Genomic DNA, 56306 nt, shown 5'->3' with positions numbered 1-56306 from the left:
TTGATCAGCAGGAATAGAAGAATAGCGGCCTTGTACCACTGGGGGGCGTTGCCTAGAAAGTTCCTGGCAAAGGCTTGCCCTAAGCTGATTGGCATAATAATGGGTCTCTGTTTTGTGGTTGGTATCTGCGTCTATGCAGTCAAGACAGGCTCGACCAGAACATCCGGATGTTGTCCCTTATCAGATTGATTCCTCATGATTTTAATCAAAAAGAGCATTAACTATAAATAACATAGTCGCCCTTGCCCATGAGTATGGTGGTTTTATGGACAACACAGGGGTTGGCTGGCACCTATTGCCGGCTGAAATACATTTTTTTAACAAAATCACCCGCCGATGTGAGCAGAGGACTGACCTTCTGCTTGCCAGCCCTCCCTGCTTTGCTATTATTCGTGAGCCTTTTTTACGTACTACAACAGAGTCACTACATGGTCATAAAAGCGCAGAGCCCCGCAGGGTTTGCCGAGGAATACATCATCGAGTCCATCTGGAACAATCGCTTTCCTCCAGGATCCATCTTGCCGGCCGAGCGCGAGCTGTCCGAGCTGATTGGCGTGACCCGAACCACCTTGCGTGAAGTGCTGCAGCGTCTGGCCCGCGATGGCTGGCTCACCATCCAGCATGGCAAACCGACCAAGGTGAACAACTTCTGGGAGACCTCGGGACTCAACATTCTGGAGACCCTGGCTCGCCTCGATCAGGACAAGGTACCGGATCTGGTGGCTCAGCTGCTGTCGGCGCGTACCAACATCTGCACCATCTTCATTCGTGGCGCGATCCGCAACAACCCGGAGCAGGCCGCCGAAATCCTGCGCGGCGCTGCCGAGGTGGAGAACAGCGCCGAAGCCTATGCGGACTTCGACTACCGGTTGCACCATCAGCTGTCGTTCGCCTCCGGCAACCCCATCTACGCCTTGATCCTGAACGGTTTCAAAGGGCTGTACAGCCGGGTTGGCCGCTACTACTTCTCCGACAAGCAGGCGCGTGAAACCGCGGATGCCTACTACAAGACCCTGCTTAACCTGGCCGAGACCAAGAATCACGAAGCCGTGTTCATGACGGTGCGCCAATACGGCATCGAGTCCGGCAAACTCTGGACCCGTCTGCGCCAGGACATGCCGAGCAATCTCTGCGACAACTGAGCCTGTTCTGATGCAAGAAAAACGCGCCGATTGGCGCGTTTTTTTATGGCTGCAAGGTGAGGGGATCAGACCGGTTTCTTCTCCGGGCAGCGCCCTATGATGTCGGGAGGCAGTTCACCATTGTCCTGCTCCAGTATCACATCGAAGCCCCAGAGCTGGTGCAGGTGCTTGAGCACCTCGTGACGGGAGTCCCCCAGCGGGATCCGGTTGTGTGGCACATAGCGCAGGGTGAGGGAGCGATCCCCCTTCACCGCCACGTTGTAGACCTGGATGTTGGGCTCCAGATTGCTCAGGTTGTACTGGGCTGACAGGGTGTTGCGCACCTGACGATAGCCTTCGTCATTGTGGATGGCCGAGACCTTCAGGTAGTTCTTCAGATCGTCGTCATCGATGGCAAACAGCTTCATGTCGCGCATCACCTTGGGACTCAGGAACTGGCTGATGAAGCTCTCGTCCTTGAAGTTCTGCATGGCGAAATGCAGCGTCTCCACCCAGTTGCTGCCGGCGTAGTCGGGGAACCAGTATCTGTCCTCCTCGGTCGGGTGCTCGCAGATGCGGCGCAGATCGGTGAACATGGCAAAACCGAGGGCGTAGGGGTTGATCCCCGAGTAGTAGCGACTGTTGTAGGGGGGCTGATAGACCACGTTGGTGTGGCTGTGCAGTACCTCGATCATGAAGCGATCGCTTATCTTGCCCTCGTCATAGAGGTGATTGAGGATGGTGTAGTGCCAGAAGGTGGCCCACCCTTCGTTCATCACCTGGGTCTGTTTCTGCGGGTAGAAGTACTGGCTGATCTTGCGCACGATACGTACGATCTCGCGCTGCCAGGGCTCCAGCAGGGGGGCATTCTTCTCGATGAAATAGAGAATGTTCTCCTGCGGCTCGGCAGGGTAGCGCCTGTCTTCCACCCCGGAGGCCTTGTGCTGTTTGGGCAGGGTGCGCCACAGCTCGTTGACCTGGGTCTGCAGATAGTCTTCCCGCGCCTTCTGGCGTCGCTTCTCTTCGGCCATGGAGATCTTCTGAGGCCGCTTGTAACGATCCACCCCGAAGTTCATCAGCGCATGGCAGGAGTCGAGCAGTTTCTCCACCGCGTCGATGCCGTGCTTCTCTTCGCATTCGGTGATGTAGTTCTTGGCAAACAGCAGATAGTCGATGATGGAAGAGGCATCTGTCCAGGCCTTGAACAGATAGTTGTTCTTGAAGAAGGAGTTGTGGCCGTAGCAGGCGTGGGCCATCACCAGGGCCTGCATCGGCATGGTGTTCTCCTCCATCAGATAGGCGATGCAGGGATCGGAGTTGATGACGATCTCGTAGGCCAGCCCCATCTGGCCACGCTTGTAGTTGCGCTCGGTATGGATGAAGCGCTTGCCGAATGACCAGTGCTGATAACCGATGGGCATGCCGACGCTGGAGTAGGCATCCATCATCTGCTCCGCCGTGATCACCTCTATCTGGTTGGGGTAGGTGTCCAGTCGATAGAATTTGGCGACCCGGGCTATTTCTTGATGGTAAATGTCCAGCAGGTCGAAGTTCCAGTCCGGGCCATCGTCCAGCGGCGCTACTTTTCTTGCGGTTTCTACCATATGACCTCCCTCAAGCCGCTTGCTTCTTGAACAGCTCCCGGAATACCGGATAGATATCCTCGACCTTGCGAATATGCTCCATCGCGAAGTGGGGGAACTGGCTGGCGACCGACTCATACTCGTGCCACAGGGTCTGGTGAGCACGGGTGGTGATCTCGATGTAGGAGTAGTACCGCACCCGCGGCATGATGTCCCGCACCAGGATCTCCCGGCACTGCGGCGAGTCGTCGGCCCAGTTGTCACCATCTGACGCCTGTGCTGCGTAGATGTTCCACTGGTTGGCGGGGTAACGTTCGTTGATGATGTCGTTCATCATCTTGAGCGCACTGGAGACTATGGTGCCGCCCGTCTCCTGGGAGTAGAAAAATTCGTGCTCGTCCACTTCCTTGGCCTGGGTGTGGTGACGGATGTAGACCACTTCGACGTTCTTGTAGGTCCGGCTCAGGAACAGATAGAGCAGGATATAGAAACGCTTGGCCATCTCCTTGGTGGCCTGATCCATGGAGCCTGACACGTCCATCAGGCAGAACATCACCGCCTGGCTGGAAGGCACGGGCCGTTTGACGAAGTTGTTGAACTTGAGATCGAAGGTGTCGATAAAGGGCACCGCATCGATCCGCCTCTTCAGCTCACGGATCTCTTTTTCGAGCTGGGCCATCTCCGCAAAGTGTTCGTTGGGATCGGCGGCCAACAGGGCGAGACGATCCTCCAGTTCGTGCAGTTGGCGTTTCTTGCCTGCCTGCAGCGCCATGCGGCGGGCCAGCGAGTTTTGCAGTGAACGCACCACGTTGATGTTGGCGGGCACCCCGTTGGAGGTGTAACCCGCCCGGTAGGTTTTGACTTCCATCAGCTGATTGAGCTGGGTTTTTTGCAGCCTCGGCAATTCCAGATCTTCAAACAGCAGGTCCAGATACTCATCCTTGGAGATCTGGAAGACGAAGTCGTCCGCCCCCTCTCCCTGATTGGAAGCCTGCCCCTCGCCGGAGCCCTGACCGCCACCTCCTCCCTTGGGGCGGTCAATCTTGTCGCCGGAGACGAACTGGTCGTTGCCGGGGTGCACCATCTCCCGTTTACCGCCTTGCCCCTGATGGAAATGGGGCTCGCCGATGTCCTTGGTCGGGATGCTGATGCTCTCGCCGGTATCCACGTCCTGAATGCTGCGCTTGGAGACAGCATCAGAGACCGCTTGTTTGATCTGCTTCTTGTAGCGGCGGATGAAGCGCTGCCGATTGACAGCGCTTTTGTTTTTACCGTTGAGCCTGCGGTCGATAAAATGCGCCATAACTCCCCCTTGAACAGTCAGGGTCAGGATGACTTGCGTACCCTGAGATACCACTCGGAGAGCAGACGCACCTGTTTGCGGGTGTAGCCTTTCTCCATCATCCGTTCGACAAAGTTATCGTGCTTCTTCTGCTCCTCGGCCGAGGTTTTGCTGTTGAAGGAGATAACCGGCAGCAGCTCTTCCGTGTTGGAGAACATCTTCTTCTCGATCACGGTGCGCAGCTTCTCGTAACTGGTCCAGTTGGGGTTACGGCCTGCATTGTTGGCGCGGGCACGCAGCACGAAGTTGACGATTTCGTTGCGGAAATCCTTCGGGTTGCTGATCCCGGCGGGTTTTTCAATTTTCTCCAGCTCGCTGTTGAGGGATGCACGGTCAAACAGCTGGCCGGTCTCGGGGTCACGGTACTCCTGATCCTGGATCCAGAAATCGGCGTAGGTGACATAGCGATCGAAGATGTTCTGACCGTACTCGGAGTAGGACTCGAGGTAGGCGGTCTGGATCTCCTTGCCGATGAACTCCACGTAGCGCGGGGTCAGATAGCCCTTGATGAACTCAAGGTAGCGGTCGTGTAGCTCCTGCGGGAACTGCTCGCGCTCGATCTGCTGCTCCAGCACATAGAAGAGGTGTACCGGGTTGGCCGCCACTTCCGCGTGATCGAAGTTGAAGACGCGGGAGAGGATCTTGAACGCAAAGCGGGTGGAGAGGCCATTCATCCCCTCGTCGACGCCGGCGTAATCGCGGTACTCCTGATAACTCTTCGCCTTGGGATCTGTGTCTTTGAGGCTTTCGCCGTCATAGACCCGCATCTTGGAGTAGATGCTGGAGTTTTCCGGCTCCTTGAGGCGCGACAACACGGAGAACTGGCCCAGCAGCTCCAGGGTCCCCGGGGCGCACTTGGCATCGGTCAGCTCACTGTTGACCAGCAGCTTCTCGTAGATCTTCACCTCTTCCGACACCCGCAGGCAGTAAGGCACCTTGACGATGTAGACCCGGTCGAGGAAGGCCTCGTTATTCTTGTTGTTGCGGAACTGCTGCCACTCGGATTCGTTGGAGTGAGCCAGCAGGATGCCGTCGAAGGGGAGGGCGGATAGCCCCTCGGTACCGTTGTAGTTGCCCTCCTGGGTGGCGGTCAGCAGTGGGTGCAGCACCTTGATGGGGGCCTTGAACATCTCGACGAACTCCATGATCCCCTGGTTCGCCTTGCACAGTGCGCCTGAGTAGGAGTAAGCGTCGGCGTCATCCTGGGCGAAGTGCTCCAGCATGCGGATGTCCACCTTGCCGACCAGAGAGGAGATGTCCTGGTTGTTGTCATCGCCCGGTTCGGTCTTGGCGATGGCAATCTGGTCGAGGATGGAGGGGTTGACCTTCTCCACCTTGAACTTGGTGATGTCGCCACCAAACTCGTGCAGCCGCTTGGCGACCCAGGGGGACATGATAGGGCGCAGGTAGCGGCGCGGGATGCCGTACTCTTTTTCCAGCAGCTCGCCATCTTCTTCGATGTCGAACAGGCAGAAGGGGTGATCGTTGACCGGTGACCCCTTGATGCGATAGATAGGCACCTTCTGCATCAGGGATTTGAGTTTTTCTGCCAGCGAGGATTTACCACCGCCGACCGGGCCCAGCAGATAGAGGATCTGTTTCTTCTCTTCCAGCCCCTGGGCGGAGTGTTTGAGATAGGAGACGATCTGTTCGATGGCCTCTTCCATGCCGTAGAAGTCTTTGAAGGCGGGATAGCGTGCCACGACGCGGTTGGAAAAAAGACGACTGAGTCTGGGATTGGCAGAGGTGTCGACCATCTCAGGCTCACCGATGGCGGTCAGCAGACGTTCGGCGGCGGAGGCGTAGCAGGACTTGTCCTGTTTACACATATCCAGGAACTCCTGGATGCTGTATTCCTCTTCCCTGGCTTTCTCATATCGCTGTTGATAATGCTCGAAGATGCCCATAACTTTGCCCTCGTTATAGTCGCTTACCCTGAAAAGAGTGGATCACTACTTTTGTTCTGTTTACCTCATTAAGCCTAGTCAACAGCCCCCAGTAATCCATCACCAACTATTGGTTTAAATTTGCAAGGGTACTTCCCGACCCGATGCGGGAAGGCGCAATCAGTGACACACCTATGTTACTGACTGTTAAATTATTTTTGCCATGATAGTGAGGCAAATGTCAAAGACATAAAAAATAAATGTTTGTCAAAAAATGGAAACTGCACCGCATTGTTCCTGGCCGGCTGCCGCAAGCGCAGTCAGGGCAAGGGGGAGCGCGCCACGCAGCAGAAATGGCATTACGTTTACGTGCACGTAAAGTCAATTGTTTGGTGTTTTAGCTCTAATTTTTACATTGACGCTACATTGCGACTACTCTAGATTGGCCTTGTGTCGGGCAGTCAGCGCTTTAGCAAGAGAGTGGCTGGTTGCCGATACAAAGCTCTGTTTAAGCACGTTTCCGTTGGCTTGACCCTCGCAAATGCGAGGGTCTTATTTTTTCAGCGCAATCGGCGCTGCTTGGTGAGCTAGTGATCGTGGTGGACCGGATAAATGCGGGAAACCGCCGCCAGCACATCGGCGAAGGGGTGGGATGCCAGCTGGCCAAATCCGGCCAGGCTTTTCGCCTTGACCCGGGTGGTGAGCGGCGTGGCGATGCCGCACAGAAAGCGGGTCAGGACGCGCGGATGCCGGGTGTGACACAGGGCCACCAGGGGATCGCACCAGGCTTTTAGCCCCTGTTCATTGGGCAGTGTCCGGCCAGGCAAGGGAGGGAGCTCTGCCACCTCGCCCCGACAGACCGAGCAGTGCCCGCAATGAGTGGGCGCAGCCTGATCGGCAAAGTAGCGTGCCAGTTCATGGCTCAGGCAACTGCTTGAGGTAAAGAAACCCAGCAATGCCTGCAGACGGGCCAGCTCGCTTTGTTCTTTCTTTTCAAACAAGCTGTGCAGCTCATCGGCCAGGGTAGTTACGTCAATCTCCTGGCGCAGCACCCGGTAAACCTCGGTCATCTGCTTGCTTTCCAGTTCGATCCAGCCCTGCTGCTGCAGGTAGTCCAAGGCCGCCGCCGCGCGGTGCCGCTCCCCCTGATAGCTTTGCCAGAGCGCATCGAAGTCCATGGTGCACCAGCTGCGGGCCTGCGGGGCGCAGGCGAACAGCTGCTCCAGGAACAGGCGTCGCTCCGGATTGAAGCGGGCCAGGATCTCCGCTTTCTCCAGCACGAACTTGAAACGGTACTCGGCAAAGTAGCTGTAGGCCGGGGCTATGATGCCCGCCATCTCCAGATAGACCAGCAGGGTCTTGAGCGGCAGCTGGCGGATGTTGGTCTCATTGGACAGACGCAGCAGGCTGAATTCCCACTGGCTGCCGCTTTGTAGCAGGATCTCGAGCAGCGCGACGATGGCCGAGCGATCCGGAGTGTCGCCATAGACGAAATTCTCCAGCACCGGCAACTGGCTGCGATTGGCCAGCACGATGCAGCGGGAAGGCAGGCCGTCGCGGCCGGCACGGCCTATCTCCTGGCTGTAGTTTTCGATGGACTTGGGCAGATCGTAATGGATCACCCGGCGAATATCGGCCTTGTCGATGCCCATGCCAAAGGCGATGGTGGCCACGATGCAATCCAGCTTGCCGGTCATGAAGTCGTGCTGGATCTGGCTGCGCAAGGTGGCGTCGAGCCCGGCATGATAGGCTCGGGCCCTGATCCCGCGCTGCTGCAACTGGGCGGCACAGGTTTCGGCAGTGTGTTGCAGGGTGACGTAGATGATGGTAGGTGCGGCGGGATCGCGCGCCAGTTCCCCATGCAGCCAGCCATCGCGCGCCTCGGTGGGCAGGGAGACGACGGCTAGGTCCAGGTTGGCGCGATAAAAGCCGGTGACGATGAGCCCGTCATCCTCGATGTCGAATTTAGCCTGCATGTCGGCCATCACGGCCGGGGTGGCGGTTGCCGTCAGCAGCAGCACCTGGGGAATGGCCAGTTCGCGGCGATAGTCAGGCAGCTTGAGGTAGTCGGGGCGAAAGTTGTGGCCCCATTCCGAAATGCAGTGAGCCTCGTCCACCACCAGCATTGACAGCGGCACCTGCTGGATGAAGCGGCGAAAGCGCTCGTTCTTGAGGCGCTCCACCGAGATCATCAGGATCTTGAGCTGGCCGTCGTTGGCCTGCTGCATCACCCGGCGGCTCTCCTCCGCTGTCAGGCTGGAGTCGAGGGTGGCGGCGGCGATCCCCTTGCTGCGCAAAAAGGCGAGCTGATCGTGCATCAGTGCGATCAGGGGGGAGATCACCAGGGTCAGGTGGGGCAGGGCCAGTGCCGGCAACTGATAGCAGAGGGATTTGCCTGAACCGGTGGGGAAGATGGCGGCGGCGTTCTTGCCCGCCAGCAGCCGGCTGATCACCTCTTCCTGTCCTGGCCTCAACCGATCGAAGCCAAAGTGACGGGTCAACAGGGATGAGATCATGGCAAAGGCTCCGCGGCAAAACCGTCATGATACCACCGCCGGGTGGAGGCTGGCGGCCAATCGGGAGGGAAAATGGCATCCATTTGATGCGTTGTTGATATTGTGTTATCTCGGTGTTGTAGGTTTTTTGTGAGGCGAAGCGGATATTTTTCAGTGATTCTGTGGAAAAAAGCGGCTGCAGATGGGATATTCCTTGTCCGCAACCCCGTGTGTTTCCGGACAGGCTCGACAGAAGGCTTGCCGGGGCAGACGACGCCAGCCCGTGACATGGGTGTCGCCTGGTGTAGCGGTTGCCAACAGGACTAATGATTCACGCACTTAGGTGCTCAGGGACTATTTGATGACACAACAACACCCCCTCATAAGACTGGTCAACAGCACCAGCCTGGTTAGCCAGATCCTGGTCGGTCTGGTCTTCGGTATCCTCCTTGCCATGTTCATGCCGGAATGGGCCAAAGCGGCGGGTCTGCTCGGCAGCCTGTTCGTCGGCGCCTTGAAGGCGGTGGCGCCGCTGCTGGTCTTCGTACTGGTGATGGCGGCGATCATCGGCCACAAGCAGGGTCAAAAAACCAACATGAAGCCGATCCTGCTGCTCTATCTGCTGGGAACTTTCCTGGCGGCTGCGGTGGCCGTGGTTGCAAGCTTCCTGTTCCCCACCAACCTGCACCTGGTGGCGAACAGTGCCGAGATCACCCCGCCCGGCGGCATCACCGAGGTGCTGCAGACCCTGCTGTTCAACGTGGTGACCAACCCGGTCAAGGCGCTGCTGGACGCCAACTACATCGGCATTCTGGCCTGGGCCATCGGCCTTGGCATCGCCATGCGCCACGCCAGCGAGGGGACCAAAGCGGTGATCACCGACCTGTCCCACGGCGTCTCCACCATTGTGAAAGCGGTGATCCGCTGCGCACCGCTCGGCATTCTGGGCCTGGTAGCCTCCACCCTGGCGGAAACCGGTTTTGAGGCCCTGTTTGGCTATGCCCAACTGCTGGTGGTGCTGATCGGCTGCATGCTGTTCATCGCCTTCGTGGTCAACCCGCTCATCGTATTCTGGAAGATCCGCCGCAACCCCTATCCGCTGGTGCTGACCTGCCTGAAAGAGAGCGGCGTCACCGCCTTCTTCACCCGCAGCTCCGCCGCCAACATTCCGGTCAACATGACGCTGTGCGAAAAACTGCGTCTGCCAGAGGATACCTACGCGGTCTCCATCCCGCTGGGCGCCACCATCAACATGGCCGGTGCGGCCATCACCATTACCGTGCTCTCCATGGCGGCGGTCCACACCCTGGGGATGGACGTGGATCCGGCGACGGCCATTCTGCTCTCCGTGGTTGCGACCGTCAGTGCCTGCGGCGCCTCCGGTGTGGCTGGCGGCTCCCTGCTGCTGATCCCGCTGGCATGCAGCCTGTTTGGCATCAGCAACGACATCGCCATGCAGGTGGTGGCGGTCGGCTTTATCATCGGCGTGCTGCAGGACTCCGCAGAGACGGCCCTCAACAGCTCCACCGACGTGCTGTTCACCGCCGCGGCCTGCATGGCCGAAGATGAGACCCTGCTGGACATCTCGCCGGTGCCCAACAGCGAAGCCTGATAGCCGTATCTTCCTATCACAACGACAACGCCCTCATTCGAGGGCGTTTTTTATTGCCGCCCGGATGGGTAGGGTAGCTGTCGTGACTCCTGGCAACCCTCCCGGCAAACAGAGAAGAAGGCTTCACGACCTGAAACCCGGCAGATATCACTGAGTCTGGATGAAGGGGGTGTGCGAGCGTGGAAGAGGGAGGGCTTTGCCGTCTCGGATGATGCGGCAGGAGTTGATCGGCTTGACGGCGGCTCGATACACCAGCCCGAGCAGGGTGGGTCGTCAGAGCGAAAACGTGAGCAGGCATGGCCGGGTTGTTGTGGCTTACCAGCCAACTCGCTCTCAAGGGAGCATCTCTTTTTGCCTCGTGAAGATCTGCAATCAGCCTTGCACCATAAAAAAATGCCAGCCGGTTACCCGGCTGGCATTGTTGCTGGTCTCTGTCAGTGTCAGCCGATCAGCTGGTAGAGAATGGCGGAGATGGCAGTCATCCCCATCAGGGCCACGAAGGCGTTGCTGATGTGGCCCTGATATTTCGCCATGGCCGGCACGCGCTTGATGGCGTACATCGGCATGATGAACAGGATGGTGGCGATGATGGGGCCGCCCATCGACTCGATCATGCCGAGGATGGAGGGGTTGATCACAGCAGTGCCCCACAGGGTCAGGATGAAGAAGGCGATGATGAAGATCTCGACCTTCTTGTGGTTCGGCTCCTTGCCTGACTTGCGCAGGTTCTGGACGATCATCCCCTTCAGGCCTTCACGGGCACCCAGGTAGTGGCCGAAGAAGGAGGAGACGATGGCCACGAACGCCACCAGCGGACCGAAGTAGGAGATGATGGGGCTTGAGTGCTGGTTGGCCAGGTAGGAGAGCACGGCAATGTTCTGGGACTTGGCCTCGGCCAGCTGTGCCGGGGTCAGGCTCATCACGCAGGAGAAGACGAAGAACATCACGAAACCGAGCAGGATGGTCGCGGTGCGCTTGAGGATGGCGTCAGACTTCTCGACCGCCTGCTCGCCGTGATCGCGGCGCTGGGCCAGGGAGAAGCTGGAGATCGCCGGGCTGTGGTTGAAGGAGAACACCAGCACCGGGATGGTCAGCCACAGGGTGATGGCAAAGTCCTTGCCGGACGGTACCTGGGAGAGGGCGGCACCGGTCCAGTCCGGGATCAGGTAGAAGGAGATCCCCACCAGGATGGCGATGAGCGGGTAGACCAGGAACTCGGTCACTTTGAGCATCAGCTTCTCGCCAGCCAGCATCACCGACATCATGCCCATGATCAGCACGATGGAGAGGATCCAGCGCGGCGGCGCCGTCATCTGCAGCTGGTTGACCATGAAGCTTTCCACGGTATTGGTGATGCCCACCCCGTAGATCAGCACGATGGGGTAGATGGCGAAGAAGTAGAGCAGGGTGATTAATTTGCCGGCACCCACGCCGAAGTGCTCTTCCACCACTTCCGTGATGTCTGCATTGGGTTTGCTTGACGAGAGCACGAAGCGGGCGAGGCCGCGGTGTGCCAGATAGGTCATGGGGCCGACCAGCAGCGCCATGACCACCAGCGGCCAGAAGCCGCCCATGCCGGCGTTGATGGGCAGGAACAGGATGCCGGCGCCGACGGCGGTACCGAACAGGCTGATTACCCAGCGAGTGTCTTGTTTGGTCCAACCACGCGATTGGACTGAGCGGATTCCTTGCTCCTGTGAGGTCGCAACATCCTGTGCGCCGGTGACAGTATTAGACATGTGTCTCACCCCTGAATTGTGGTTTTTATAGGATCGGCGCAAGGATACGGTTTTTTTAATCAAAAATGTTGATCAAATTCACCTTTATGGGACTGAAAACCGCACTCTTTTATGGAAATGTGATCGAAAGAAGAATTAATCAATTATTTTTTATAAAACATCACGTTATTTTAGTGTTAACGCATGAATATTGCACAGGCATTTGTTGGCAATATGTTATCTGGATAGTTGCCGTGACAGCTGGCGGATCATGCTGGCGGTTGCACCCCAGATAAAATGGTCCTGCCAGGGGATCCAGTAGATGGTATGCAGGTGATCGGCTCTGGGAATGGTCAGGGCGATATGATGGCGCGGATCCAGCAGGTGGTTGAGCGGCACTTCGAAGGCCTGGTCGACCTCGTCCCGGCTCAGGGTGAGCTGATAGTCGGCCGCCACCAGTCCCAGCACCGGCAGCACGTCATATTGCGAGACGGTGTTGAGGGGAGCGAGGGTGCCAAGCACCTCTATCTGGGCCGGGACTATGCCCAGCTCTTCCTGGGTTTCCCGCAGCGCCGTGTGGATCAGATCCCGGTCATCCGGATCCTGCCTGCCACCGGGGAAGCTTATCTGTCCCGCGTGGTGACGCAGGTGCGGACTGCGCCGGGTCAGCAGCAATTGCAGGCCGTCGGCCCGTTCAACCAGCGGCAGCAGCACGGCGGCGGGCTTGAGCCCGGCCACCGTCAGCCGGTGAGCGGGGGCGGGACGTTGCAACAAAAAGCGGGTCAGCAGTTCTGCTCGTTCCATCTCGATTCTTCTTCACTCCTGCAAGTCGCTGAGATCATTTTGTCAGGTTTTCAACGCAGTGCGTCCAGCAGTGGCAGGATGCGGGCCACCTTGTCATAGGTTTCCTGATATTCGTCGTCCACGTCGGAGTCGGCGATGACGCCGCCGCCGGCCCAGCAGTGGAGCTGGCCCTGTGCGGCGATCAGGGTGCGGATGCAGATGCTGGTGTCCATCCGGCCGTGCTGGCTGAGGTAGCCGATGCTGCCGCAGTAGGCGTTGCGCCGCTGGGGCTCCAGCTCCTCGATGATCTCCATGGCCCGGATCTTGGGGGCGCCTGTGATGGAGCCACCGGGGAAGCAGGCGCGCAGCAGATCCACGCCCTGCCAGCGGGCATCCAGTTCGCCGTGGATGGTGGAGACTAGGTGGTGCACCGCCGGGAAGGATTCCACCGCAAACAGGCTGGGCACGCTGACCGAACCGGGCCGGCTCACCCGGCCGATGTCGTTGCGCAGCAGATCCACGATCATCAGATTTTCCGATCTGTCCTTGTCGGCCTCCGCCAGCTCGCGGGCACTGGCCTGATCCAGCGTAGGGTCGGCCAGCCGCGGACGAGTACCCTTGATGGGCTTGGTCTCGATGTGGCGCTGGTCGAGCAGCAGGAAACGCTCGGGCGAGAGGCTCAGGATGGCCCCTTGCGGCAAGCGCAGGAAGGCCGAGAAGGGAGCGCGGTTGGCCCGTGACAACGCCTGGTAGGCTTGCCACTCGTCACCCCGATAGGGGGCGCTGAAACGCTGGGTCAGGTTGATCTGGTAGCAATCCCCTGCCGCCAGATAGGCCTGCACCCGGGCAAATTTGTCGCCATATTCGGCGCGGCTCATGTTGCTGCGCCAGGGGCCAGCAAGGGCGAAGGGGTCTGCGGCAAGCTCGTGCTGCGCCTCCAGCCACTGCAGCCGGCGGGCAAGGCCGGCCTCGTCGCCCCAGTGCACCAGCAGCCATTTGCCTGTTGCCACTTCCCGCAGCAGGGCCCAGTCATAGATGCCGACCGCCATGTCAGGGATGGTGACGTCGCGGGCGGCCAGGTTCGGCAGACGCTCGAAGCGGCGGCCCAGATCATAGCCAAACAGGCCGAGCGCCCCGCCGATGAAGGGCAGGGGGGGCGCTTGACTGGTGATCTCTCCCAGCAGATCGCGCTGGTACCGGGCCAGCAGGGTAAGCGGATCATCTTCACTGGACTCGTGTTGATCTCCCTGCTCGATGCGGGTCAGCGCCCCGTCGGTCTGCAGGGTGGCCAGCGGATCGGCGGTGATGATATCGAAGCGGTTATCCGCACCCAGCGGGCCGGCGGATCCCAGCAACATGGCCCAGGGCTGGTGGTGAAGGCGGGCGAACAGCGCATGGAGCGCCATCTGGTGTTCAAAATGGTGGATATGCAGCGTTGGTTTCATTTTTTGTTACACAGGCAACAGTTTACAGCCTGCTCCCTAGCCGGTACGGGGGTGGCAAGCGTATCATAGGCGCCGGAATTTTTAGAAAAAACGCGCCGTTGTCTTATCGGGCAGACAGGCAGACCGCCTGGCACCACCCCACCGAAGCACGGCTCATATGGAAGCCCTTGCTCCAACCCACACGGGAGACAAGGACCAGTGAGGATGATATGAGCATCATTAAAAAACAGGATTTTATCGATTCCATCGCCGACGCCCTGCAGTACATCTCCTACTACCACCCCCTCGATTTCGTGCATGCCGCCAAGGCTGCCTATGACCGGGAGATCAACCCGGCCGCCAAGGATGCCCTGGCCCAGATCCTGATCAACTCCCGCATGTCCGCCGAAGGCCATCGTCCGCTCTGCCAGGATACAGGCATCGTCACCTGCTTCGTCAAGATCGGCATGCAGGTGCAGTGGGACAGCGACATGACGGTGCAGGAGATGGTGGATGAAGGGACGCGCCGTGCCTACACCAACCCGGACAACCCGCTGCGAGCCTCTGTGCTGGCCGACCCCGCCGGCAGCCGCAAGAACACCAAAGACAACGCCCCGGCCGTGGTGCACATCGACATGATCCCGGGCAACAAGGTGGAAGTGAGCATCGCGGCCAAGGGCGGCGGCTCCGAGAACAAATCCAAGATGGTGATGCTCAACCCCTCCGACGACGTCGTCGAGTGGGTGCTCAAGACAGTGCCGACCATGGGGGCCGGCTGGTGTCCGCCGGGCATGCTGGGCATCGGTATCGGCGGTACTGCCGAGAAGGCGGCCGTGCTGGCCAAGGAAGCGTTGATGGAGCACATCGACATCCAGGAGCTGATCGCCCGTGGTCCCGAGACCACAGAGGAGAAATTGCGGGTTGAGCTCTACGACAAGGTCAACAAGCTCGGCATCGGTGCCCAGGGCCTCGGCGGCCTCACGACCGTGCTGGACGTGAAGGTGAAATCCGCCCCGACCCATGCCGCTTCCAAGCCGGTGGTGATGATCCCCAACTGCGCGGCCACCCGCCATGTCCACTTCGAGCTGGATGGTTCCGGCCCGGCCGAGCTGACCCCGCCGAAACTGGAAGATTGGCCGGAGATCACCCGTTCGGCCGGCGGCAACGTGCGCCGGGTCAATGTCGACGGCATTACCAAGGCAGAGCTCGCCAGCTGGAAGAGCGGGGATACCGTGCTGCTCTCCGGCAAGATCCTCACCGGTCGCGATGCCGCTCACAAGCGCATTGCCGACATGTTGAAAAAAGGTGAGGGGCTGCCGGAAGGGGTCGATTTCACCAACCGCTTCATCTATTACGTGGGCCCGGTCGATGCCGTGCGTGACGAAGTGGTCGGCCCGGCCGGCCCGACCACCTCCACCCGGATGGACAAGTTTACCGACATGATGCTGGGGGAAACCGGCCTCATCGGCATGATCGGCAAGTCCGAGCGGGGCCCCAAGACGGTCGAGAGCATCAAGCAGCACCAGGCCGTCTATCTGATGGCCGTCGGTGGTGCCGCCTATCTGGTGGCCAAGGCCATCAAGAAGGCGCGGGTGGTGGCCTTCGCCGATCTGGGCATGGAAGCCATCTATGAGTTCGAAGTCGAGGACATGCCGGTAACCGTGGCGGTTGACTCCCAGGGCAACAATATCCACGAGACCGGGCCGGCCTACTGGTCTGCCAAGATTGCCGAGCTCGATGGCAAGCTGGCGTGAGTTGAAGATGTATGAGGGCTGTTCACCTGCGGTATGGAGACGGGTCTTTATGCCCTGAGTGCACGGGTGCGATGCGCGACTGCCATGGATGTGGCCGTCATGCAGCCTCAGCCATAACAAACAAAACGAAGGCGACCCCAGGGTCGCCTTTTCTTTTCCTCTGCGTGTCAGTCGTGCGAATTTGAACTGCCAACTGACGCTCTCTGTGCGTGGTGCACAAGGCTGTCAACGCTGGATCCCACGTCCGTCAGTCGGCTGGCGTCTCTTCACCCTTGCCACTGTTGTCTGGTAGCAAGGGCTCTTTTTACTCTGTGATTGGCAAACGATTCATCACCCAATTCAAAAACCGCTGTCAAATCAACCTAACCGCATGTCTTCTCACACGATTGGGTGGATCAGTGATTGAGATAGACATCTTGTCCGCCATAGACCAGCGAGCCACCATGAGCGGGGGAGGAGGCGACTGGCTCGAAGAAACGGGTCAATACGCCACAGCGTTGCCCCAGCTTGCTCAGCTTGACCCGATCCAGCGTGACCTGTTCCGGAAGCCAGGTCAGCACGGCGGCGCAGCGGCCGTTGCCCAGACTCTGCTCCAGCGTGGATTGCCAGTTCTTGATCTTGGGGCTGTGTACCACCAGTACCCGAGCCGGATTGATCCCCTGTGCCTGCAACTGTTTGGCCACGGGCAGACCGGGTGGCGCGATGAGCAGGATCCAGCCCGTGTCACCCTGGCTCAAGCGCACCAGCTCATCGAGCAGCGGCGGCTCCCGGGTGAGGCTCGCAGAGTGGCGATATTCGTCCTGCTTGCCCTGATGGCGAGTGGGCCAGGGGGTGCTCATGCTGGCGACGGAGACAAGGGTGTGGCTCATGGGCTGGCTCATATGTTTTCCTGTATGAATAACCATGCTGTATGCGCATACAGTAGTTGTTGTTCGCAGTAGTGACAAGCCGTTTGTGGCCAAAAATGTGATCTGAACGGTAATGAAAGAAGTTAACTAATTGATTTTAAAATATATAAACTTCAATCTTGAGGTGGGTGTTTTTCAGGCTATGGACAAAGCGGGCAGGGGCGCCCATGGTTATACAGTATGTCCTGTACAGAGGAGAGATGAGGATGGACGTCAGCACCTTGCAACGACTGGATGCCAATATCCTGCTCGGGATCATCAATGAGAAGCTGCGCCTGGAGTGCGACGGGCTGGAGGAATTGCTGGCCTATTACGACATGACGGAAGACCAGCTTGCCACCCGCCTGTTGCAGATTGGCTACCACTACGATCCCATGAGCAACCAGTTCAAGGCTCACGGTTGATCGGCGAACACTCCCCGAATGGCACTGTTCTATTTTTTCATGAATGGCGCACATTGAAATCGTTTTCAATGTGCGCTGAATTTTCAGTTATTTTCATGGATTTTCAGCGCTTGGCAATCGTTGAAAACCTATTCATGAATTTATATTTGCGATATAGACTTAAGGTTTTGATTTTAAAGGAAATGATGGGTTTGTGTTTGCAGGTTTCAGGAAAGGGTTTTCAAACTTGAACTGTCATTTTTATACGTTAAAGTGTGACTTGCGTTAACTTTTCAAGCTGCGGCTTTAGCTAGTATGCCCACGCCGGAACATATTCTCAGATAACAACAGCACCGGTCCCTGATGGGATAACAATTTATTATTCTGTAACGAAGGAAATGGTTTATGGCTACCAAGAAGAAGACAGACCAGGATCTCCAACTGGATAAAGATCAGCTCAAGGCGAGTATCGTGCGTCACCTGCGTTCTACCTTGGGTACAAGCGAACAGAAAGCCTCGCCAGAAGCGTGGTGGAAAGCGACCGCAGCCGCCGTCAACGAACAGGTGTACGAGCGCCTGACCCGCACTCAGCAGACTCACTTCAAGAAAGATACTCGTGCAATTCACTATCTCTCTGCTGAATTCCTGATGGGGCGCCTGACCTCCAACAACCTGCACAACCTCTCCCTGTACAAGATTTGCGAAGAGGCGTTGGGCGAACTCGGTCTGGAACTGACCGATCTGTGTGAACAAGAGCCCGACATGGCACTCGGCAACGGCGGCCTGGGCCGTCTGGCCGCCTGCTTCATCGATTCGCTGGCGACCCTGAACTACCCGGCGGTCGGCTATGGCATCCACTACGAGCACGGTCTGTTCCGTCAGGAAATTCAGGATGGCCGTCAGATTGAGCGTCCGGACTCCTGGCGCGAATATGGCAACCCTTGGGAGATCTGCCGCCCGGAATCGGTGCAGGAGATCCCGCTCTACGGTTACGTGGAGACCGTCTTTGGTGACAACGGCGGCCTCAAGAAGGTGTGGCACGCCGGTCGCAAGATCAAAGGGGTGCCCTGGGATATTCCGGTAGTCGGTTTTGGCGGTCATACCGTCAACATCCTGCGCCTGTGGGAGTCTCGCGCCTCCGAGTTTTTTGACTGGGACGTGTTCAACGCTGGTGGTTATATCGACTCCCAGGCGGAAAAAGCCCAGGCCGAGACCATCTCCAAGGTGCTCTATCCGAACGACGAGACCGACGCGGGCAAAGAGCTGCGCCTGATCCAGCAGTACTTCTTCTGTGCCTGCTCCATCAAGGACATCATGCGTCGCTACAAGCGGGTGCATGGCGCCGATTTCAGCAACTTTGCCGCCCAGATCGCCATTCAGCTCAACGATACCCACCCCACCGTCGCCATCCCCGAACTGATGCGGGTGCTGGTGGACGAAGAGGGGCTGACCTGGGAAGCGGCCTGGGCCATCAGCTACCAGGTGTTCTCCTACACCAACCACACCCTGCTGCCGGAAGCGCTGGAGAAGTGGTCGGTCAGCCTGTTCGAGAAGGTGCTGCCGCGCCATCTCGAGATCATTTACGAAATCAACGCCCGTTTCCTGGGCGAGCTGGTGGAGCCCAAGTGGCCGGGCAACGACGCCATCAAGGCCAAGCTCTCCATCATCGAAGAGGGAGCGGTGCGCAAGGTGCGCATGGGCAACCTGTGTGTCATCGGCTCCTCCAAGGTGAACGGCGTGGCCGAGATCCACTCCAAGCTGGTGAAGGAAGATCTCTTCCCCGAGTATGCCGAGCTGTGGCCCGAGAAGATGTGCAACGTCACCAACGGCGTGACCCCCCGTCGCTGGCTGCTGGCCTGCAACCCGGAACTGGCCGAGCTCTACAACGAAGTGGTGGGCAAGGAGTGGCCGCTGCAACTGGACAAGCTGCGCAGCGTCACCAAGTTTGCCGACGACAAGGCCTTCCAGAAGCAGTTCATGACCATCAAGCGCCACAACAAGGAGAAGCTGGTCAAGGTCATCAAGGCGGAAACCGGTATCGAGGTCAGTGCCGAGGCGATCTTCGACGTCCAGATCAAGCGTCTGCACGAGTACAAGCGCCAGCAACTGAACCTCATCCACATCATGGCGCTCTATCGTCGTCTGCTGGCCAACCCCGACTACGACATGCATCCGCGGGTATTCATCTTCGGCTCCAAGGCGGCGCCCGGTTACAAGCTGGCCAAGGACATCATCTACGCCATCAACAAGCTGGCGGAGCGGGTCAACAATGACACCCGCATTCAGGGCAAGCTGAAAGTGGTGTTCATGCCGAACTACCGGGTGAGCCTGGCCGAGAAGCTGATCCCGGCGGCCGACGTCTCCGAGCAGATCTCCACTGCCGGTTATGAAGCCTCCGGTACTGGCAACATGAAGATGGCCCTGAACGGTGCCATCACCATAGGTACCCTGGACGGCGCCAACATCGAGATCGCCGAAGAGGCGGGGGCCGAGAACTGCGCCATCTTCGGTCTGAACGTGGACGAGGTGAAGGCACTGAAGGGGCGTGGTTACAACCCTTATGACTTCTACTACGCCAACTCCGAGCTCAAAGCCGTGCTGGACTGGTTTGATACCGACTACTTCACGCCGGGTCGTCCGGGCGAGCTCTCCTCCATCAAGCGCTCCTTGCTGGAAGGGGGGGATCCCTACCTGACGCTGGCCGATTTTGCCTCCTACTCGGAAGCACACAAGCTGATCGATACCTGGTATCGGGATCCGGCACTGTGGGCCAAGAAGGCCATCATCAACTCGGCCACCATGGGCAAGTTCAACTCCGACCGCTCCATCCAGGACTATGTGGATCGGATCTGGAATCTGAAGCCCTGCAGCATCGGCTGACCAGAGAGCAAACCCAAACCCCCGCCATGCGGGGGTTTTTTTATTGGGCGTGGGCGGCGTTGGTTGTGTGAATGCGGGACAAAAGCAAACTGCCCAACTGCCCAACTGCCCAACTGCCCAACTGCCCAACTGCCCGACTGCCCGACTGCCCGACTGCCCGACTGCCCGACTGCCCATTGCCACCCTCTGCATACAGTTCTGCTATTTGAGGACGTGTGACGTCGAATGAGGGGGCTGAGGACGGGAGAAAAAGGTGCGCACTCGAGTGTCGGCAGGCGAGAGAGGCAATAAAAAAGGCCCCGTCAGGGGCCTTGGTATCTGGTTTGTCAGTGCAGTATGTCGCCCATGAAGTAGGCGAGCATGGTCAGAATGACGGTGAAGACCAGGTTCAGCACCAGGCCGGCCCGCATCATCTCACGTTGTTTGATGTAACCGCTGGCGAACACGATAGCATTGGGCGGGGTGGCCACCGGCAGCATGAAGGCGCAGGAGGCGCCGACGGCGATCAGCACGGAAACGACGATGGGGGAGACCCCCAGCGCCTCGGCGACCCCGGCAAACAGCGGCACCAGCAGGGCGGCGGTGGCGGTGTTGGAGACCAGCTCGGTCAGGAACACCACGAACGCGGCCAGGCAGAGCAGAATGATGAAGATCGGCATGGTGGCCAGACCGTTGGAGAGGTGTTCCGCCAGGAAGGCGTTGGCGCCGGTCTGCTTCAGGATGGCGCTTAAGGTGAGGCCACCGCCGAACAGCATCAGCACGCCCCAGTCGGTGTTCTGGTTGATGTCATCCCAGCTGGCCACCCGGCTGATGGCAATGGCCACGATGGCGCCCATGGCGATCAGGGTATCGAACTGGGGAATGCCCCCCATTGCCTTGGCGATGGGTTGGGAGCCGATCCACAGCAGTACCGTGGTCAGGAAGATGAGCAGGGTGATCTTGCGTTGACCGGTCCACTGGATGGTCACCTTCTCGGTGCTGACCTGATGGGAGAGGTCGGGGCGCGTCACCAGATACAGCAGGCCGATGCCCACCGGCATGAAGATAAGCACCACCGGGATGCCAAACTTCATCCAGTCGGTGAAACCCAGCCCCATCTGGGCGGCCGCGATGGCGTTGGGCGGGCTGCCCACCAGGGTGCCGATACCGCCGATGCTGGCGCTGTAGGCGACCCCCAGCAGGACGAAGACCAGGGTGCGGCGCTCCTTGTGGGCGTCGATGCCTTTGAGCATGCCGAGGGCCAGCGGCATCATCATGGCGGCGGTGGCGGTGTTGCTGATCCACATGGAGAGGGCGGCCGTGATGGTGAAGAGCACGATGGCGGCCCAGCCGAGGTGACCCTTGGCAAGCTGCATCACCTTGGCGGCGATCTGGGTATCCAGCCCTTGTTTGGAGAGGGCTGCAGCCAGTGCGAAGCCGCCGAAGAAGAGAAACAGCACCGGGTTGGCGAAATCCGTCAGGGACTTGCTCATGTCAAACACCCCGAGCAGGGTCGCAAGTACCGGGATGGAGAGGGCCGTGATGGTGATGTTGACTGCTTCTGTCAGCCAGAGAATGGCGATGAAGACCAGGATCCCCAGCCCCTTGTTGACGTTGGGGTCAAACGGCAGCCAGGCGAGCATGGCACAGAGCAGCAGGACATCCAGGATGACGATCCCGGATTTGACGTCCAGCCAGCGTGATGGGGTAGTAGAGGGTACTGCAGATGTGTGCATATCGTTCTCTCGGTTAATTTATGGTTGTTGTTGTGTTGCCGAGATTACATTCATCCCCCCGTTTGAAACAGGGGGATCTGGTCAAAGCATGCCGAGACTCACAGAGTCAAGATAAGTTAAAACATAAAGAAAACATAAATTAAACAAGTTGGTATCATTTGTGGCTGATCAGGAAGGAGGCAAGCCACTCCTTGAACAGACTGGGGGGCAGGGAGCCGCTGCGCTGAGCCAGCATCTTGCCCTGCTTGAATACCATCAGGGTGGGGATGCTGCGAATGGCGTAGCGGGCCGCGATGGCGGCCTGTTGCTCGGTATCGACCTTGACGAAGCGGATTTTTGGCTCAAGTTCACTGGCAACTTGTTGAAAAACAGGTGAAAATTGAAGGCATGGTCCACACCAGCTGGCCCAGAAGTCGACCACGACCGGGATGTCGGACTGGATCAGGGTATCGAACTGCTGCTCCTGGCCGGTGACCGGGGTGGTGGCGAACAGTCCGCTCTTGCAGCGACCACACTTCGCGTTTGAATCCACATTCTCCTCGGGCAGGCGGTTCCTGGTGAAGCAATGGCTACAATAGGTAGTGATAAATGACATAATTGATTCCTGTATGCATAAGCCCTGCAACATCTTTATTGCACTGTCAGGGCAGAGTAACGGTAACATAGCAGTCAATTATCTTTCACAGCCAGTGATCCCGTAGCGACGTGATGTCGGTGGATGCATGGCCATGACATGAGAATCGAGACGGGATGAATAATGTGACACGGGTCAATCGTGTTGTACTTAGCCTGATCATCGTATCGCTGCTGGCGTTTTCCGGCTATTGCTGGCAACTGCTCAGCCAGCAGCAGAAAGCCTCGGAGCTCAGCGTGGCGGCGGAGTTGATCCTCAACCGGGTCAATACCGATACCGTCTATCTGCTGGGGCGCGAGAAGGCCAACGACGGCAATGTACAGCAGCGTCTCAATCAGCTGTCGAGCAACCTCGACAGTTTCGTACGCCAGGTGCGCAACGACCCCGATTCGGCCGACAATCCACACTCTCAATCGCTGTTGCACGATATCGACAGCTATCTGCTTGATCTCGCCAAGCTCTACTCCATGGAGATGGCGATCGAGTACATAGAGCAGCCCTTTCAAAAGCAGCTGAACGGCTTGCTGGCAACCCTGCCGGCGGACGCGCCGCTGGCCATCGATCTGACCGAGCTGGCCCAGCTCAGCAATTACCTCAAACGCAGCTGGGACAAGGGGGAGCAACAGCAGTTGCAGGCCCTGCAGCGCCGTCTCAAGACAGCCTATCCCGCTTATCCCGAGGTAGTCGGGTTGGCCCAGCTGAGCGAGGATGTCAGCCATCAGGTCGTGGCGTATCACGTGCTGCGCAACCAGGTCATCGACATGCACGAGCTGGAGGGGTTGTCGCGCTGGAAACAGAGCAAGATGGAGCAGGCCTCCTCTCTCAAGAGTCGCTTCTATCTGATGGTGCTGGGGGGGGCCATGCTCTGCTTCGGACTGGTGGCGGTGACCCTGTGGCGGCGCAATCAGAAGCTGAGCGAGCTGTCGCGTCAGACCGGTTTGCTGGCCCAGGCCAAGAGCGACTTTCTGGCCAACATGAGCCACGAGATCCGCACCCCCATGAACGCCATCATCGGCTTCAGCTCGCTGGCGCTGCAGACCGAGCTGGATCAACAGCAGCGCGATTATCTCAGCAAGATCAAATCCTCATCGGATACCTTGCTGCTGCTCATCAACGACATCCTGGACCTGACCAAGGTGGAGTCCGGCAAGCTGACGCTGGAGGAGATCGATTTCGATCTCAGCGAGCAGATCGACTCGCTGGCGGGCATGTTCGCCGATCTGGCCGAACGCAAGCATGTCGAGGTGATCATCAACAAGTCGCCGGCGGTGCCCGACTTTCTGCGCGGCGACCCGCTGCGCCTCGGTCAGGTGCTGGTCAATCTGGTCAACAACGCCATCAAGTTTACCGAGCGGGGCGAGGTGGAGGTGTCCATCACCCTGGTCAACCCCCATCCCATGCAGGTGCGTTTCAGCGTGCGCGACACCGGCATCGGCATTGCCGAGGAGAAACAGGCCCAGCTGTTCCAGCCCTTCACCCAGCTGGAGGCGGGCAACACTCGCAAATATGGCGGCTCCGGGCTTGGTCTCAACATCTCCCAGCGGCTGGTGGAGCTGATGGGAGGGCGGATCACGGTGCAGAGCAAACCGGGTGCGGGCTCGGTGTTTCAGTTCGAGATCCCCATGACCAAGGCGGTGTACGGCGTCTCCGGGCGGCGGGTTTTCTTCGAAAACCAGCCGCTGGTGCTGGTGATGGATGACAACGAGCTGGTGCTTGACCTGGCCAAGGATATCCTGGGCCGGGCCGGGGCCAGGGTGATGGCGGTCAACAGCCTCTCGCGGGCTCGTCAGGTGCTGCGGGAAGAGGGGCAGAACGTCCGGCTGGCCATTCTCGACTGGCGCATGGGGCAGGAGGATGGGCTGGATCTGGCGCTCGAGATGTACCAGCACAGCCAGTGGCGCCGGCTGCCCATCCTGATGACCAGTGCCTGGGCCAAGGAGGGACTGCACGGGCGGATGGAGAGCATGGGGCTGACCCATTTTCTGCCCAAGCCGATGACCGAAAATGCCCTGCTGGCCAAGGTGGACGAGCTGCTCAACGGCAGTTCACACGATCAGCAGTTCCGCCAGGCCGAGGTGCAGGGCGACCAGCAGCATTTTCGCGAGCTGCTGCAAGGCACCCGGGTGCTGCTGGCGGAGGACAACCGGGTCAACCAGCAGCTCATCATCGAATATCTGCGCCGGGTCGATGCCCTGGTGACCGTGGTGGGCAACGGCCGGGAGGCGGTCGAGCGGGTGGCCGAGCAGCCCTTCGACGTGATCCTGATGGACTTGCAGATGCCGGTGCTGGACGGGCTGGATGCCACCCGTCAAATCCGCAAGATGGTCGACAAGCACGATGTGCCCATCATCGCCCTGACGGCCAGCGCCATGCCGGGAGACAGGGAACGCTGCCTCGGCGTGGGGATGAATGGCTATGTCACCAAGCCGGTCAGCAAGCTCGATCTCTACAACAACCTGTTGCAGTGGGTGAAGAGCGCCAGCGGCGAGCGGCTGGTGCCGCTGGAGGTAAAGCCGCCCGATCTGATGGGAGTGCTGGATCTGGATGATGCCCTTAGACGGCTGGAGCAGGACAAGGAGGCACTGCAGATCCTGTTCAAGCTGTTCATGTCGGAGCACAAGGATGACCTGTGGGAGATCCGCTCCGCCCTGCGTCGCCAGCAGCCCGACATCGCCTGCCGGTTGCTGCATACCCTCAAGGGGGTTTCCGCCAACATCTCCGCCTCCCGCCTGCAGATCCTCGCCGGCGAGCTGGAGTGGCGACTGCGCCAGCAGGAAGAGCTCACCGAGCAGGATCTGGAGCAGTTGCAGCAGGTCTTCAGTCTGACCCGGGAGGAGGTGTCTCACTTCCTGCTGACCGGAGAGCAGCATGAAGCATCGTATGGTGCCTTTGAACAGCGCGATGATCGTTTGTTGTAACAAGTGAAATAGCAATAATTCTCAAGCCTTCTGCTTCAGGCTATCATGACCTCCTCGTATCGCCCCCTGCTGGGGGCGATTGCATTGGGCTTTCCATGACGGGCGGCAGCTTCGGCCTGCCGCGACAAAGGATATCTACGTGAGCGTATTTGCAAGGCTGGGCTGGTTCTTCAAGGAGCAGTGGCAGCGTTACCTGGTCGCCATCTCGCTGTTGATGATGGTGGCCCTGTTGACCGTGATCCCGCCCAAGGTGGTGGGCTGGGTGGTGGATGGCATCGCCAAAGGGTCGCTGGACAGCGCCACCCTGACCGGTTATCTGGCCGGCTTGTTTGGCCTGGGTCTGCTCATCTATCTGCTGCGCTACGTGTGGCGGGTCATGTTGTTTGGTGCCTCCTACCGGCTGGCCTATGTGCTGCGCAACCGGCTCTTTGGCCACTTTACCCGCATGAGCCCGGATTTTTACCAGCGCCACCGCACCGGCGATCTGATGGCCCACGCCACCAACGACATCCAGGCGGTGGAGATGACCGCCGGGGAAGGGGTGCTGACCCTGGTGGACTCCATGATCGTCGGGGTGCTGGTGCTCTCCATCATGTGCAGCCAGTACTCCTGGCAGCTGACCCTGCTCTCTCTGTTGCCGCTGCCGGTGATGGCGTTCTTCATGAACCGCTTCGGCACCCAGATCTACAAGGAGTTCAAGGCGGCGCAGGGGGCCTTCTCGCGGCTCAACAACAAGACCCAGGAGGCGCTCTCCGGCGTGCGGGTGCTCAAGTCCTACGCGGTGGAGTCGCTTGAAGATCGCGGTTTTGCCGAGCTGACCCGGGAGGCGGGCGCCTGCAACATGGCGGTGGCCCGTATTGATGCCAAGTTCGACCCCGTGATTTACCTGTGCATCGGCTGCTCCTACTTCCTCGCGGTGGCGGGCGGCAGCGCTCTGGTGCTGCGTGACGAGCTGACCCTGGGGGAGCTCACCAGCTTCACCATGTACCTCGGTCAGCTGATCTGGCCCATGTTCGCCATCGCCTGGCTGTTCAACATCATAGAGCGCGGCAGCGCCGCCTATTCGCGGATCGAGAGCCTGCTGGCCGAGCGCAGCGACATCGAAGAGCCGGTTCACCCGGTGGCGCTGGCCTCGGCCTTTCCGCTGCGCGCCGTGGCACTCAGCTACCAGCTCGAGCAGCGCACCCTGCTGCGCAATGTGGAGTTCACCCTGCAAGCCAGCGGCATGCTGGGGATCGTCGGGCGCACCGGGGCGGGCAAGAGTTCCCTGCTCAAGCTGTTGATGCGACTGGCCAACCCCACCGCGGGGGAGATCCGCATGGGGGAGGTGCCCATCTCGCAACTGGCGCTGGGTGAGCTGCGCAGCCAGTTTGCCTATGTGCCGCAGGAGCCGTTCCTCTTCTCCACCACCATCGCCGCCAACATCGCCCTTGGCCGCCCCGATGCGAGCCGTGAGGAGATTGAGCGGGTGGCACGCATCGCCTGCGTGCACGATGACATCAGCCGCTTTCCCAAGGGCTATGAGACCGAAGTGGGGGAGAAGGGGGTGACCCTCTCCGGCGGTCAGAAACAGCGGCTCGCCATCGCCCGCGCCCTGCTGCTGGAGGCGCCGATCCTGGTGCTGGACGATGCGCTCTCGGCGGTGGATGCTCACACCGAGCAGCAGATCCTGCACGCCCTCAAGGCCCACAAACGGACCTTGATCCTGGTCAGCCACCGGATGACGGCGGTGGAGCAGGCCGACGAGATCCTGGTGCTGGAGCAGGGCCATGTCAGTGAGCGGGGTCGCCACGGCACCCTGATGGCCCACAACGGCTGGTATGCGGACATGGTCCGTTATCAGCGTCTCGAGCAAGACGTGGAGGAGGGCCTGTGAACCCGACCATCAAACGACTGCTCGGGTACTGTGCCCGTTACCCGCGCTGGCTCATTCAGGCCGGGATCTGCCTGCTGCTGGCCACCGGCGCCGAAGTGGCCGGCCCCCTGCTCATCAAGCTGTTCATCGACGACTATCTGGCGCCGCGCCAGCTGGTGTGGCCCGCCATCGCGGCCATTGCCGCCGGTTATCTCGGTCTGCAGGTACTGTCTGCGGCCGGTTTCTACCTGCAGTCCCTGCGCTTCAACCGCATCGCCCAGGCGGTGGTGCAGCGCCTGCGCGAGCAGGTATTTGCCACCGCCATCCGGTTGCCGGCCCGCTACTTTGACCAGCACCGCTCCGGCTCGCTCATCTCCCGCATCACCAACGACACCGAGGCGATCATGAACCTTTATGTGCAGGTGATCGGGCTCTTGGTGCAGAAGGTGGTGCTGCTGTGCGGCATCCTCATCTCCATGGCGCTGCTGGATCTGCGGCTGATGCTGGTGTGTGCCTGCCTGTTGCCGGCGGTGGGCGGGGTGATGTGGCTCTATCAGAAACTGAGTGTGCCCGTGGTGCGGGCGACCCGCAGCCTGCTCTCCGACATCAACAGCCGCCTCAACGAGTCGCTGCAGGGGATGCCGGTCATTCAGGCCATGGTGCAGGAGCGCCACTTCGCCAACGCCTTTGCCGAGGTGAACCAGCAGCACTGGGCGGCGCGCCTCAAGAGCCTCAAGATCAACGGCATTTTGCTGCGCCCGCTCATCGATCTCTTCTACATGATGGTGCTGATCGGCCTGTTGGCGCTGTTTGCCCGCGAGGGACTGAGTGCGGAGGGTGCCATCCAGGTGGGGGTGCTCTACGCCTTCATCAGCTATCTGGGGCGGATGATCGAGCCGCTCATCGAGATGACCAACCAGCTCAACCAGTTGCAGCAAGCCATGGTGGCCGGAGAGCGGGTCTTTGCCCTGCTTGATGAAGCGCGCGAGAGCACCGCGGGCGAGATGCGCCCACTCAAGGGGCAGGTGAGCTTCGAGCGGGTGGGCTTCTCCTACGATGGCGAGCAGCAGGTGCTGCGGGATGTGAGCTTTGCTGCCCGTCCCGGCCAGATGCTGGCGCTGGTGGGCCACACCGGCAGCGGCAAGTCCACCATCATCAGCCTGCTGATGGGTTTCTACCCGCTGGATCAGGGCACCATCCGCTTCGATGATCACCAGATGGCGAGCTTGTCGCTCTCGGCGGTGCGCCGCAGCATCGGCCTGGTACAGCAGGATCCCTTCATCTTCGTCGGCACCCTGGCCGAAAACCTGCGTCTCGGCCGTGACGGGATCGACGAGGCGCGCCTGTGGCAGGCACTGACCGAGGTGCAGCTGGCCGAGTTCGTGCTGAGCCTGCCGGAGGGCTTGAACACCCTGATGGAGGAGGGGGGCAAGAACCTCTCCGCCGGTCAGCGTCAGCTGCTCTCCTTTGCCCGCGCCCTGGTGGGAGATCCGCGCATCCTCATTCTGGATGAGGCGACCGCCAGCGTGGACTCCCAGACCGAACTGGCCCTCTCTTCGGCGCTGGCGGCGGCACGCCGTGGTCGCACTACCATCGCCATCGCCCACCGCCTCTCGACCATCGTCGACGCAGACGAGATCCTGCTGCTCTCCCGCGGTCAGGTGAACGAGCGGGGTACCCATGGCGAGCTGATGGCGCTGGGTGGCCACTATGCCCAGCTGTTCGAGATGCAGAGCCAGGGAGCCTGGCTCGAGGAGAAGCGGGCCTGACAGCCACAGAAACGAGCAGAGGGAACCATTGCGGTTCCCTCTTTTTTTGGGCTGGAGAAATGGCGGCAGCGTGATCCGCGTCCTTGTCGAACGCCAGCCATGCTGGCAACATGTTGTTTACATCAACTCATCGGATCAGTTCGCATATGGATTTGCAACGTTTGAAGGCCAACCTGGCGCTGCGGCTCTTTGCCTGGCGCTACATTCCCGTCATCGGTTTTTGTGCCCCCGTCATCGAAGAGATGAGCGCCAAGGCGCTGCGCATCCGCATTCCGCTCGGCTGGCGCACCCGCAACCACCTGGGCAGCATGTACTTTGGCGCGCTGGCCACCGGCGCCGATCTGGTGGGCGGTCTGCTGGTGATGGAGAAGGGGCGGCAGCGGCGCAAGAAGGTGCATTTCGCCTTCAAGGATGTGCAGGGGGAGTTTCTGAAACGGCCCGAGGGGGATGTGCAGTTTGACTGCGCGGCCGGGGAGGAGATCGACGCCATGATCGACGAGTCGCTGGCGAGTGGTCAACGCATCAACCGCCCCATCCAGGTGGTGGCCACCTGCCCGTCACTGAACGGGGATGAGGCGATGGCGCGCTTCGTGCTGACCCTGTCGATCAAGGCCAGCTGAATGCCAAAGGGCGCGTCGGCGCCCTTATTCAAGATTCAAGCGAGGTCAGAGGATCTCGGGGCTGACGCCCTCTTTCACGACCACCTTCATGCCGTTGAAGTTGACTACCTGGCCGGCCACTATTTTGCAGCGCTTGCGGGTCTCCACCTGACCGTTTACCTCGACCAGACCGTCGGCGATCAGCGCCTTGGCTGCGCCGCCACAATCAGCCCACCCCTGATGTTTGATAAGGTCACACAGGGCAATAAAGGGGTGCCCTTCGAGCAGAAACGTCTCCATGGAAAATCCTCTCGTGGATAAATGGCTGAAACAGCAGGGCGATTATTCTAGGCAGTTCGGGTCGTCAAGGAAAGGGCAAGGACGCTGTCTGCGGGCAATAGTGGCTTGCAAGAGCATTTTCGGGGCGCACGCCATAGCAGTCAGCCCGGCACTGGCCGGGCTGACTGAGATCATGGGGCAAACCGCTTTTAGCCAAACTTCACCACGGCTTCCCCGCTGACGGCGATGGCGCCGGTTGCCGTCAGGATGCGGGTGGCCAGGGTGATGATGGGCTTGTCGCTGCGCAGGGCGATGATCTCCACCTCTGCCGTCACCTCATCCCCCACAAACACCGGCTGCTTGAAGGCGAGGCTCTGACCGAGATAGACGGTGCCCTTGCCCGGCAGTTGCTGACCCAGCAGCCCCGAGAAGAGGCTGGCCAGCAGCATGCCGTGCACGATGGGGCGCTCGAACGGCGTGGTGGCGGCGAAGGCGGGATCCAGGTGCAGCGGATTGAAATCCTCCGACAGCCCGGCAAAGGCCGCGACCTCTGCCGCCCCGAACCGCTTGGTTAGACTGGCCTTTAGGCCCACCTCGAAGGGAAGCATGCTCATGCTGGCTCCTCCTCGGGAGTCGGCGCAAAGACCGGGTTGAGCCGTACCTTGACATAGCCACCGGGCGCCGCCTCCAGCCCTTCGCTCGGAATGCGGGCGGGGATGGGGGCGGGATCCTCTTCCCGGCTCTGGATGAAGGCTGCCATCTGCGGCCACCAGGAACCCGGGGTGTGGGTCGCACCGGCGAGCCACGCCTCGGGGCTGGCGGCTTCGGCGTCGTTCTGCCAGAAGCCGTACTTGTTGGCATCCGGCGGATTGATGATGCCGGCGATGTGGCCCGATTCGGCCAGGATGAAGCGCTGCTCGCCACCGAACAGCTTCATGCCCTGCCAGGTGCCCTGCCAGAGGGCGATGTGATCGTCCATGGCCGACACCATCAGCACCGGGGTCTTCACCTTGGCGAGATCGATGCGGGTGTGGCGGATCTTGAGCTCCCCCTTCACCAGCTGGTTTTCCAGATAGAGCCGGCGCAGCAGGCTGTTGTGGGTCTTGCCCGCCACGTTGGTGCTGTCGCTGTTCCAGTGCAGCAGATCGAACGCCACCGGGCTCTGCCCCTTGAGATAGCTGTCGATGTAGTAATTCCAGTAGAGGCTGTTCTCCCGCAGCAGGCTGAAGGAGACCGCCAGCTGGCGTCCATCCATGATGCCTTTGGCCTCGTTCTGGGCCTCCAGCGCCGCAATGATGGGCTCGTGGATGAAGATGCCAAGCTCTCCCGGCTGGGAGAAGTCGAGCAAAGTGGTGAACAGGGTGGCGGAGCGAACCCGCTGCTTCTGGCGCCGGGCGGCCAGCCAGCCCATGGCCAGGGAGAGGGCGGTACCGCCGATACAGTAACCGATGCCGTGCACTTCCCGCTCGCCGGTGGCCGCTTCCACGCCATCCAGCGCGGCGATGACGCCGTCCACCACGTAGTCGTCGAGATCGATGTCGGCCTGGGCCGGCCCCGGGTTGCGCCAGGAGATCATGAACACCGTCTGGCCCTGGGCAACCAGCCAGGCCACCAGGGAGTTCTGGGGCCGCATGTCCATGATGTAATACTTGTTGATGAAGGGCGGCACGATCAGCACCGGCGTTCTGGCCACCGTCTCCGTGGTCGGGCTGTACTGGATGAGCTCATACAGCTCGGTGCGTTGCACCACCCGGCCCGGGGTCAGTGCGAGATCACGACCCAGCTCGAAGGCGGATTCGTCGGTCAGGCGGATGTTGAGGTGATCGGCGCTGCGCTCGAGATCTTCGGCCAGCAGGGTCAGCCCGCGCACCAGATTCTGGCCGTCTGACTCCAGGGTGAGCTTGAGCAGCTCCGGATTGGTAGCCAGAAAGTTGCTGGGTGCCATGGCGTTGATGTACTGGCGGGTAAAGAAACGCAGCCGCTCCCGGCTCTTCTGGGGCACCCCTTCGAGGGCATCCACCGAGTCCAGTAGGTGTCTGGCGGTCAGCAGATAGGATTGCTTGAGGTAGTCATAAATGGGCTGCTCGCTCCAGGCATCGGCCTTGAAGCGGCGATCGCTGCGCTCCGGGGCGATGACCGGCTCGCTCTGCTGGCCTGCGCTCTTGAGCAGGGTGTGTTGCATCAGCTTGAGCTGATCCTGCCACCAGTTCATCTGGGCATTGATCAGTTGCCAGGGCTGCTGGCTGCCCTGTTCCAGCACCTGGCCGAGATCGTCGAGATTGGTCTGCAGCAGGGCCTGGGCGGTACGCTCGGTCTGAGCCTTGGCCATGTCCAGCAGCTTGTCGTTGTAGTGGGCCAGGGCCTCGAACAGCGGGCCGTAAGATGATTGGCTCATGTTCTCTCCTTCACCCATCCCCGGCGCAGGGCGAGCCTGTCGTGACGGAGCATGGGGAGATGTGGCTGCCCGCAACGGGCAGCCAGGGGGATATCAGGCCTTGCCCGTGCTCTTTTTGATGCCGTCGGCAGTCAGGGCGTCCAGATCGTCCTTGAACTGCTGGCCGAGGGCGTTGAGCTTCTGGATGTCGTCCAGCATCTGGCGGGAGAGCTGGCTGGCGGTCTCCAGCTGGACGGTGCCGAGGGCTGCCAGGCTCTGGGCATCCTGCACCTTGCCGGCAGCCTGCAGCTGGTTCAGCCCCAGCTCGGCATAGGCGTTGGCGGAGGCCAGCTGCAGCCGGGTCAACTGCTCGATATTGCTGGCCAGCAGCTGGTTGTAACGGGTGAGGGGGGCGGCAAAGCCTTGCATCTGCTCGGTAAAGGTCTTGATTACGTCCATATTCATCGCGCGTCTCCGTGGTTGGCAGAAGGTATTGCAAAAGGGCCGATGGCCCGGGTTGGGTTACAACTATGCGACTACATCCTCAAGTCGTTGCGTATCGCTTGCTCTGTTCAAACGTACGTTTAAGCATTGTGTTATCAAATGAGGCTTGATGTAAATGATATAAATGTTAATTTTTGGCGAAATGTTGACTCTGGTCTGTCCAGTCTGATTGGCTGGATTCAGACGAGGGGTGACGCAGCCAGCTCGCTTCGGCCTCGTTACCGGGCCACAGGGCTGGTAGGCTGATGCACTCCCTGAGCCTCGAGGAATGCATCGATGAAACCTGCCCGCCTGTTGCTTGCCCTGGGGTCTGTTGCCCTTGGCGGCGTTGCCCACGCCAGTACCCCTGTCCAGCTCTCCCTGCCCGGCGTCAATCTGCCCGCGTCTCACCAGGTCGAGGGGGCCAGAGCCTCTGTTCTTTATGGTCGCACCGGTCAGGTGAAGGGGATCGATCTGCCCGTTTTCGCCCTCTCCGACGTGGATCAATTCACCGGTCTGCAGCTTGGCGTCTTTTTCGGTGCCGGCCGGGTACGCCACCAGTTTGGCGGGGTGGCGATCAACGCACTCAACTGGCACGAGGGTCAGGACAAGGGGGTCAACCTTGGCTTCGTCAACCTGACCAACAATGTACAGGGCCTCAACTGGGGGGCCGTCAACATCGCCAAGGGCAATGCCCTGGCCAACGTCGGCTTCGTCAACTATGCCGAGCGCACCACCTTCCAGCTGGGCTTCATCAACGCCACCAAACACCTGGACGGTCTGCAGATCGGCCTCGCCAACTACGCCGAGAACGGGGTTTTCCCCATCTTGCCGCTGATCAATTTCAAGAAATCCTTCTAAGCCGCGCCGCCAGCCTTGCTTTAGGGGCGCCAGCCATTACCCTGTGCAGCATTGATAGCGTGCAGAGGTGACACTGGCATGACAATGGAACACATGGATGCCATCGGCATCGGCTGGGACGTAAGAGGCTGGCAGGGCAGTGCCCAGGCCGTGGCCGTGGTGGGGTGGCAGGCGCGTGAGCAGCGGCTGCACTGGTTTGGCGTATCGCCCCTGTTTCGGTTGAGCTCACGGGTTGCGCCGGATCTGGATGCCTTGCTGCGCCCGGCGCTGCACGACGAGATCCACCTGCTGCAGGTGCTGGCCTGCCCGCAGCTGGCGCTGGGGATAGACGCGCCGCTGGCGTTTCCTCGTGCCTTTGGCGAGCTGCTGGCGGGGAGGGCGACCGAGTGCGCCGTGCCTCAGCGCGAGATAGACAACCCTTATGCCTACCGGGACTGCGAACGCTGGCTCCATGAGCAATATGGCAAGAAGCCGCTCTCGGCCACCTTCGACAGGCTCGGCAACAATGCAACCCTGGCGCTTGCCATGCTGCCGAGGTTGGCCGACTTGCAACTGGTGCCCAAGCAGCAGGCAGAGGCCGATCGCGCTGTGCTGGAGGTCTATCCCGCCCTTGCCAAGACGGGGGGCAAGGCATCGACGGTGCGTGCCGAGTTGCTGCAGCATCTGCCTGCCGATGTAACGGCGGGAACCGATCGCTACGATGCCGCCATCTGCGCCCTGATGGCGCTGCAATACGCCGCCAAGGGGAGTGTCTCCCTGTTGCCGGCACTGGTGGCGCCGCCCGCCGAGATGGCTTTGGACGAGGGCTGGGTCTACCACTTCGCTCGCCCCTGATAAACCGGATCGGGCCGACCAGCCCGATCCTGCCTTTGGTCGGCCGTGAGCTCCTCACTTGCGCTGACGTAGTTTCTTCCTTTCACTACGCTGCCTTGCTGCCTTGCTGCCTTGCTGCCTTGCTGCCTTGCTGCCTTGCTGCCTTGCTGCCTTGCTGCCTTGTTGAGGCCAGGGCTGCACTCGACCATCTGCCTGTTCGCATGCCATCGCACGGTTCAACAAAAAGAGCCGATTTATTAAGCTCATATGCCATCAAGCAAGAATGTTTCATCACCATTTCAAACCACGCCGGTGTCATCCACTGTCTCGGACTCTGGCATGGCAGTAAAGAGGGAGAGGGATGTGGGTGACAACGCGAGTCTCCTCGAGGCTGGAGCAGACCAAATAAGGGTTTGTGCTGATCAAGGGTGGAAGTTCAATATCTTCATCCGATATATTGCGCCTTTCCCCTGACTCTTCTCTGCGGTGATGTCGATGAAACGCATTCTCTCTATCCAGTCCCACGTGGTGTTCGGCTGTGCCGGCAACAGCGCTGCCGTATTCCCCATGCGCCGTCTCGGCATGGAGGTATGGCCCATCAACACGGTGCAGTTCTCCAACCATACCCAATATGCGGCCGGTTGGCAGGGGATGGCCATGCCTGCAGGGCATATCAGCGCCCTGTGCATGGGGCTCTCGGACATCGGGGTGCTGGGACATTGTGATGCTGTGCTGAGCGGATATCTCGGCTCGGCGGAGCAGGGGGACGAGATCCTGACGGTGGTGGCCGCGGTCAAGGCCGCCAACCCTGCCGCCATCTATTTTTGCGATCCCGTGATGGGCCACCCGGAGAAAGGGTGCATAGTCGCGCCTGGGGTGACCCGCTTTTTGACCGAGAAGGCGCTGCCGGTGGCCGATGTCATGGCCCCCAATCTGCTGGAGCTGGAGACACTGTGCGACGTTCATCTGACCGATCTGGCCCAGACCCGAGCCGCCGCCCATCGTCTGCTGGCACGCGGGGTGAAGATGGTGCTGGTCAAGCATCTTGGACGTGCCGCCCGCGAGCCGGGCCGCTTCGAGATGCTGCTGGCCACCCCCGAGGGGGATTATCTGATTGCTCGTCCGCTCTACGAGTTTGCTCGTCAGCCGGTGGGCGTGGGGGATCTCATCAGCGCGCTGATGCTGGCCAATCTGCAGGCGGGTTACGATGCCGTCAGCGCGTTCGAGCGCACCAACGCGGCGGTGGATACGGTATTGCTGCACACCTGGCAGGCCGATGCCTACGAGTTGCAGCTGATCGCGGCTCAGGAGGCCTTTGCCGCCCCCGAGATCAGGGCACGGGCCGAACGGCAGGCCTGATCTTCCCATCGGGGGCCTAGTCTGGGCGCGGATGATCCACGTTCTGCTTGGCCCCCTGATCATCCTTCCTCACTTCTCTCTCGGTTAACAGCCCCCCTGTGCCATTTATCTGGTTGCACACCTGACGAGGCAATGCCGCCTCAGCCGTCATTTTGGCCCTGACACCAGGTATCCGCCTTAGCGCTGGCCGTGTGCCTGTTCCCGCAACTCTTCTTTATCCAGCGTGACCTGCCGGTAGTGCTCGACCGTGGGGAAGGGATCGTAGAAGTGATGGAGCAGGGCCTTCCACTGCTGGTACTGGGGTGAGCCACGAAAGCCCTGGGTGTGATCTTCGAGGCGCTGCCAGTTGACCAGCAGCAGATAGCGGTGGGAGTCGGTCAGCGAGCGCTGGAGCTGGTGTCCGCCATAGCCCGGCATGGTGCTGATGATCCGTTGAGCCTGGGAAAATGCCTGCTCGAAGGCGGCAGCCTGACCGGGGATGACCTGCAGATGGGCGACTTCCAATATCATGGTGACTCCTTGTCCCAAGGGGAAAAGGGCCATTGCAGCAGGTCGGACGGGGAATGACAAGGCCGGCCACAGGGGCCGACCTTGCCGGTTTGATCACGATATTACTTGAGTGCCGATCAGGTGCGTGGGTGACGGGCCCGGTAGCGCTCGGCCATGGCATTGGCCGCGATCATGGCGTGGTAGACATCCTGCTCGCTGACGCTCATCGGCATGTTGCCCATGGTGTCGAGGGGATCGCAGGCAAGCTTGGCCACCTGACGCCACTCACTCTCCACGAACTGGCTCAGCCCCATCTCCTGCAGGGTCATGGGCAGGCCGGCCAGCTGGATGATGCGCATCACCTCGTCGAGCTCGGCCTGGGGGGCGTGCTCGAGCACCAGCTGGGTGAGCAGGCCGAACACCACTTTCTCACCATGCTGGGCCCGGTGCAGATCTGGCACCACCGACATGCCGTTGTTGACCGCATGGGCAGCCGCCAGGCCGCCCGCCTCGGCGCCTACGCCACTCAGATAGATGGTGGCCTCGATGGTCTGCTCCAGCGCCGGGGTGGTGACGTGATGGCGCACCGCGTCCATCGCCAGCTCGATGTTCTCCCCCAGCAGTTCATAGCAGAGCCGGGCCAGCCCGAGGCCGGTGCGGGAGGGGCGCTTGCCCACCAGATTGATGCCGTCGGCCCGGTAACAGGCACGGGCCTCGAAATAGGTGGCGAGTGCATCGCCCACGCCGGCGGCAAAGAAGCGGGCGGGGGCCGCCGCTATGATGGCGGTATCGGCGATCACCACGTCCGGGTTCTGGGGCAGGAACAGATAGCGTTCGAACTCGCCGGCCGGGTTGTAGATCACCGCGAGGGCGGTGCAGGGGGCATCGGTGGAGGCGATGGTAGGAAACAGTACCACCGGGCGCCGCAGGTAGAAGGCCACCGCCTTGGCGACGTCCAGGGTCTTGCCGCCGCCGATGCCGACGATGACGTTGGCCCCCTGCTGCTCGGCCAGATCGCACAGGCGGCGGATCTCGATGTCGGTACATTCGTAGTTGAACTTCTCGACCGCTCCCTTCAGACCTGCCTGCAGCAGGCCGGCCAGCGCCTCTTCCCGCACTCGCTCCAGAATGAATTCGTCGCTGACAAGCAGGGCGTTGTCGCCGAAATCTTTTACGTGATCATGGAGTTGGGGCAGCAGATCGTGGCCGATGATGAACTTTTTGGGGGAGGTGACGGTACGAGGCAGGATAGACATGCAGTATTCCTCAAGACAGTGAGCGGTACCCGATTGGTATGCAAACGGGTCTTTCTGCCACACCATACGCCTCGCCTGGCGTGAGGTGAAGGAAAAATGGCGCTCAAATGGGGCTGTAGTCGGATCAGAATTAATCCATCTGACCGATTTGATTGTTTTTGAAGGGCAAAATGCAGGGAAAAACTGCACGCCCTCCATAGGGAGGGCGCGGCAGTTCAGTGGAGGTGTGGTGCGAGCCTCAGAGCTGCTTGTAGAAGAAGAGGGTGGCCGCCAGGGTGCCGTCGGCACTGCGGGCAAAGGCGGGGATCTGGCCCGCCTCCTGGTAGCCCAGCTGGCGATAGAGGCGGGAGGCGGCATCGCCCACCCGGGTGTCGAGCACCAGCAGGCTACGGCCGGCCTCTCTGGCCCCTTGCTCCATGCTGGCCATCAGGGCACGGCCGACCCCCTTGCCACGGTGGAGACTGTGCACCATCAGTTTTTCCACCTCGGCGCGGTGACGGCCATTGGCCTTGGTGCACAGCGAGAGCTGGAGGGCACCGACCAGCTGGTGTTGCTCAAAAGCGACCCAGAGCCGGCGGCTGCCCGCGGCCAGCTCCGTCTCTATGCCCTGCCAATAGACGAGCCCCTGCTCTTCGGTCAGCGGCGGCAGGAAGCCCACCGAGGCGCCACTGGCCACGCTATCTTGCAGCAAAGTGATGAGGGCAGGCTTGATGCCCTGGGTGGTATCAACCTCAACTATGTCCATCAGGAGTCCTTGTCAACGAAGTTCACGCCGCTGGCCCGGTCTGCCGCGGCGCCTGCCACCAACGGAACCGGCGGCAGGATGACTGGCTAGACTCGCCGTTTCCGCCGCCAATTTCAAGTCGTTGCCATTCGTCGGGTGCGCCCGATCACGCCACCCGGGCAGTTTTCCTAGCGTATAAGCTTCTGTTCGACCAGCCAGGCAAACAGCAGCCGGGATACCGGTGAGATCTCGGCCAGATGGCGGCTGTCGAGCCAGCGCAGCTCGGCGATCTCCGCCGAGGCGACGGGCGTGCCGTCAGCCTCGCCGGTGTAGCAGCGCAGCCTGACGTTGACCCCCTCTGGCTTGCCGTCGGCCTGGGCGCTGAACTCACAGGCAAACGCCAGGGTCTCTGGCTTGAGGGTCACGGCTAGCTCCTCCTCGATTTCGCGCATCAGCGCCGCCTCGTCGCTCTCTCCCGCTTCGCGCTTGCCGCCGGGAATGTAGTAGATGTGCTTGCCGTGGGAGCGGGCACAGAGCAGTTGCTGATCCTTGAAGGTCAGCCAGGCGAGTTTGTCGATCATGAACGTCTCTCTGGTGATGGGGTGGTGGCTTGTTCGCACAGGGTGCGGTAGGAGCGGGTTTCCAGCCGTGCGGGGTCCAGCCCGAGCTGGGCGGCCAGGGACAGCAGTTGCTGGCGATAGCCCGGCAGCAGGGCCTCGTCATCGGTCATGATGGCCAGCTCGGCAAAATCGCCGAGCCCCGCCAGGTGATCCAGGGTGACGTGAAAGGGGCCGACGAAATAGATGCTGCGCACTTTGCGAAGGGTCAGTATCGGCTGGTAACCCAGGGTGTGCAGCATGCTGATGGCCTTGTCGGCGTCGGTGATGTTGACCGCCTCGCAGCGATCGGGTTCGGGCCCCTTCACGATCCAGAGCTGGATGCCGGAGGGCTGCATGGCGCGGATCAGCAGGCTCTTGCCCGCCGCGTTCAGGCTGCGGTCCGGTGTGTCGAAGTAGGTGTCCTGCTCCTGGTTGCGCTCCAGCATCACCTCGGGATTGAGTGCGGCGAGGGCCGTGGTGAAGGCCTCGACATCGCCGAGCCTGTATTTGAACTCGACCTCGAAGCGGCCCTGAAAGTGCTGTGCTGACATCGACAGGCATCCTTGAATGTGCGGATTGGCATGGCGGGCAGCCTAACAAAGTTGGCGGGCCGCCCCAAGGGGCAAGGCGGCAGGATGTGGAAACGATCTGTTTCCGGGGCGCAGGGTTGATCAATGCGCCGCATGTTGCCGTGATCAAGGGCATGCGCCGCACATGGTCGAGTGAGTTCGGTCATGTCGGTTGTTCACAAGCTCGCCGAGCGGCCGGCAAAAGTTCGCGCTGGCGCACAGGATGGGGCGTGCAGGCTGGGCGAGGGCAGACCCTTGTGTTTTAATCCTCGCCACGTTTGCGGCAGCCGCCCCGTGCCGGGCCGCTGCCTTCGCTTTGGCAAGATGCAGGTGAGAAGATGCAAGTGACAGCAGAGAGCAAGTTTATCGGACTCGGGGTGGCGGGCAATTTCGCCGGTCATCTGGAGCAGGCCGGCGAGGCCTCGGATTTCGTGGCGGTGGCGGTGCGTGACACCAGCGCCCCCAAGGCGCTGTTCCCCTTCTACGTGCCGGGCCACCCCGGCCAGCTCGGCGTCTTCCCCTTGAGCGGCGATGCCATCTTCTTGCCGGAAGCGGCGGTGAGCGGCGATGAGAAAGTGCAGATAGAGCCGGAAGTGGCGCTCTGGTGCGAGCTGGAGTACGCGGGGGAGCAGGTGGTGGCCATCCATCCGCGCGCCTTTGGTGCCTACAACGACTGCTCCATCCGCCGTCCCAACGCCAAAAAGATCAGCGAGAAGAAGAACTGGGGTGAAGAGAGCAAGGGGCTGGCCCCCGCGTTGTTGCCTCTTTCCCACTTCGCCGCCGGCTGCGAGCTCGATGACTACCGCATCGCCTGCTATCTGGAGCGGGATGGCGAGCTGCACCCCTACGGGGTCGACAGCGCGGCGGTGGATTACAGCTACTTCCACGGCCAGCTGCTGACGTGGGCCATCGACAAGTTCAACCATCAGCAGGACGAGGGGCCGGCAGAGCACATCCAGGGGCTGCTGGCCCAGGCCGGGCGTCCGGCTCATGCCCTCATCAGCATCGGGGCCACCCGCTATACCCCGTTTGGCGAAACCCACTTTCTCAAGCCCGGCGACACCGCTTGCGTGCTGCTCTATCCGGCCAGCCGTTATAGCGAAAGTGATATCCGTGAGGCCATTCGCACCCGTCAGTTTGGGCCGGATCTGTCGGTGCTGCTGCAGGCGGTCAAGACCCGCTGAGGCGCGTTTGCCGATTTGCAGGGATGGTGCCCCCGAGGTTTGCGACCCTCGTCCAGGGTGGCGGTGTGTCGCCATGGTTCAAGGAGAAGGAAGGATGACGCTCATAAGGCGCTGTACCCTGCAGGATATGGCCGGCCTGCTGGCACTCTATCGGGAGTTGCGCCCCCATGACCCCGCGCTTGCGCCGGATGCTGCCCGCACGGCACTGACGGCCCTGCTGACCCAGCCGCACCTTCACCTGCTGGTGGCGGAGGTGGATGGCCAGCTGGCGGCCACCTGCCAGCTTGGCGTGGTCGCGACCCTGACCAACGGTGGCCGGCCGTTTGGCATCATAGAGCACGTGGTGACGGCCTCTGCGTTTCGGCGCCGGGGCATCAGCCGGCAGTTGCTGACCCATGCGCTTGAGCTTGCCTGGCAGCAGGATTGCTACAAGGTGATGCTGCTGTCGGGGGAGGGGCGCGATGAAGCCCACCGCCTCTATGAAAAGCTGGGCTTCAAGGCCGGCATCGAGAAGGGGTTTGTCCTCAAGCAGGTCGACGCTATGACAACGACCGGACAGGCCCCAAACAATCAAGCGATTGAGTGAGCACGATATGAGACTGGAGCAGGCATCGCGCGGGGATTATCAGGCTCTGATCGCGCTGTGGGAGGCGTCGGTGCGCGCCACTCACCACTTTTTGCGGGAGGAGGAGATAACCCCTCTGCGCGAGCTCATTCTGGAACATTACTTTGACGCAGTGACCCTCACCTGCGCCCGCAGTGAGCAGGGGATCGCCGGCTTTTGCGGGGTACACGAGGGCAATATCGAGATGCTCTTCATCGACCCCGCCCTGCGCGGGGGCGGGGTTGGCCGCCTGCTGGTGGCCGATGCCATCGCCCGGCTGGGGGCGACCCGGGTGGACGTCAACGAGCAAAATGAACCGGCACTCGATTTTTATCGCCACCTGGGCTTCGAGGTGGTGGGCCGCTCGGCGCTGGACGGGCAGGGCAGGCCATATCCGTTGCTGCACATGTCCATTGCGACAGAGGGCACTGACAGGCCAGTGACGCCATCATGAAAAAAACCGCCCTCGGGCGGTTTTTTGTTATGACGGGTTCAGGACGGCCTGTTACTCCTCGTTGGAGTTGTCCTGATAGTCGTCGCGCTGGGCCTTCGGCAGGCGGCGCATGGGGGCAAAGCCGATATCCTCGCCCACTACTTCCCGCTTGCGCGCCGGGGCGGGCTTCTTGCCGCCATCGCTCTTTGCCTTGCTCTTGCCTGCAGCGGATTTGCCGTTGCCGCCCTTGGCATTGGCGGCGCCACGGGCGCGCGGCGGATTTTGTACCGGCTTGCTGCCCGGCAGGGTCTGCCGGCTCGGTTTGCCGCTGGGCTCATAGCCGTCCAGGATCTCGACGGAGAGGGATTGGCCGATAAGCGCCTCGATGGCCTTGAGCTGACCCAGCTCGTCCTGGCTCACCAGCGAGATGGCCTCGCCGCCACGACCGGCGCGGCCGGTGCGGCCGATGCGGTGGATGTAATCCTCCGCCATCTGGGGCAGCTCGAAGTTGATCACGTGGGGCAGCTGATCGATGTCCAGACCCCGGGCGGCGATGTCGGTCGCCACCAGCACTCGCACCTTGCCCTCGCGAAAATCCGCCAACGCCCGGTTGCGGGCACCCTGGCTCTTGTCGCCGTGAATGGCGACGGTATCCAGGCCATCCTTTTGCATCTGCTGGGCGAGCCTGTCGGCAATCTGCTTGGTGCGCACAAACACCAGTACCCGCTGCCAGTTGCCGCGGCCAATCATGTGGGAGAGCAGCTCGCGGCGCCGTTCCCGGTCGACCTGGATGATGCGCTGGGTCACCTGTTCGGCGGCGGTGTTGCTGGGGTCGACCTCGATCAGGGTCGGGTCGTTCAGCAGATCGTCCGCCAGCGCCTTGATGTCGTCCGAGAAGGTGGCGGAGAAGAGCAGGGTCTGCCGCTCGGCGGGCAGGGCTTTCATGATGCGGCGGATGTCGTGGATGAAGCCCATGTCGAGCATGCGATCCGCCTCATCCAGCACCAGCACTTCCAGCTCGGTCAGGGTTAGGGCGCCCTGGGTCAGCAGATCCAGCAAGCGGCCCGGGGTGGCCACCAGGATGTCGATGCCGAGCTTGATGGCGTCCAGATTGGGCTTGATGCTGACACCGCCGTAGGCGATCAGGGTGCGAAACGGCAGGTGGTGGGCATATTTGATGATGCTCTCGCCCACCTGGGCGGCCAGCTCGCGGGTCGGGGTGAGCACCAGGGCGCGCACCTGACGACGGCCGCGGCCATGGTTGGCCAGCAGCCGCTGCAGCATGGGCAGGGTGAAGCCGGCCGTCTTGCCTGTGCCTGTCTGGGCGCCGCCGAGCACGTCCTGCCCGGCCAGAATGGCGGGAATGGCTTGCTGCTGGATGGGGGTTGGCTGTTCGTAACCCAGCTCCTTGACGGCCCGCAGGATGTGCGGGGACAGACCCAGTTCGTTGAATGACATGTTCGAGAGAGACTCCTCTGGTGAGCCTTGGGCTCAGCGGGTGACCGGCGCACGGGGCCGGCCACGGGATGAAAGTGATAACGGGGGCGTAATATAGCAAAAGCGCGGCCGCTGCGCAGTAGCTGTCGCACCGGCCGCTCAATTAGGCAGGTTCAGGCAATCAGAGCAGATCGCGGATGGGGGCGACCAGGTTTTCCGGTTTGGTGGTGGGGGCAAAGCGGTCCACCACCTGACCGTCCCGATCGATCAGGAACTTGGTGAAGTTCCACTTGACGTTCTCCAGCCCCAGCAGACCCGGCTTCTCTTTCTTGAGCCACTGATAGAAGGGGTGGGCCTGTTCGCCGTTGACCTCGCACTTGGCCATGATGGGGAAGCTGACCGGATAGTCGAGGGAGCAGAAACGGGCGATCTCCTCGGCATCGCCCGGTTCCTGGTGGCCGAACTGATCGCAGGGGAAGCCCAGGATGACCAGCCCCTCGGGCCCCAGCTCCCGATAGAGTGCCTCCAGCCCCGTGTATTGAGGGGTAAAGCCGCAGCGGCTGGCCACGTTGACCACCAGAATGACCTGACCCGCGAGGGAGGCGAGCGGCAGTTCGCTGCCGTCGAGGCGTTGCAGAGTGAGTTCGGGCAAAGACATGAAAGACTCCTTTGAGTGGGGCCCATTCAGGGCACATTGCACCACGTTAACGGGGGCGGCGGCGGGGAGCAAGCCGGAGTGTTCCCTTGCTGGGAGCAGATTGAGTGCGCCGGATCACAGAGTGGCGATCGGGTCGAGATAATGGGGGGCTTGGCGGCCCGGATGGCGTATTGATGGTGGGACTTCTCAAGAGAAGCAAACCGGTTTGTGTCTTGGCCGGGAAGTCGCTAAAAAGCGCCCTCTTTCCACTTGTTGCGAGTCAATCTTGGACTATCAAGCCGTCATGGACGCCATATACACCCGGGGATGGGTGATAGTGGATGATTTTTTAACCGCCGCCGAGGTGGATGCCCTCAGGGCCTGTCTGCCGGACGAGTGGCGACCGGCGGGGATCGGCCGCGATACCCTGCATCAGGACAACCGCGACATTCGCCGGGATCAGATCCACTGGCTCGACGCTTCCCTCGGCGCGCCGGTGGCCGACTACCTGGCCCGGATGGAGGCGCTGCGGCTGGCCGCCAACCGGATGCTGATGCTCGGGTTGTTCGACTACGAGGCCCACTTTGCCCGCTACCGCAGCGGTGACTTCTATGCCACCCATCGCGACGCCTTCGCCGGGCGCTCCAACCGCCGCCTCACCTCGGTGTTTTACTTGAACAACGACTGGCAGCCAGAGGCGGGCGGGGTGCTGCGCATGTACGGTGACGACGAGCAGTTTCTGATGGACGTCTCCCCCCGGGGCGGGCGACTGGTGCTGTTTCTATCCGAAGAGTTCCCCCACGAGGTGCTGCCCGCCAACCAGGAGCGTTACAGCATCGCCGGCTGGTTTCGGGTCAACGGCAGCGGCAATGGCCGGCTCGATCCGCCGCGCTGAGCTCTTTTCATCCAATTTCTGACACAGGCGGGAATTTTTATGGCTCTTGTCGGCGGATGGGGCGCCCATCGGCTGACAAGGCTCGATCTCCCTTGCTACACTGGCCCGCACTTATCTTCGTATCTGGCTTCGTCCGGTTTTAATGCGGTTGGGTTTTAAATGGTGATGGCGAAGCCGCTTTTCCCAAGGGATCACATCTAATGAAGAACATCCATGTCTTGCTGCTGTGTGGCGGCGGTGGCTCCGAACACGAAGTCTCGCTGCGCAGTGCCAATTTCCTCGAAAAACAGCTCTCTCTCCTGCCCGGCGTGGAAGTGACTCGGGTCGAGATGTTTGCCGACCGCTGGCTCAGCGCCGACGGCCGCGAGTGCAAGCTGGGGCTGGACAAGCTGCTCTCGTTCGACAGCGTGGCCCGTCCGGTGGATTACGTGGTGCCCTGCATCCACGGCTATCCGGGTGAGACCGGCGATCTGCAATCCTTCCTCGAGTTGGCCGGCCTGCCTTACCTCGGCTGCGACGCCGAGGCGAGCAAGGTGTGCTTCAACAAGATCACCACCAAGCTGTGGCTCACCGCCCTCGGCATCCCCAACACCCCTTATCTGTTCCTGACCGAGCAGGGCGAGGCGAGCCTGACCGAGGCGAAAGCGGCGCTGGCCAAGTGGGGCAAGGTCTTCATCAAGGCGGCCTCCCAGGGCTCTTCCGTCGGCTGCTACTCCGCCAGCAACGAAGCGGATCTGGTGAAGGGCATTGCCGATGCCTTCGGTTACTCCGAGCAGGTACTGATCGAAAAAGCGGTCAAGCCGCGCGAGCTGGAAGTGGCGGTCTACCAGTACGGTGATGAGCTGGTGGCTACCTACCCGGGCGAGATCTGCGTGCCGCAGGACAAGTTCTACACCTATGAAGAGAAGTACAGCAGCGCCAGCCACACCGAGACCGCGCTGCGTGCCGAGGGGCTGAGCCAGGCCCAGGCCGATGCCATCCACGAGTATGCCCTCAAGGCGTTCCGTCAGCTCAAACTGACCCACCTCTCGCGCATCGACTTCTTCCTGACCGAAGAGGGGGAGATCCTGCTGAACGAAATCAACACCTTCCCGGGCATGACCTCCATCTCCATGTTCCCGAAACTGCTGGAGCATCACGGCCACAGCTTCGCGCACTATCTGGAGCAGATCCTGCGCAAGGCGGTCTGACGGCTTGCCGAACGTGACAGAGGGGCCCGCGGGCCCCTCTGTCGTTGTTGCGGTTGGCGATGTCACATGGGGTCGGGGGTGAACAGCCAGATGTGCGCCCCTTGCGGATCCGCAATCAGGGCCATGCGCCCGACCCCCGGGATGTTCATGGCGGGCACCACCACGGTGCCGCCGTACTGGTTGACCCTGAGCACCCTGGCATCTACGTCATCCACCGCGATATAGGTTGCCCAGTGGGGGGGTACGCCGGCCATCTCGGGATTGCCCCGGGTAGACTGCACGCCGGCGATCGGCCTGCCATTGGCAACCAGCATGGGGTAGTCGCCGCCTTCCATCGTCATGGTCTGGCTCTCCCAGCCGAGCACCTCGGTGTAGAAACGGATCCCGGCCTCGGCATCGGGGAGATAGAGCTCGTGCCAGGTGAAGGTAGTGCCTTCGGCCAGGGCGTGCTCGCGGGCAATGTCTTGTTCTGCCATCGTCGTCCTCCTGTGTCCCATGCGTGGGTGCATGGATTGACGACCAAGTATCAAAGAGGCGCGGCATCCCGGCTTGCCCCAGATGGGGGGCCTTGCTGCGCAGAGGGCGCACCGTTACAATCTGCCCCCTTTTTGTCCTGCCAAAGGCACCGTCAGAGCCGCGTTCCATGAAGCCAATCCCCGATCACGCCGTCAATCGCCTGCGCATCTGGCGCAAGAGCGTCTCGACCCGACCCTTCCTCGCCCGTGGCGGCAGCGTGCCGCGCTGCGAAGCCTGCCAGCTGCGCCACGACTGGTGTGCCTGCGAGTGGCGCCCCGAGCTCAAGGCGGAGGCCGGCTTCTGCCTGCTGATGTACGACAGCGAACCGATGAAACCCTCCAATACCGGCCGCCTCATCGCCGATGTGCTGCCGGATACCACCTGGGCATTTCTCTGGTCGCGCACCCAGCCCCATCCCGAGCTGCTGGCCCTGCTGGCGGATCCCGCCTGGCAACCCTATGTGGTTTTTCCCGCCTGCGAGAAGGAGCCGGCCCGGCTCACTTCTGTGGTGACCCCGGTTCCCGGCAAGAAGCCGCTCTTCATCCTGCTGGACGGCACCTGGCCCGAGGCGCGCAAGATGTTCAACAAGAGCCCCTATCTGGACGGTTTTCCGGTGCTCTCCATCAAGCCGGATGCGCTCTCCACCTATGGCATGCGAGTGGCCCACTGCGACGAGCACCTGTGCACCGCCGAGGTGGCGGCCTGCGTGCTGGAGGTGGCCGGCGAGCTGGCGGCGGGACAGACGCTGCAGCTGTGGTTCAATCTCTTCAGCAGCCGCTACATGGCGGGCCGGGTCAGCCGGGCTCTCGGCGAGGATGAGGCCCATCTGCAGCAGGCGCTGGCCGACATCAAGGCCGATGGAGTGACCTGCTGCGCGCCCGACGCGGCCTGATCAAGACGGGCGAGGGGATCGCACGCGTGCCAGCCACGCCATGGGGCGGTTGACTGATGAAAATCAGGAATCAATTGCCTGCCACCGTTTCGTTGGCGTCATGAGCCAAGCCCCATTAGGATAGCGACCTGCGGTGTTTATCAGGCTCATGGCGAGCCTGCGCTGTGCGGGCCTTTGCGGGCCCCGGTCAATTTCGCGAGGCGATGGATGGAACTGGAACTCTTTACCCTGCTTGCCCTGTTTGGCGTGGCCCTGGTGGCCGGCTTCATCGATGCCATTGCCGGCGGCGGGGGCCTGCTGACGGTGCCCGCTCTGCTCGCCACCGGCATGCCGCCGGCCCTGGTGCTTGGCACCAACAAGTTGCAGAGCAGTTTCGGCTCCTTCTCCGCCACCTGGTTTTATGCCCGCAAGGGGCTGCTGGAGTGGGCCATCATCTGGCCGGCGGTCATCTGCACCTTCATCGGCGCGGCCATCGGCACCCTGGCGGTGCAGACCATAGATGCCGCCATCCTGGAGCGGCTGCTGCCCTTCCTGCTGATGGCGTTTGCCTGCTACTTCTACTTCTCCCCCCGGGTGAGCGATGCGGAGAGCCAGCGTCGCCTCACTCCCATGGCATTCGCCCTGCTGGTGGGCGGTGGCGTGGGTTTCTATGACGGCTTCTTCGGGCCGGGCACGGGATCGTTTTTTGCCATCGGCTTCGTGGCCCTGGCGGGCTTTGGCATGGCCCGGGCCACAGCTCACACCAAGCTGCTCAACTTCACCTCCAACATCGCCTCCCTGCTGTTCTTTACCCTGGGGGGAAAGGTGGTGTGGAGCGTCGGTTTGTGCATGGCGCTGGGGCAGTTCATCGGGGCCCGCATGGGCTCCAAGCTGGTGCTCAAGAAGGGGGTCAAGCTCATCAAGCCGCTGCTGGTGACCGTCTCCCTCTTGATGTCCGTCAAGCTGGTGTGGAGCCAGTATCCCGAGCTCTTTGCCTGGCTGGGCTGACGCCTTGCACAAGGGAGAAGGGATATAGAGAGGGCCCGATCCGCTGGATCGGGCCCTCTTGTTTTTCAGCTCTGCGCCGTCAGCTGCCGGAAATGGGCCTGCAGGGCCTGCACCAGGCGGGCGATGCGCTCGCGCTTGAGGCTGTTTGGCCGGTAGACCAGGTGGAGCGGGCGCCCCAGCCCCGGCAGGGGGCGGGCCCGTGTCCCTTGCTCACCCACCAGGGCCAGCAGGCCGGCCGGCAGCAGCACGGGGCCAATGCCCGCCTTGGCCAGCTCGATCAGCGCCAGGTAGGAGTCGAGCTCCATGGCCGGCGTCAGGCCGAGGGCCGCCAGCGGCTCGCGCAGGTAGCGGTTGGAGGGGTTCTCCAGATCCATGGTCAGTATCCTGCGCTCCCCCTCCTGATCCCCGATTCTGGCGTCCCCCTGATCATCGCCCACCAGATAGAAGGGCTCCTCCAGCAGTCGTTCGGTGCACAGGCCGTGCCCCGGTGGCAGGCGCCCGGCGCAGATGCCGAGCAGGGCGTCGCCGCCACGCACCCGGGCCAGGATCACCGGCGTGTGGTGGGTGGAGAGGGCGATATGGGGATCACGCTCGAGGTAGTCGTGCATGAAGCGGGCGAGGTAGCCCGCCAGCAGGGTCTCGGAGCAGGCGACGGGCAGGGGAGTCTGGTCGGTGAGGATCTGGCTGTCCGTCAGCACCCCCTTCATCTCGGCCAGGCTCGGGGCCACCCGGGTGAGCAGTTCCCTGGCCTGGGGAGTGAGGCGGGTGTGGCGTCCATCCGGCTCGACGAGCTTCTTGCCGAGGCGCTGCTCCAGCTGGGCGATGCGCTTGCTGACTGCCGACTGGCTGATATAGAGGCGGCTTGCGACCTTGGCCATGGTGCCCTCGCTCGCCAGCAGGCAGAGTGTCTCCAGCCCTTCCAGTAACATGCTCTCTCCCGTCCTCGTCTGTTGAAAGCGGTTACCTTAGGGGCTGGTGGCATCAGGGGCAAGTACCGTTTGTAGCCCGTGCCAGCGGCCAGCGCCACGCCTTGACGGGCGGGGCGAAGATCACCAGGTTGCCGATGAGGCTCACCACCACGCCGACCACCGACACCGTCTGCCAGACGAAGCCTTCATAGAAGGTGGAGAGGGTCAGCGCCACCAGGGGGAAGAGCACGGTGGCGTAGGCCGCCTTGCTGGGGCCGATGCGCCCCACCAGGGTGAGGTAGGCGGTGAAGGCGATGACGGAGCCGAAGATGGCCAGATAGACCATGGCCGCCAGGTAGCGAGGATCGGTGGGCAGCGTCAGGGACTGACCGAGTACCGTGACCCAGCCCAGCAGCAGCGCCACGCCGTAGACCATGCCCCAGGGCACCATCTGCAGCACGTGATAGCCCTGGCGCTGGCCCCGGGCCGAGACCAGGTTGCCCAGGGAGAAGCAGAGGGTGCCGGCGCAGGCAAACAGCAGCCCCTTCCAGCCGTTTGCACCGAGTTGCGCATCCACGAGCACGGGCCAGAACAGCAACAGGGTGCCGAGAAGCCCCAGCAAGGATCCTTGCAACCAGCGCAGGCCGGGTCTTTTCCCCTCGAACAGCCAGAGGTTGAGGCCGTTGAAGATGCTGGCGCTGGCGAAGATCACCGCCGACATGCCGCTCGGGATATAGAGGGTGGCGTGGTAGAAGCAGAGAAAGTTGGTGGAAAAGAGCAGGGCGCCGAGCAGGGCGGCGTAACGCTGGCCCGCCCAGGGCAGGCGCGGGAAACGGCCGCTCGCCGTGAGCAGGGTAAACAGCGCCAGCGCCGCCAGGGCGAAACGATAGAGCACCGAAACCTCGATGGGGATGGGGCCGAGCTGCCAGGCGATGGCGATCCAGGTGCTGCCCCAGATAAGGACGGTGGCAAGATAGAGCATCAGGTTCATGGGGTATCCGGTGAGATGAGAACGACATGGGATCAGCATGCAGCGGGCGGTGGTGGCGGGCTTACACCATCTTGCGGTTTTTTACGGGCAGCCGAAGCCTTTGCCGCCGCGCCGCGTTAAGATGGCGCACAGGGGCCATAGGCAAGCAACAAGAGGAACAGAGCGGGTGCTGCAGACTAAGCTGGCGGGAGTATTCGATGCACTGGTCAGCACGGGCGCGCGACTGGAGAACGCCTGCTGGCTGGAACCTGGCCTTGGCGTCGCCAGCTGGCGCAACTGTTACGATCAGACCCGCTATCACAAACCGGGCCACCATACCCTGAGCGTCTACTTGCAGGGGGGCGAGCAGACCGAGCGGCTGGACGGTCCGGGTGGCCACGGCGGCACTGGCAAGGTGTGCATCATGCCGGATCACCACAGATCCGAGTGGCTGGTGCGCGAGGAGTTTCGCTTCTTCCACCTCTACTTCACCCCGGCCCACCTGACCCGCATCGCCGAAGAGGTGTGCGACAAGGAGGGGCGCCACCTGCTGCTGGAGGACAAGACCTTCATCGACGATCCGCTGGCCGCCAGCCTGGTGCAGGGCCAGCTGATGCAGCTGGACTGGCAGCATCAGGTGGACAGGATGGCGCTCTCTCACGGCGCCTGGATGCTGATGCTGCACGCCTATCGCCACCACACCCGGGAGGCGCCACCGCTGCCCGAGGTGCGCGGCGGGCTGGCACCAGCGGTGATCCGGCGGGTGCAGGAGTACCTGCTGGCCCATCTGGCGGAGCCTGTCACCCTGGCCGAGTTGGCACAGGAGGCGGGTCTGAGCGAATACCACTTCGCCCGCATGTTCGGCCAGAGCCTGGGCTGCCCACCCCACCGCTACCTGCTGGGGCTGCGGCTCAAGCGGGCCAAGCAGCTGCTGGCCGGTGCCGACTCCCTGGCCAGCATCGCCATCCAGTGCGGTTTCTCGTCCCAGGCCCACCTTGGCAACCGCTTTCGCGAAGCGTTTGGCCTCACCCCGGGTCAGTGGCGCAGCCAGCTGTCATCCTCCTGTCACAGATAAGCGGCAGATTGGTTGGCAACGAGGGGGAGCCTCGTTCCTTCAACCCGCACAGGAGATGCCCTTGAATCATCGCAAACGTCAGACTCGCACCCGCCACCTCTGGTTCAGCCACTGGAACGCCCCCCAGGGCCGCCTTGGCATGCCGACCCCGCCCGAACCGCTCGTTCCTCACAGTTCCCGCTGAAAATCGCCACGACCCGATAGGATTTTCCCGACAACTTTGCCACTATTGCGCCATCAGGATGGACTGGATATGGCCGCATGTTTCTGGAACGCATTGAAGTCAAAGGTTTTCGCGGAATAAATCGCCTCTCGCTCGGGCTGGACCACACCACAGTGCTCATCGGCGAGAACGCCTGGGGTAAGTCCAGCCTGTTGCGTGCCCTCTGGTGTCTGCTGGGCCAGGATGCCGAGCCCTACCAGTTCAGCAGCGATGACTTCCATCAGCCCGAAGATCCCGAGCTCGAGCCGGCCCGCCACCTGCAACTGGTGCTCACCTTCAGCGAGCACAGGCCCCAGATGTGCCTGCACTCCCAGCGACTGGCCCGCCTCGGCGCTGCCTGGATCAAGCACAAGGACAAGTTTCACCGGATTCACTACCGCGCCAGCGCCGAGCTGCAGAACGATGGCTCCGTCACCACCACCCACGACTTTCTCGATGGCATCGGCAAGAGCCTGGCCATCGACAATGCCCACGAGCTGGTCTGCCTGCTCATCACCATGAACCCGGTGTTCCGGCTGCGAGATGCCCGTACCGCCCGAAGCGGGGTGGAGACCCTGCAGTGGGGGGATCTCTCCGAGCTGCGGCTGAGCGAGCTGGCCGACAAGCTGATTGACGAGCCCCAGCGCATCGGCGAGCCCGAGCTCAAGGAGGCGCTGCAGGCGGTACGCCAGCTGATGGATCACTACTTCAACGCGCTGGCCCCCATCAAGAACAAGCCGCGCAGCCAGCGGGAGATCGTCAACCGCCCCATGACCCTGCGCAATCCCGGCAATCTGCAGGCGCTGCTGCGCAATGCCGACAACCGGGCGCTGCAGCTGGCGATGGCGGGCATGGCAGCCACCCTGCTGCAGGCGCGGGGCAACCGGGAGCTGGAGCAGGGGGCGCGCCCCATCATGATCCTGGAAGACCCGGAGAGCCGCCTGCACCCCACCATGCTGGCACTGGCCTGGGGCCTGCTGGAACAACTGCCTGGGCAGAAGCTGCTCACCACCAATTCGGGGGACTTGCTCTCCTCGCTGCCCCTCAACCAGATCCGCCGGCTGGTGCGCCGCCAGCAGGACATTCTCTGTCATCAATTGGGGGGCGAGCGCTACAGCAGCGACGATCTGCGCAAGATTGCCTTCCACGTGCGCATCAACCGTCCCATGTCGATGTTTGCCCGCTGCTGGCTGCTGGTGGAGGGGGAGACCGAGATCTGGCTGCTCTCCGAGCTCGCCCAGATCTGCGGCTACAGCCTGCGAGCGGAGGGGGTACGGATCATCGAGTTCGCCCAGTGTGGTCAGTCACCCCTTATCAAGGTGGCGCGCGACTTTGGCATCGAGTGGCATCTGCTCACCGACGGCGACGAGGCGGGGGTCAAATATGCGACTTCGGCGCGCTCTCTGCTCAAGGGAGAGCGGGAGCGGGACAGGCTGACCCAGTTACCGGCGGCGGACATAGAGCACTACCTCTACCACAACGGCTTCGAGGCGGTGTTCCGGCGTGAAGCCGGGGTGGGGGGGCGCTCGACCCTCAACGCCGGGCGCATCATCAACAAGGCGATTCACCATCGCAGCAAGCCGGGCATGGCGCTGGCGGTGGTGGAGGAGGCGGAGCGGCTCGGCGGCGAGCACATCCCGCCGGTGCTGCGCCAGATGTTCGCCCGGGTGGTGGCGCTGGCCCGCGGCCAGAGCTGAGCCCTTCGTCGCAGGCTGATGTGCGGCAGGGATTGGGGATGACGGCGGCTTTGGGTATACTCGGCCCCTTCATCCGGCGCCATCGGCGCGTTCTGAATTCTTGCTGCTGGAGGCGTCATGTTCGTCCAACTCCCTTTTTGGCTCTTTCCCCTGACCGGCCTGATGGCGCTGGGGGCCCTCATCGCCCTGGGCCTGGTGCTCTGGCGCGGTGATCTCTGCCCGGGCCAGCGCTCGCGGATCACCACCCAGCTCTTCTCGGTCTGGGTGATCACCGGCCTCTCCCTGATGCTGGCGGTGGAGGCCAAGGCGGCCGACTGGCTGATCTGGAGTGGCGGCGCCGCCCTGATCCTGGGAGTGGTGCTGTCACTGGCCCAATCCCGGCTGGAGGGCAAGCGCGCCATCCCGGCCACCCTGTTCTGGCTGCCGGCGGTGCCGCTGCTGGTCTATGGCATCGGCTTGCTGCAGATCCAGGGCTGGCTTGGCGGCCTGCTGCAGATGGTGCTGCTGGGGGCGGCCTTCGCCCATCTGATGCTGCTGCGGGCCCGTCACCGTCTGCAGGCGTTCAACACCCTGTTGCCGCTGGCCGGGCTGGTGGCCGCCATCCTGAGCCTGCTCTGGCTGGCGGTGCTGGTGGGCTGGCAGGGGAGCGGCGCCGGCCTCGACGCCCTGATCCCCGGCGTACTGACCCAGGCGGCCCTGCTGATCGCCGCCCTGCTGCTCTGGTTCAGCCCGCTCTATCGCCAGCAGGAGACGGCGCCGGTGGTGGTCTCCACCGCCCTGTGCGGCCTCATCATCGCCCAGATCGCGGCGACCAGCGTGCTGCACCAGCTGGCCTGACCGACCGGCATCATGAAAAAGCCCACCCCGGGCAACCGGGGTGGGCTTTTTGCTGGCTGTTTGCGGCCCTGGTGTGCGGCCTCTAGTAGAAGTCGTCGGCGCCGCAGATGAAGAGGCAGCTGCTGCGCGGCTGGGCCAGGTACTCCCGGGTCAACCCTTCGAGCGGCATGCCGAAGGTGCTGATGTCCTCGGGCGAGGGCAGGGCGGTATCCAGGATCCGGCGCCAGTAGCCACCGACCCCCTTGGGGGGGCTTGGCAGGTTGAAGGTGAGCGGCTCCCAGTAGGCGTTGAACAGCACGTAGAGGGCCAGCCGGGTTTCGCTCGACAGGGCCGACATGGCGATGGCGTGGGAGTGGGGGCCGAAGTCCGGCTGGGCGGCGTTGACCCCGTGCCAGCAGATCTCGCTGTGGCGCAGGATCTCGGTCAGCGACAGCGGCATGCTCTCCTGCTCCGGGCGCTGGAACAGGTGCTTGCGATACTGGATCAGCTCCTTCATGAAGCGGAACATCTCCTGCCCCCTGGCATCGGGCTGCCACTGCATCCAGCAGGTGGCGTTGTCCTGGCAGTAGCCGTTGTTGTTGCCGTGCTGGGTGCGCAGCACCTCATCCCCCATCAGCAGCATGGGGGAGCCCACCGAGAGCAGGGTGGCCACCATCATGTTCTTGGCCTGACGAGTGCGCAGGGCGTTGATCTGGGGATCCTCGCTCGGCCCCTCCTGGCCGTGGTTCCAGCTGAAGTTGTGATCGCAGCCATCCCGGTTCTGCTCGCCGTTGGCCTCGTTGTGCTTGCCGTTGTAGCTGGCCCAGTCCCACAGGGTAAAGCCGTCGTGGCAGGTGACGAAGTTGATGCTCTTCTCCGGATCGGCGTGGTGATAGTGGTAGATGTCCGGACTGCCGCACAGCCGCTCCACGAACGCCATCACCGCGTTGTCATCCCCGCGCAGGAAGCGGCGCACGTCGTCCCTGAACTGGCCGTTCCACTCGCGCCAGCGGGCGCCGGCCAGGCTGCCCACCTGATAGAGGCCTCCCGCATCCCAGGCCTCGGCGATGAGCTTGATGTCGGCGATGCGGGGATCGGTATCGATGGTGCGCAGGGTCGGTGCATTGGCCTGGGGCTGGCCCGACTCGTCCCTCGACAGGATGGCCGCCAGGTCGAAACGAAAGCCGTCCACGTGCATCTCCTGACGCCAGAAGTGGAGGCTGTCCATGATCATGCGCAGCACCACCGGGTGGGCGCCGTTGAAGGTGTTGCCGCAGCCCGAATAGTTGGTGTCCTTCTGATTGGCATCGAGGATGTAGTAAGCCTCGTTGTCGATGCCGCGAAACGAGAAGGTGGGGCCATCGTCGCCCCCCTCGGCGGTGTGGTTGTAGACCACATCCAGGATCACTTCTATGTTGGCGCGGTGCAGCGCCTTGACCATGTCGCGAAACTCGGTGAGGGGATCCTCGCCGCTGGCGTACTGGGCGTGGGGGGCGAAGAACGACATGGGGCTGTAGCCCCAGTAGTTGGAGAGCCCCCTGGGGGCATCCTGGGGATCGAACTGGAACACCGGCAGCAGCTCGACCGCGGTGACGCCGAGGGATTGCAGGTAGGGGATCTTCTCGATAAGGCCGAGGTAGGTGCCGCGCAGGGCGGGGTCGACCCCCGAGTCCGGCGACTTGGTAAAGCCCCCCAGGTGCAGCTCGTAGATCACCGAGCGGGAGAGGGAGTGGGCAGGCAGCTTGTCCCCCTCCCAGTCGTAGTTTCGGGTATCCACCACCCGGTTCTTGGCGCAGCAGGCCAGGTTGCTGCCGGGGCGGGCCGCCGCCCAGCGATCGTAGTTGGCGCCCAGCTCGATGCTGCGGCCATAAGGGTCCAGCAGCACCTTGTCGGCATCGAAGCGGGTGCCGTAGTAGGGGCGCCAGGGGCCCTGGATGCGATAGGCGTAGCGCTGACCCAGCCCGATCCCCTCTATATGGATGTGCCAGTAGTAGGCGGTGCGGTTGAGGCGGGGGGAGAGGGGGATCACTTCCGGCGTGGCATCGTCGGCGCTGGCAAACAGCAGCAGTTCGACCCGACTGGCAAGACGGGCCCAGATGGCGAAGTTGACGCCGTCGTGCTCGGGTGTGGCCCCCAATTGACGGCAATGACCGGCGGAGATACGCATGATAAACCTACCCAAAACGAGGAGTTACAAACCATCTGAGTGTAGTGCGCCAGCTTGGCCCACAAGCTGCTTGCCTGAAAAAACCGCGCTCTGTTGCAAATTCCTGCGATTTATGCCGGTTTAATCTACGAATGAAGTTTTTTTAGGATATTTACTTGCAATCTGAGCGCCGGCGCCTATTATTGGCGACCTCAGACGCGGGGTGGAGCAGCCCGGTAGCTCGTCGGGCTCATAACCCGAAGGTCGTCAGTTCAAATCTGGCCCCCGCAACCATCTGAGTTCTTGCATCAGCCTTGTTTCACAATGTGTTGATAAACAAGAGAATTCGAACAGGCTACTGCTCAGCCTGAACGAAAGAATACGGACGCGGGGTGGAGCAGCTCGGTAGCTCGTCGGGCTCATAACCCGAAGGTCGTCGGTTCAAATCCGGCCCCCGCAACCAACTATTTGTGTCCATGGCAGGCAATGCCCTGCGGTGGAGACGAAGACAGCAAGGGGCAACTGCTCTGTC

The 56306-nt window shown here is 61.7% G+C and carries 49 protein-coding genes and 2 tRNA genes (1 of these 51 running past the window's edge); 25 read left to right on the top strand and 26 right to left on the bottom strand.

The features are described from left to right. Positions 1-95, bottom strand: the beginning of a protein-coding gene (nhaB, locus tag BN1143_RS01320) for a Na(+)/H(+) antiporter NhaB (protein ID WP_005300353.1). 1486 nt of this gene lie to the left of the window's left edge; 95 of the gene's 1581 nt are visible here — the first part of the coding sequence; it begins with the start codon at positions 93-95; its stop codon lies off the left edge, out of view. 333 nt (positions 96-428) lie between these two features. Here nhaB and fadR point away from each other — a divergent pair, with 333 nt between their 5' ends. After that, complete coding sequence (gene fadR / locus BN1143_RS01315) at positions 429-1142, top strand: fatty acid metabolism transcriptional regulator FadR (RefSeq protein WP_005300356.1); 714 nt, start codon at positions 429-431, stop codon at positions 1140-1142. A gap of 65 nt (positions 1143-1207) precedes the next feature. On the opposite strand, the gene BN1143_RS01310 is transcribed toward fadR, so the two are convergent. From BN1143_RS01310 to BN1143_RS01295, 4 genes are all read right to left on the bottom strand, one after another. Continuing rightward, positions 1208-2725, bottom strand: coding sequence for a SpoVR family protein (locus BN1143_RS01310; protein ID WP_005300359.1), 1518 nt, complete (start codon positions 2723-2725; stop codon positions 1208-1210). 10 nt (positions 2726-2735) lie between these two features. After that, positions 2736-4007, bottom strand: coding sequence for a YeaH/YhbH family protein (locus BN1143_RS01305; protein ID WP_017782662.1), 1272 nt, complete (start codon positions 4005-4007; stop codon positions 2736-2738). A gap of 23 nt (positions 4008-4030) precedes the next feature. Beyond that, a complete protein-coding gene (locus BN1143_RS01300; protein ID WP_005300364.1) occupies positions 4031-5953 on the bottom strand; it encodes a PrkA family serine protein kinase in 1923 nt (640 codons plus the stop codon). 566 nt (positions 5954-6519) lie between these two features. Next, a complete protein-coding gene (locus BN1143_RS01295) occupies positions 6520-8448 on the bottom strand; it encodes a RecQ family ATP-dependent DNA helicase (RefSeq protein ID WP_042049365.1) in 1929 nt (642 codons plus the stop codon). Between the two features lie 340 nt (positions 8449-8788). On the opposite strand from BN1143_RS01295, the gene sstT reads away from it, so the two are divergent. Then, on the top strand, positions 8789-10039 hold the full coding sequence (sstT, locus tag BN1143_RS01290) for a serine/threonine transporter SstT (protein WP_010634121.1): 1251 nt from the start codon (positions 8789-8791) through the stop codon (positions 10037-10039). A 440-nt stretch (positions 10040-10479) separates the two neighbouring features. Here the strand turns inward: sstT and BN1143_RS01280 are convergent, their stop codons facing one another. The 3 genes from BN1143_RS01280 to pabB form a co-directional block, all read right to left on the bottom strand. Beyond that, positions 10480-11778, bottom strand: coding sequence for a serine/threonine transporter (locus BN1143_RS01280; protein WP_042049363.1), 1299 nt, complete (start codon positions 11776-11778; stop codon positions 10480-10482). Positions 11779-11994: 216 nt separating this feature from the next. Beyond that, positions 11995-12561 carry a CoA pyrophosphatase gene (locus tag BN1143_RS01275; protein ID WP_005300376.1) on the bottom strand — a complete coding sequence of 189 codons (567 nt, stop codon included), beginning with the start codon at positions 12559-12561 and terminating at the stop codon, positions 11995-11997. Between the two features lie 50 nt (positions 12562-12611). Then, positions 12612-13946, bottom strand: coding sequence for an aminodeoxychorismate synthase component 1 (gene pabB, locus BN1143_RS01270; protein WP_042049362.1), 1335 nt, complete (start codon positions 13944-13946; stop codon positions 12612-12614). Positions 13947-14194: 248 nt separating this feature from the next. Here pabB and BN1143_RS01265 point away from each other — a divergent pair, with 248 nt between their 5' ends. Beyond that, a complete protein-coding gene (locus BN1143_RS01265; protein ID WP_010634118.1) occupies positions 14195-15718 on the top strand; it encodes a fumarate hydratase in 1524 nt (507 codons plus the stop codon). Between the two features lie 395 nt (positions 15719-16113). Here the strand turns inward: BN1143_RS01265 and BN1143_RS01260 are convergent, their stop codons facing one another. Next, positions 16114-16599, bottom strand: coding sequence for a cell division inhibitor (locus BN1143_RS01260; protein WP_042049361.1), 486 nt, complete (start codon positions 16597-16599; stop codon positions 16114-16116). Positions 16600-16832: 233 nt separating this feature from the next. Between BN1143_RS01260 and BN1143_RS01255 the strand changes: the two genes are divergently transcribed. Together BN1143_RS01255 and BN1143_RS01250 are read left to right on the top strand one after the other, a co-directional pair. Beyond that, entirely contained in the window at positions 16833-17030 is a 198-nt protein-coding gene (locus BN1143_RS01255) for a DUF4250 domain-containing protein (RefSeq protein ID WP_005300391.1), read from the top strand. A 384-nt stretch (positions 17031-17414) separates the two neighbouring features. After that, positions 17415-19889, top strand: coding sequence for a glycogen/starch/alpha-glucan phosphorylase (locus BN1143_RS01250; RefSeq protein ID WP_005300394.1), 2475 nt, complete (start codon positions 17415-17417; stop codon positions 19887-19889). A gap of 326 nt (positions 19890-20215) precedes the next feature. Here BN1143_RS01250 and BN1143_RS01245 read toward each other — a convergent pair whose 3' ends face one another. After that, positions 20216-21604, bottom strand: a complete 1389-nt coding sequence (locus BN1143_RS01245) for an SLC13 family permease (protein WP_005300397.1) — start codon at positions 21602-21604, stop codon at positions 20216-20218. Positions 21605-21758: 154 nt separating this feature from the next. Beyond that, positions 21759-22199 (bottom strand): thioredoxin TrxC, encoded by a 441-nt coding sequence (gene trxC / locus BN1143_RS01240; protein WP_042049360.1) that lies wholly within the window; start codon positions 22197-22199, stop codon positions 21759-21761. Between the two features lie 155 nt (positions 22200-22354). On the opposite strand from trxC, the gene BN1143_RS01235 reads away from it, so the two are divergent. The 4 genes from BN1143_RS01235 (at position 22355) to BN1143_RS01220 (ending at position 29400) form a co-directional block, all read left to right on the top strand. Next, on the top strand, positions 22355-25156 hold the full coding sequence (locus BN1143_RS01235; protein ID WP_042049359.1) for a response regulator: 2802 nt from the start codon (positions 22355-22357) through the stop codon (positions 25154-25156). Positions 25157-25295: 139 nt separating this feature from the next. Next, complete coding sequence (locus tag BN1143_RS01230) at positions 25296-27032, top strand: ABC transporter transmembrane domain-containing protein (RefSeq protein WP_042049358.1); 1737 nt, start codon at positions 25296-25298, stop codon at positions 27030-27032. Beyond that, positions 27029-28780 carry an ABC transporter transmembrane domain-containing protein gene (locus BN1143_RS01225; RefSeq protein WP_042049357.1) on the top strand — a complete coding sequence of 584 codons (1752 nt, stop codon included), beginning with the start codon at positions 27029-27031 and terminating at the stop codon, positions 28778-28780. The genes BN1143_RS01230 and BN1143_RS01225 overlap by 4 nt, the downstream gene beginning before the upstream one ends. Positions 28781-28926: 146 nt before the next feature. Next, complete coding sequence (locus BN1143_RS01220) at positions 28927-29400, top strand: DUF4442 domain-containing protein (RefSeq protein ID WP_005300417.1); 474 nt, start codon at positions 28927-28929, stop codon at positions 29398-29400. 45 nt (positions 29401-29445) lie between these two features. Here the strand turns inward: BN1143_RS01220 and ybcJ are convergent, their stop codons facing one another. The 4 genes from ybcJ to BN1143_RS01200 form a co-directional block, all read right to left on the bottom strand. Then, complete coding sequence (ybcJ, locus tag BN1143_RS01215) at positions 29446-29679, bottom strand: ribosome-associated protein YbcJ (protein WP_005300419.1); 234 nt, start codon at positions 29677-29679, stop codon at positions 29446-29448. A gap of 188 nt (positions 29680-29867) precedes the next feature. Next, entirely contained in the window at positions 29868-30272 is a 405-nt protein-coding gene (locus BN1143_RS01210) for a MaoC family dehydratase (RefSeq protein WP_042049354.1), read from the bottom strand. Further along, positions 30269-32053 carry a class I poly(R)-hydroxyalkanoic acid synthase gene (locus tag BN1143_RS01205; protein WP_042049353.1) on the bottom strand — a complete coding sequence of 595 codons (1785 nt, stop codon included), beginning with the start codon at positions 32051-32053 and terminating at the stop codon, positions 30269-30271. The genes BN1143_RS01210 and BN1143_RS01205 overlap by 4 nt, the downstream gene beginning before the upstream one ends. A 93-nt stretch (positions 32054-32146) precedes the next feature. Further along, a complete protein-coding gene (locus BN1143_RS01200; RefSeq protein WP_005300428.1) occupies positions 32147-32497 on the bottom strand; it encodes a phasin family protein in 351 nt (116 codons plus the stop codon). A gap of 315 nt (positions 32498-32812) precedes the next feature. Between BN1143_RS01200 and BN1143_RS01195 the strand changes: the two genes are divergently transcribed. From BN1143_RS01195 to pdxY, 3 genes are all read left to right on the top strand, one after another. Then, the gene (locus BN1143_RS01195) at positions 32813-33376 is read left to right on the top strand and encodes a VC2662 family protein (RefSeq protein WP_017765419.1); all 564 of its coding nucleotides are present in this window, start codon (positions 32813-32815) and stop codon (positions 33374-33376) included. A 78-nt stretch (positions 33377-33454) separates the two neighbouring features. Beyond that, on the top strand, positions 33455-34210 hold the full coding sequence (locus tag BN1143_RS01190; RefSeq protein WP_042049352.1) for a DUF429 domain-containing protein: 756 nt from the start codon (positions 33455-33457) through the stop codon (positions 34208-34210). A 474-nt stretch (positions 34211-34684) separates the two neighbouring features. Further along, entirely contained in the window at positions 34685-35548 is an 864-nt protein-coding gene (gene pdxY, locus BN1143_RS01185) for a pyridoxal kinase PdxY (RefSeq protein WP_042049351.1), read from the top strand. A 177-nt stretch (positions 35549-35725) separates the two neighbouring features. Here the strand turns inward: pdxY and BN1143_RS01180 are convergent, their stop codons facing one another. From BN1143_RS01180 to cyaB, 5 genes are all read right to left on the bottom strand, one after another. Continuing rightward, positions 35726-36058, bottom strand: a complete 333-nt coding sequence (locus BN1143_RS01180) for an antibiotic biosynthesis monooxygenase family protein (protein ID WP_042049350.1) — start codon at positions 36056-36058, stop codon at positions 35726-35728. A 116-nt stretch (positions 36059-36174) separates the two neighbouring features. Beyond that, positions 36175-37293 (bottom strand): glycerol dehydrogenase, encoded by a 1119-nt coding sequence (locus BN1143_RS01175; protein ID WP_019838808.1) that lies wholly within the window; start codon positions 37291-37293, stop codon positions 36175-36177. Positions 37294-37531: 238 nt separating this feature from the next. Beyond that, positions 37532-38038, bottom strand: a complete 507-nt coding sequence (locus tag BN1143_RS01170; protein ID WP_005300445.1) for a GNAT family N-acetyltransferase — start codon at positions 38036-38038, stop codon at positions 37532-37534. A gap of 167 nt (positions 38039-38205) precedes the next feature. After that, positions 38206-38598, bottom strand: a complete 393-nt coding sequence (locus BN1143_RS01165; RefSeq protein ID WP_005300447.1) for an NUDIX hydrolase — start codon at positions 38596-38598, stop codon at positions 38206-38208. Beyond that, positions 38595-39167 carry a class IV adenylate cyclase gene (gene cyaB, locus BN1143_RS01160; RefSeq protein WP_042049349.1) on the bottom strand — a complete coding sequence of 191 codons (573 nt, stop codon included), beginning with the start codon at positions 39165-39167 and terminating at the stop codon, positions 38595-38597. The genes BN1143_RS01165 and cyaB overlap by 4 nt, the downstream gene beginning before the upstream one ends. A gap of 356 nt (positions 39168-39523) precedes the next feature. Between cyaB and BN1143_RS01155 the strand changes: the two genes are divergently transcribed. The 3 genes from BN1143_RS01155 to BN1143_RS01145 all read left to right on the top strand — a co-directional run bounded on the left by BN1143_RS01155 (position 39524) and on the right by BN1143_RS01145 (position 41427). Next, the gene (locus BN1143_RS01155; RefSeq protein WP_042049348.1) at positions 39524-40369 is read left to right on the top strand and encodes a DUF5718 family protein; all 846 of its coding nucleotides are present in this window, start codon (positions 39524-39526) and stop codon (positions 40367-40369) included. 94 nt (positions 40370-40463) lie between these two features. Continuing rightward, the gene (locus tag BN1143_RS01150; RefSeq protein ID WP_042049346.1) at positions 40464-40955 is read left to right on the top strand and encodes a GNAT family N-acetyltransferase; all 492 of its coding nucleotides are present in this window, start codon (positions 40464-40466) and stop codon (positions 40953-40955) included. A 7-nt stretch (positions 40956-40962) separates the two neighbouring features. Beyond that, positions 40963-41427, top strand: a complete 465-nt coding sequence (locus BN1143_RS01145; protein ID WP_042049345.1) for a GNAT family N-acetyltransferase — start codon at positions 40963-40965, stop codon at positions 41425-41427. A 51-nt stretch (positions 41428-41478) separates the two neighbouring features. On the opposite strand, the gene BN1143_RS01140 is transcribed toward BN1143_RS01145, so the two are convergent. Next, positions 41479-42864, bottom strand: coding sequence for a DEAD/DEAH box helicase (locus BN1143_RS01140; RefSeq protein ID WP_042049344.1), 1386 nt, complete (start codon positions 42862-42864; stop codon positions 41479-41481). A 160-nt stretch (positions 42865-43024) separates the two neighbouring features. Further along, complete coding sequence (locus BN1143_RS01135; RefSeq protein ID WP_010634097.1) at positions 43025-43501, bottom strand: glutathione peroxidase; 477 nt, start codon at positions 43499-43501, stop codon at positions 43025-43027. Between the two features lie 265 nt (positions 43502-43766). Between BN1143_RS01135 and BN1143_RS01130 the strand changes: the two genes are divergently transcribed. Together BN1143_RS01130 and BN1143_RS01125 are read left to right on the top strand one after the other, a co-directional pair. After that, positions 43767-44375, top strand: a complete 609-nt coding sequence (locus tag BN1143_RS01130) for a 2OG-Fe(II) oxygenase (protein WP_019838799.1) — start codon at positions 43767-43769, stop codon at positions 44373-44375. A gap of 200 nt (positions 44376-44575) precedes the next feature. Further along, complete coding sequence (locus BN1143_RS01125) at positions 44576-45565, top strand: D-alanine--D-alanine ligase (RefSeq protein ID WP_017783977.1); 990 nt, start codon at positions 44576-44578, stop codon at positions 45563-45565. 62 nt (positions 45566-45627) lie between these two features. Here BN1143_RS01125 and BN1143_RS01120 read toward each other — a convergent pair whose 3' ends face one another. Then, entirely contained in the window at positions 45628-46041 is a 414-nt protein-coding gene (locus tag BN1143_RS01120) for a VOC family protein (protein WP_042049343.1), read from the bottom strand. Between the two features lie 167 nt (positions 46042-46208). Between BN1143_RS01120 and BN1143_RS01115 the strand changes: the two genes are divergently transcribed. Continuing rightward, the gene (locus BN1143_RS01115; protein ID WP_042049342.1) at positions 46209-46973 is read left to right on the top strand and encodes a tRNA-uridine aminocarboxypropyltransferase; all 765 of its coding nucleotides are present in this window, start codon (positions 46209-46211) and stop codon (positions 46971-46973) included. A gap of 207 nt (positions 46974-47180) precedes the next feature. After that, positions 47181-47960: a TSUP family transporter gene (locus BN1143_RS01110; RefSeq protein ID WP_010634092.1), complete on the top strand. Its 780-nt coding sequence runs from the start codon at positions 47181-47183 to the stop codon at positions 47958-47960. 65 nt (positions 47961-48025) lie between these two features. Here the strand turns inward: BN1143_RS01110 and BN1143_RS01105 are convergent, their stop codons facing one another. Beyond that, entirely contained in the window at positions 48026-48889 is an 864-nt protein-coding gene (locus BN1143_RS01105) for a LysR family transcriptional regulator (protein ID WP_042049341.1), read from the bottom strand. A 52-nt stretch (positions 48890-48941) separates the two neighbouring features. Beyond that, complete coding sequence (locus BN1143_RS01100; RefSeq protein WP_042049340.1) at positions 48942-49859, bottom strand: DMT family transporter; 918 nt, start codon at positions 49857-49859, stop codon at positions 48942-48944. A 166-nt stretch (positions 49860-50025) separates the two neighbouring features. Here BN1143_RS01100 and BN1143_RS01095 point away from each other — a divergent pair, with 166 nt between their 5' ends. From BN1143_RS01095 to BN1143_RS01085, 4 genes are all read left to right on the top strand, one after another. Further along, a complete protein-coding gene (locus BN1143_RS01095) occupies positions 50026-50913 on the top strand; it encodes a helix-turn-helix domain-containing protein (protein WP_042049339.1) in 888 nt (295 codons plus the stop codon). A 61-nt stretch (positions 50914-50974) separates the two neighbouring features. After that, positions 50975-51097 (top strand): hypothetical protein, encoded by a 123-nt coding sequence (locus BN1143_RS22835; protein ID WP_254902163.1) that lies wholly within the window; start codon positions 50975-50977, stop codon positions 51095-51097. 77 nt (positions 51098-51174) lie between these two features. Then, positions 51175-52812, top strand: coding sequence for an ATP-dependent endonuclease (locus tag BN1143_RS01090; RefSeq protein ID WP_042049338.1), 1638 nt, complete (start codon positions 51175-51177; stop codon positions 52810-52812). A gap of 117 nt (positions 52813-52929) precedes the next feature. Then, on the top strand, positions 52930-53649 hold the full coding sequence (locus BN1143_RS01085) for a hypothetical protein (RefSeq protein ID WP_017780170.1): 720 nt from the start codon (positions 52930-52932) through the stop codon (positions 53647-53649). A gap of 82 nt (positions 53650-53731) precedes the next feature. On the opposite strand, the gene glgX is transcribed toward BN1143_RS01085, so the two are convergent. Continuing rightward, positions 53732-55795, bottom strand: coding sequence for a glycogen debranching protein GlgX (gene glgX, locus BN1143_RS01080; protein WP_042049337.1), 2064 nt, complete (start codon positions 55793-55795; stop codon positions 53732-53734). 196 nt (positions 55796-55991) lie between these two features. On the opposite strand from glgX, the gene BN1143_RS01075 reads away from it, so the two are divergent. Both BN1143_RS01075 and BN1143_RS01070 read left to right on the top strand, forming a co-directional pair. Next, positions 55992-56068 (top strand) — tRNA-Met (locus BN1143_RS01075). A gap of 92 nt (positions 56069-56160) precedes the next feature. Further along, positions 56161-56237, top strand: a tRNA-Met gene (locus BN1143_RS01070). The last annotated feature ends 69 nt before the right edge of the window (positions 56238-56306 follow it).

This window comes from Aeromonas dhakensis (assembly GCF_000820305.1).
GTDB lineage: Bacteria > Pseudomonadota > Gammaproteobacteria > Enterobacterales > Aeromonadaceae > Aeromonas > Aeromonas dhakensis.
The sequence above is the reverse complement of the archived record's forward strand: the minus strand, read 5'-3'. Positions and strand labels throughout refer to the sequence as shown.

What these genes read in the sequence shown, in the direction of transcription:
- fadR (WP_005300356.1), top strand. Translation starts at nt 429, where the DNA reads ATGGTCATAAAAGCGCAGAGCCCCGCAGGGTTTGCCGAGGAATACATC.
- BN1143_RS01310 (WP_005300359.1), bottom strand. Translation starts at nt 2,725, where the DNA reads ATGGTAGAAACCGCAAGAAAAGTAGCGCCGCTGGACGATGGCCCGGAC.
- BN1143_RS01305 (WP_017782662.1), bottom strand. Translation starts at nt 4,007, where the DNA reads ATGGCGCATTTTATCGACCGCAGGCTCAACGGTAAAAACAAAAGCGCT.
- BN1143_RS01300 (WP_005300364.1), bottom strand. Translation starts at nt 5,953, where the DNA reads ATGGGCATCTTCGAGCATTATCAACAGCGATATGAGAAAGCCAGGGAA.
- BN1143_RS01295 (WP_042049365.1), bottom strand. Translation starts at nt 8,448, where the DNA reads ATGATCTCATCCCTGTTGACCCGTCACTTTGGCTTCGATCGGTTGAGG.
- sstT (WP_010634121.1), top strand. Translation starts at nt 8,789, where the DNA reads ATGACACAACAACACCCCCTCATAAGACTGGTCAACAGCACCAGCCTG.
- BN1143_RS01280 (WP_042049363.1), bottom strand. Translation starts at nt 11,778, where the DNA reads ATGTCTAATACTGTCACCGGCGCACAGGATGTTGCGACCTCACAGGAG.
- BN1143_RS01275 (WP_005300376.1), bottom strand. Translation starts at nt 12,561, where the DNA reads ATGGAACGAGCAGAACTGCTGACCCGCTTTTTGTTGCAACGTCCCGCC.
- pabB (WP_042049362.1), bottom strand. Translation starts at nt 13,946, where the DNA reads ATGGCGCTCCATGCGCTGTTCGCCCGCCTTCACCACCAGCCCTGGGCC.
- BN1143_RS01265 (WP_010634118.1), top strand. Translation starts at nt 14,195, where the DNA reads ATGAGCATCATTAAAAAACAGGATTTTATCGATTCCATCGCCGACGCC.
- BN1143_RS01260 (WP_042049361.1), bottom strand. Translation starts at nt 16,599, where the DNA reads ATGAGCCAGCCCATGAGCCACACCCTTGTCTCCGTCGCCAGCATGAGC.
- BN1143_RS01255 (WP_005300391.1), top strand. Translation starts at nt 16,833, where the DNA reads ATGGACGTCAGCACCTTGCAACGACTGGATGCCAATATCCTGCTCGGG.
- BN1143_RS01250 (WP_005300394.1), top strand. Translation starts at nt 17,415, where the DNA reads ATGGCTACCAAGAAGAAGACAGACCAGGATCTCCAACTGGATAAAGAT.
- BN1143_RS01245 (WP_005300397.1), bottom strand. Translation starts at nt 21,604, where the DNA reads ATGCACACATCTGCAGTACCCTCTACTACCCCATCACGCTGGCTGGAC.
- trxC (WP_042049360.1), bottom strand. Translation starts at nt 22,199, where the DNA reads ATGTCATTTATCACTACCTATTGTAGCCATTGCTTCACCAGGAACCGC.
- BN1143_RS01235 (WP_042049359.1), top strand. Translation starts at nt 22,355, where the DNA reads ATGAATAATGTGACACGGGTCAATCGTGTTGTACTTAGCCTGATCATC.
- BN1143_RS01220 (WP_005300417.1), top strand. Translation starts at nt 28,927, where the DNA reads ATGGATTTGCAACGTTTGAAGGCCAACCTGGCGCTGCGGCTCTTTGCC.
- ybcJ (WP_005300419.1), bottom strand. Translation starts at nt 29,679, where the DNA reads ATGGAGACGTTTCTGCTCGAAGGGCACCCCTTTATTGCCCTGTGTGAC.
- BN1143_RS01210 (WP_042049354.1), bottom strand. Translation starts at nt 30,272, where the DNA reads ATGAGCATGCTTCCCTTCGAGGTGGGCCTAAAGGCCAGTCTAACCAAG.
- BN1143_RS01205 (WP_042049353.1), bottom strand. Translation starts at nt 32,053, where the DNA reads ATGAGCCAATCATCTTACGGCCCGCTGTTCGAGGCCCTGGCCCACTAC.
- BN1143_RS01200 (WP_005300428.1), bottom strand. Translation starts at nt 32,497, where the DNA reads ATGAATATGGACGTAATCAAGACCTTTACCGAGCAGATGCAAGGCTTT.
- BN1143_RS01195 (WP_017765419.1), top strand. Translation starts at nt 32,813, where the DNA reads ATGAAACCTGCCCGCCTGTTGCTTGCCCTGGGGTCTGTTGCCCTTGGC.
- BN1143_RS01190 (WP_042049352.1), top strand. Translation starts at nt 33,455, where the DNA reads ATGACAATGGAACACATGGATGCCATCGGCATCGGCTGGGACGTAAGA.
- pdxY (WP_042049351.1), top strand. Translation starts at nt 34,685, where the DNA reads ATGAAACGCATTCTCTCTATCCAGTCCCACGTGGTGTTCGGCTGTGCC.
- BN1143_RS01180 (WP_042049350.1), bottom strand. Translation starts at nt 36,058, where the DNA reads ATGATATTGGAAGTCGCCCATCTGCAGGTCATCCCCGGTCAGGCTGCC.
- BN1143_RS01175 (WP_019838808.1), bottom strand. Translation starts at nt 37,293, where the DNA reads ATGTCTATCCTGCCTCGTACCGTCACCTCCCCCAAAAAGTTCATCATC.
- BN1143_RS01170 (WP_005300445.1), bottom strand. Translation starts at nt 38,038, where the DNA reads ATGGACATAGTTGAGGTTGATACCACCCAGGGCATCAAGCCTGCCCTC.
- BN1143_RS01165 (WP_005300447.1), bottom strand. Translation starts at nt 38,598, where the DNA reads ATGATCGACAAACTCGCCTGGCTGACCTTCAAGGATCAGCAACTGCTC.
- cyaB (WP_042049349.1), bottom strand. Translation starts at nt 39,167, where the DNA reads ATGTCAGCACAGCACTTTCAGGGCCGCTTCGAGGTCGAGTTCAAATAC.
- BN1143_RS01155 (WP_042049348.1), top strand. Translation starts at nt 39,524, where the DNA reads ATGCAAGTGACAGCAGAGAGCAAGTTTATCGGACTCGGGGTGGCGGGC.
- BN1143_RS01150 (WP_042049346.1), top strand. Translation starts at nt 40,464, where the DNA reads ATGACGCTCATAAGGCGCTGTACCCTGCAGGATATGGCCGGCCTGCTG.
- BN1143_RS01145 (WP_042049345.1), top strand. Translation starts at nt 40,963, where the DNA reads ATGAGACTGGAGCAGGCATCGCGCGGGGATTATCAGGCTCTGATCGCG.
- BN1143_RS01140 (WP_042049344.1), bottom strand. Translation starts at nt 42,864, where the DNA reads ATGTCATTCAACGAACTGGGTCTGTCCCCGCACATCCTGCGGGCCGTC.
- BN1143_RS01135 (WP_010634097.1), bottom strand. Translation starts at nt 43,501, where the DNA reads ATGTCTTTGCCCGAACTCACTCTGCAACGCCTCGACGGCAGCGAACTG.
- BN1143_RS01125 (WP_017783977.1), top strand. Translation starts at nt 44,576, where the DNA reads ATGAAGAACATCCATGTCTTGCTGCTGTGTGGCGGCGGTGGCTCCGAA.
- BN1143_RS01120 (WP_042049343.1), bottom strand. Translation starts at nt 46,041, where the DNA reads ATGGCAGAACAAGACATTGCCCGCGAGCACGCCCTGGCCGAAGGCACT.
- BN1143_RS01115 (WP_042049342.1), top strand. Translation starts at nt 46,209, where the DNA reads ATGAAGCCAATCCCCGATCACGCCGTCAATCGCCTGCGCATCTGGCGC.
- BN1143_RS01110 (WP_010634092.1), top strand. Translation starts at nt 47,181, where the DNA reads ATGGAACTGGAACTCTTTACCCTGCTTGCCCTGTTTGGCGTGGCCCTG.
- BN1143_RS01105 (WP_042049341.1), bottom strand. Translation starts at nt 48,889, where the DNA reads ATGTTACTGGAAGGGCTGGAGACACTCTGCCTGCTGGCGAGCGAGGGC.
- BN1143_RS01100 (WP_042049340.1), bottom strand. Translation starts at nt 49,859, where the DNA reads ATGAACCTGATGCTCTATCTTGCCACCGTCCTTATCTGGGGCAGCACC.
- BN1143_RS01090 (WP_042049338.1), top strand. Translation starts at nt 51,175, where the DNA reads ATGTTTCTGGAACGCATTGAAGTCAAAGGTTTTCGCGGAATAAATCGC.
- BN1143_RS01085 (WP_017780170.1), top strand. Translation starts at nt 52,930, where the DNA reads ATGTTCGTCCAACTCCCTTTTTGGCTCTTTCCCCTGACCGGCCTGATG.
- glgX (WP_042049337.1), bottom strand. Translation starts at nt 55,795, where the DNA reads ATGCGTATCTCCGCCGGTCATTGCCGTCAATTGGGGGCCACACCCGAG.